The following is a 54838-nucleotide window of genomic DNA, read 5'->3' as shown; positions in this document are numbered from 1 at the left end:
GGTGGAGCCCGAGCTGACGGCGTTCGACGCGATCGTGGCCCGGGCGGTGGCCCGGGGCGAGATCGCCGCGGACCATCCGGCCGTGGAGTTCCTGCCGGCGCAGCTGATGGGCGTCCTGCGGATCCGGCCGGTCCTGGAGGGGCGGTACGCCGACGCCGACTACCTGGTCAGGTTCGTCGACGTCTCCCTGCTGCCCGCACTCGGCATCACCCCCTGATGCCCCTCTTATCGGCGGGCCGCCGTCCACGATGACCGGACGGTGACCTGCTCGCGCTGCCTCGTGGGGACGGTGGCAGCGCGCCACCCGGACGGGGCGGGGGCCACTCCCGAGCAGAGTGGCCCCCGCCCCGTCCGCACGGCTTTCCGGCCACGGGTCCCGGGCCCCCGTACAGACTCCGCCTTCCGACCACGGGTCCGTGCCCCCGTACGCGGGCTCGGCCTCCGGCCACGGGTCCCGCGCCCGTACGGGTTCAGGCCCGCGCGGCGCCCATGACCCGGGCGTACTCCTGCGGGTCCGCGTCGAACCCCCGCAGCCGGGCGTCGAGCGACCAGCCGCCCTCCCCGTCCCGGGTGAACTCCGCGACCGTGGCGGAGGCGGCGCCCCCCACCTCCGCGAAGTCGCCGGTGGCGAGGTCGGTGTAGCCCTCGCGGATCCGCAGCCCGGTGCCGGGTATGGCGGCGAAGGTCTTGCGGGCCGCTCCGCCGGCCCCCTCGGCGTCCTGGATCACCACGCCGACCACCACCCGGCCCAGCTCGGGCGCCAGCCGGTCCAGTTCGAGGGTCATCACCTCGTCGAAGCCGAAGCCCTGTCCGGTACGGCTGTCGCGGGTCAGGTCGATGGTGCCGTCGGGGGCGCGGCTGCCGAAGTGCACGAGGTAGACGGGCTCCCCGTACGGGTCCGCGACGGCGTACACCGCCGCGACGAGGTCCAGGTCGTGGGCGGGGGTGCCGGCCGGGCTGGGGTCCCAGCGCAGCCCGATCTCCACCTTGGCCAGACTCTTGCGTAGTGCGCTCACTGAACTCCCCCTCCGCCCGGCCGCTTTGGCCCGTACGCTCCCATGCTGTCACGCGGCGGTGATCACGGGGCGCGGAATCGTACGTTCCAAGCCACGGCGCGGACGCTCCGGCCGAACCGGATCGTTATCCTCAAGTTTTACTCAGATGTAGTGACGCTGTACCCGTCCGCTTCCTAGCTTCCTCATACACGCGCCGCCACACCCCGCGGTCGCGCGTGCCCCGCTCCCGCGCGCACCACCACCCGTGGTTCCGCGTTCCCGAGGAAAGTGTGAGTGCAGCATGAAGGTTCCCAAGGCCGGTGCGGTCGCCGCAGTGATCGCCCTCGCCGCCACCGCCTCCGGCTGTGGCGGTGAAGAGCCGAAGGAGCCCCTGTCCATCGGCATCAAGTTCGACCAGCCGGGCATCGGCATGCGCGAGCCGGGCGGCACCTTCACCGGTTTCGACGTCGACGTGGCCACGTACATCGCGAAGGACCTCGGCTACAAGCCGAACGAGATCGAGTTCAAGCAGGTGTACAGCTCCGACCGCGAACTGCTGCTCCAGTACAACGAGGTCAAGTTCGTCGCCGCCAGCTACTCGATCAACGACAAGCGCAAGGAGAAGGTCGACTTCGCCGGTCCGTACTTCGTCGCCCACCAGGACCTCCTGGTCCGCGCCGACGACGGCTCCATCACCAAGGCCGAGGACCTCAACACCAAGAAGCTGTGCTCGGTGACCGGCTCGACCTCCGCCGAGAACGTGAAGAACACCCTCGCCCCCAAGGCGAGCGTGCTGGAGCTCGGCGGTTACTCGGAATGCCTGGTCGCCCTCCAGGACGGCCTGGTCGACGCCATGACCACCGACAACTCGATCCTGGCCGGGTACGCGGCCCGCAAGGGCAACGAGGGCAAGTTCAAGCTGGTCGGGCTGCGGCTGAGCAACGAGAACTACGGCATCGGCGTCAAGAAGGGCGACGCCGAACTCCAGCGCAAGATCAACACGGCGCTGGCCAAGATGGTCTCGGACGGCTCCTGGGACGCGGCCGTGAAGAAGAACTTCGGCTCGGCCAACTACAAGTCCGAGCCGGCCCCGCAGATCACGACGGGCTGACGCGCCCGCCCCGGGCGGGGCCGGATCCCGGCCCGACCCGGCCTTGCCCGGCCCTGCCCGACCCTGCCCCTCCCGGTCGCCGGCCGTTACGCCAGCGGCGCCTTCGCCCGCAGCACCGTCAGGAACTCCCGCATCCAGGCGGAGTGGTCGGGCCAGGCCCGGGCCGAGACGAGGGTTCCGTCGACCACCGCCTCGGAGTCCTCGAACGCGGCCCCCGCGGCCTGCATGTCCGGCTCCAGCGCGGGATAGGCGGTGACCCGGCGGCCGTCCAGGGCCCCGCTCGCGGCGGTGATCAGCGGGCCGTGGCAGATCTGCGCGATCGGCTTGTCGGCCTCGGCGAAGGCGGCGACGATCCGCCGCACCTCGGGGTCGTTGCGCAGGTACTCCGGAGCGCGCCCGCCCGGCACCACCACGGCCGCGTACTCCTCGGTGACGACCTCCGCGAAGGCGAGGTCGGCCGGCCAGGTGTAGCCGGGCTTCTCCGTGTAGGTGTCGAAGCCCTCCTCGAAGTCGTGCACGACGAAGCGCAGCTTCTTGCGCGAGGGGGCCGCGACGTGGACCTCGTACCCCTCCTCGCGCAGGCGCTGGTAGGGGTAGATGACCTCCAGCGACTCCGCCGCGTCGCCGGTCACGATGAGGATCTTCACTGCCATGGGCTGCTCCCGTCGGGGCCGTTCGGACCGGCGCCGGCCCGGCCGGCGCCGCCCGCTACATTGCCCCTGCGCCGACGGCGGCAAACACCAGGGTTTCCCCCCTCCCGACACGTGGCCTTCACCTGTACGGCACATGACAATGTGATTCTCGCTCTGCCACCTGACACCCCACCAATTCCCCTGGTGGGGGCGGTGCGTGTGGAGAGGCAACCCCCACGTCATGAGAATCTCCCGTACGGCGCCCTGGGCCGGTGCCCTCGCGGCCGCCGCCCTGTTCCTGATACCCGCCACGGCCTCCGCCGGCCAGCAGCGGACGGCGGCCGCCCCCACGGCCGCCCCTGCCGTGAGCGTGGACGCGTACTACGCCGCCGCCGAGGGCAAGACCGGCGCCGCGCTCAAGTCCGCCCTGCACGGCATCATCAAGAACCAGTCGACGGTCACCTACGACGGCGTGTGGAACGCGCTGAAGGTCACCGACCAGGACCCGGCGAACCCGAACAACGTGATCCTCGTCTACTCGGGCCGCTCCCAGTCCAAGACGAGCAACGGCGGCGGGGCCAACGACTGGAACCGCGAGCACGTCTGGGCCAAGAGCCACGGCGACTTCGGCACCGCCACCGGCCCGGGCACCGACCTGCACCACCTGCGGCCCGAGGACGTCAGCGTCAACAGCACCCGCGGCAACAAGGACTTCGACATGGGCGGCAGCCCCGTCGCCGAGGCCCCCGGCAGCCGTACGGACGCCGACTCCTTCGAGCCGCGCGACGCGGTCAAGGGCGATGTCGCCCGGATGCTGCTCTACATGGCCGTCCGCTACGACGGCGGGGACGGCTTCGCCGACCTGGAGCCGAACGACAAGGTCAACAACGGCAGCGCCCCGGCCATCGGCCGCCTGAGCGTCCTGAAGCAGTGGAACCTCCAGGACCCGCCGGACGCCTTCGAGCAGCGGCGCAACCAGGTCATCTACGACACCTACCAGCACAACCGCAACCCGTTCATCGACCACCCGGAGTGGGTCAACTCCATCTGGTAGCCGAGGACCCCATCGGGGTTCGTCCGCCCCAGGGCGGGTATGCGCAGGCCGGAGGCTGTGCTCCGCGCCGGGCGGCGGCGGCCGACGGAGGTGCGTCGTCATGGACGGAGCCGGACTGTCCGACCGCGAGCAGCGCGCCCTGTCGGCGATCGAGGCGGACCTCAGGAGCGACCGCTCGCTGGACCGGCTCCTTCGCTCGGCGCACCGCCGTCACCGCACGCTGGCCGCCTGCGTGCTCGGCGCGCTGACGGTGGCCCTGCTGATCGCGGCGTCCGTGACGGTGGCGCAGCCCCTGATCTGGGGTTTCGCCGCCGCCTGGATCCTCACCGTGTTCACGGCCCTGCCGCCCGTCGCGGAGTGGGCGCGGCGCCGCTGGCAGCTGCGCGAGCGGGCTCCGCGCGCCTGACCGGCTCAAGGCAAGGCAGGCTCAAGGCAAGGCAGCGGACGGCGGACGGCGGACGGCGGACGGAGCTCAGCCGAGGCGGCCGGCCAGGTCCTTGAAGTCCGCCCAGGGGGCCTGCGGCGCGCGGGCGTCCCAGACCTTCTGGGAGAGGGCCGCCAGCGGCATTCGGATGCCGGCGGCGACCTGGTCCTGGGTCTGCGCGCCGGCCAGGTCGCACCAGACGGCGAGCCGGGCGCCGAGGATCCGCGCGTCGTACCCGGCCGGGACGGCTGCGGTGCCGCGCAGTACCCGCGGGGTCCACTCCTCGTAGATCCGCCGGCCGGTGGGGTACGTGAACTGGTTGGGCTGGCCGAGCACGTAGTACAGGTACTCGTCGTTGAGGTTGACGACCTCGCGGCCCGCGCTCAGGTATTCCAGCGGCGGCCGGGCCCCGAACTCCTTGCCGGTCCAGTACTCGACCTGGATGCCGGGGGCGGCGGTGGCGACCCCGCCCTTGAAGAACCCGTCGTTCCACGCCTTGAGGGCCTTGCCCGACGGGCGGACCACGGCGGCCCGGTCGTTGAGCCAGCCCGTCGCCAGGTCCTGCACCCGGGCGGTGGGGCCGTAGCGGGCGCGGGCGGCGGCGGCGAGCTTCGGGAAGGAGGCCTGCGGGTCGCGGACGACGAGCGCCTGGTACTCGTCGGCGCCCAGGTGCCAGGCCCCGGCCGGGAACAGCGGGAGGAACTCGCGCAGCAGCTCGTCCACGAGGCGGGCGGACGCCGGGTTGGATATGTCGACCGCTCCCTTGACCGCCCGCCCCTGCGCGTCGCGCAGCTGGAGGTCGGGGTGGGCCCGCAGCACCGCGCCGAGGTGGCCGGGCGAGTCGATCTCGGGGACGACCGCGATGTGCAGCCGGGCGGCGAGGGCGTTGATCTCCCGTACCTGGGCCTTGGTGAGGTGCGGGGTGGAGACGATCTCGGGGTGGGTGTCGGACTGGATCCGGAAGGCCTGGTCGTCGGAGAAGTGCAGGCCGAGCTGGTTGAGCTTGAGGTCGGCCATCTCGCGCAGCCGGTCCTCTATCCAGGCGGGGGTGAAGTTCTTGCGCGCGATGTCGAGGTTGAGTCCGCGCTGCGGTTTGGCCGGGGCGTCCTCGACGGTGCCCTCGGGAGCCGAACCGGCGCCGCGTATCTCCTGCTTGAGGGTGCGGGTGCCGTAGAAGACGCCCGCCTCGTCGGGGCCGGTGATCCTGACCCGGCCGCCTTGGACGGTGAGGGTGTAGGACTCGGCCGGGCCGGAGCCCTTGGCGCCGAGGGCCAGCTGGACGTCGCCGGGCCGGGGCTCGGCCGCCTCCGCGTAGCCGAGTTTCAGTTCGCCGGCCAGCAGCTTCGCCTCGTCGGACAGGGCCGCGCTGTCGGCGGGCGCCACGATGACGCGGGCGGCGGGGGCGGGCTTCCAGCCGGGGCCCCGGGCGGGGCGGTGTTCGCGTACGGCGGGCACGGTGCGCGGGGCGGTGGAGAGCGGGTACGCGGACGCCGGGGTGGAGGGCGGCGCGGTGGGGGTGGCGTCCGGGGGTGTGCCGGGGCCGGGGGTGCCGGTCGGGGTGCCGGGAGCGGCCGGGGCGGAGCCGGAGGAGTCGGCTCCGGCGGAGCAGGCGGGTACGGCGAGGGTGACCAGCGCGGCGGCGGCGGCGGCCGTCGCCATGGCCCGGCCCCGCCGGTGTCCGTTCGTCCGCTGTCGCATGCCGCACCCCTGTTCCAGCCGCCGTGTCCCCCGTACCAACCTGGCACGGGGGACACGGGGGCGCTACCGGGGGGTGGGTGGGGCCCAGGGGTCAGGCGAGGGCGGTGAGGGCTGCGGTGGCGAAGCCGTGGTCCTGCTCGGGGGCGCCGCCGCCGACGCCGATGGCGCCGACGAGGCAGCCGTCGCGGTGGACGGGGAGCCCGCCCGCGATGAACAGCAGCGGCCGGTCGAGGGCGGTCGGCAGGGTGTGGAAGGGGCCGCCCGGCTGGACGGCGTCGACCAGGTCGGCCGTGGGGGCGTTCAGCTGGAGGGCGGTGAACGCCTTGCGGGTGCTGGTCTCGCCGGAGATCAGCACGGCCCGGTCGTCGCGGCGGAAGGCCAGCGGGTGGCCGCCCGCGTCGAGGACGCTGACGCTGACGGTGACTCCGGCGGCTTCGGCCGCGGCCGTCGCGGTGGCGACGAGCAGCTCGGCGTCCTGGGTGGTCAGCGGGGCGACCGCGGTGCGCGGGGTGGTGGTGGCGCTGGGCATGAGGGGCTCCTGTGGCGGTGGGGCGGGAGGGGGAGGGAGGTCAGTGGTGGGCGTGGGCGTGGACGGGGGCGGCGGGGGCGCCCGCCGTGACGACCCGGCTCCCGGCCTCGGCGCGTGCCGTACGGCGCTCCAGTGCGCCGGAGACGAGGGCGAGGGCGAGGGCGGAGGCGGCCAGCGCGGCGCCGACCCAGTTCGGGGCGGTCCAGCCGAGGCCGGCGGCGATCACGAGGCCGCCGAGCCAGGCGGCGAGGGCGTTGCCGAGGTTGAAGGCGCCGATGTTGACGGCGGAGGCCAGGGTGGGGGCTCCGGCGGCCTGGTCGAGGACCCGCTTCTGCAGCGGGGGCACGGTGGCGAAGCCGAGGGCGCCGATGAGGAAGAGCGTGACGGCTGCGCCGATCCCGTTGTGGGCGGTGACGGTGAACAGGGCCAGTACGACGGCCAGCGCACCCAGCGTCGTGTACAGCATCGGCATCAGCGCCCGGTCGGCGAACCGGCCCCCGACGAGGTTGCCGGCGACCATGCCGAGGCCGAGGAGGACGAGGAGCCAGGTCACGGAGGTGTCGGCGAAACCGGCGACGTTCGTCATCATCGGGGTGATGTAGGTGATGGCGGCGAAGACCCCGCCGAAGCCGAGGACGGTCATCCCCATGGCGAGCAGCACCTGGACGTTGCGGAACGCGGCGATCTCGTGCCGGATCCGGACGCCCTCGGGACGCGGCAGGTCGGGGACGAGCCGGGCGATCCCGAGCAGGCCGACCACGCCGAGACCGGCGACGACGAGGAAGGTGACGCGCCAGCCGAGGGTCTGCCCGACGAGGGTGCCGAGCGGGACGCCGACGACGTTGGCGACGGTCAGACCGGTGAACATCATGGCGATCGCGCCGGCCTTCTTGTCCGGGGCGACGAGCTCGGCGGCGACGACCGCGCCGATGCCGAAGAAGGCGCCGTGGGCCAACGAGGCGACCACGCGGCCGGCCAGCATCAGGCCGAAGGCGGGAGCGAGCGCGGAAAGCACGTTGCCGACCACGAAGAGGCCCATGAGCAGCATCAGCATCCGCTTGCGGGGGATGCGGGTGCCGAGGACGGTCATCAGCGGGGCGCCGAGGACCACGCCGAGGGCGTAGCCGGTGACGAGGAAGCCGGCGGTGGGGATGGAGACGCCGTAGCCGGCGGCGACCTCGGGGAGCAGGCCCATGATCACGAACTCGGTGGTGCCGATCCCGAAGGCCCCGATGGCGAGGGCGAGGAGCGCGAGAGGCATGAGGGGGTGCCTTCCAGGGGGGTGCGAGGGGTGGGGACGAGGCGGTCGGCCGGCCCGGCAAGAGATCTTGCGGTCGCCGTTTGCCTTCGCCCACATTAATTGCAGACGCGGGATAATTGCAAGCGCGGGATATTGCGGCCGTGTCCTATCCTGGCGGTACGCACGTAACCCACGGCGGGACCGGACCGAGAACCGGCCGGCACGGAAACGACGGAGGAGCCCATGACGGCCACCGACAGCGCACTCACGGGCCTCGCCCAGGGCTGGTGCGCCCTCTCCCTGCTGCACGGCCGCATCGAGGCGCACATCGAGCGGGCGCTCCAGGCCGGACACGGGCTGAGCGCGCGCGAGTACTCACTGCTGGACGTGCTCAGCCGCCAGCACGGCGGGCCGGGCGGCCACCTGCGCATGCACCAGGTCGCCGAGTCGGTGGTGCTCAGCCAGAGCGCCACGACCCGGCTGGTCAGCAGGCTGGAGGACCGCGGCCTGCTCAACCGCTACATCTGCGACACCGACCGCCGGGGCATCTACACCGACGTGAGCGAAGCGGGCCTGGCCCTCCTGGCGCAGGCCCGCCCCACCAACGACGGCGCCCTGCGCGAGGCCCTCACCGAAGCCTCCCGCAACCCGGAACTGGCCCCCCTGGTGGCCGCGGTCGAGAACAACGCCCCGGTCCGGGCCGAAGCCTAGAAACCGGGGCTCATCGGCACAGCGGCGCCGGTCAGGCCCTGGAGCGCACCACGCGGTGGCGGTGGTAGAGGACGCCCGAGGCGAAGGTGCGGGTCTCGACCAGTTCGAGGTCCACCCGGCGCCCGGCGTGGGGGAAGAACGGGACGCCGCCGCCGAGCAGCACCGGGAAGACCCTGGCCCGGTACTCGTCGATCAGGTCCAGCGCGGCCGCCTGGGCGGCGAGGGCCGCGCCGCCGATCGCGATGTCGCCCTCCCCCGGCGCGGCCCGCAGCCGCCCGATCTCCTCCGCGAGGGTGCCGGTGGCCAGGCGGGCCCGGCCCCGTACCGAGGCCAGCGTGGTGGAGAACACCACCTTCGGGAGCGGGTTCCAGAGCGCGGCCCACTCCCGCTGCGCGTCGTCGAGGATGTGCTCCCGCTCGGCGGTCTCCCAGTACAGCATCGTCTCGTACAGCCGCCGTCCCAGCAGATGGACGCCGACTCCGCGGATCTCGTCGATGGAGAAGCGGAAGACCTCCGCGTCGGGAGCCGTCCAGTCGAAGCCGCCGTCCGGCCCGACGACGTAGCCGTCGAGCGAGACGGCCATCGAGTACGTCACGCTGCGCATCGCGGTCCTCCTCGGTGCCCGGTTCCCCCGCACCCTACGGCCCGTCAGGCCCCGGGCGGGGTCGGTGACGCGGACGGCCGCGATGTGGCCGGGGGCTGCGACGGCTTCGCGGAGCCCGTGTACGGCGGGGCCGTACGGGGCACCGACGACGGGGTCGCGGCCGACGGCGGGTACGCCGACGGGGTGCGCGACGGCGGGGCGGAGGTGGGCGTGGGGGCCGGGGGTTCCGACGCCGAGGGGGAGGCGCTCGGCGACGGGGTGGCCGGGGCGGACGGGGTGAGCTCGGGCGGGGCGGCGGGCGGCACCGGGCGCGGCGGCCCGGAGTCGGTAGCGCCCGGGCCGCCCAGGAGGACGTACCCGGTGAGGGCGGCGGCGGCCAGGCCGCCCAGGCCCGCGACGGACCACGCCGAGCGCCGCATCCAGCGGCGGCGCAGGTGCGGGCCCGGCGGGTCGGCGGGGCGCAGCGTCACCACGGTGACCTCGTCCGCCCGGGCCGCCAGGGCCTGGCGGAGCAGCCGCTCCACGGGGCGCTCTGCGGTCATACCCGTCCCTCCAGAATCCGTTCGAGCGCGTCCAGGGCGCGGCTCGCGTTCGATTTCACCGATCCGCGGCTGATGCCGAGGGTCTCGGCGATCTCCGCCTCGCTGAGGTCCGCCCAGTAGCGCAGCACCAGCACCTGGCGGCGGCGCGGGGTCAGGTGGCGGAGCGCGGCCAGCACCTCGCGGTGCGCCTCGCCCAGGACGACGGAGGCCTCGGCGGAGGGGACGTCGGCGGTCACCGGCGGGGTCCAGGCCCGGGCGGTGCGCCGGCGGCGCAGTACGGAGCGGGAGGTGTTGACGACGGCCGTACGCAGGTAGCCCAGGGCGTTGTCCACCTCGGCGATCTCCTCTCCGTAGCGGCGGTACAGGGCGGTGAAGGCGTCCTGGACGACGTCCTCGGCGGTGGCCGGGTCGTCGACGAGGAGCACCGCCAGCCGGACCATGCCGAGGCGGTGCGCGTGATAGAGCTCACTGACGGTAGGCGGTCGCGGGGGCGCGTCCGCCGTGCCGTCCGGGCCGGCCGGATGGGCGTGGCCGTACGTGTAGCCGTACCGGGGCGCGTACGGGCCGCCGCCGGGGCCGGCCGGCGGCGCGGTCCGCTCGCGGCGGGCGAGCCACCGCCACAAGCCCCGCCACGCCCGGGCGAACCCGGGCGTGAGGGGGCTGAGGGGTGGTGCGAGGTCGAGCACGGGGGTCCTCAGCTGCTGGTGCGCCGCCGCACGGTGTACAGGGCTCCGGCCCCGACGGCGACGAGCCCGACGGCTCCGGCGGCGAGGGCGACGGTCGTCGCCGAGGAGCCAGTATGCGCGAGCTCGGAGCCGCCGGGGCCGGCGGAGGGCTCGCCCGTGCCGGGCCCCGGCGTCGGGGTGGCGGCGCCGCCGGGGCTGGTCGGCACCGAGGAGACGGACGGGGCGGCGGACGGGGCCGAGGTCGGCGCCGAGGAGACCGACGGGGTCGGCGTGGCGCCGCCCGGCCGGGTCGGCATCGCGCTGGGGGCGGTGGAGGGCTGGGCGGTCGACGGCGCGGGGGTGGGCGACGCGCTGGCGCCCGGCGCGGACACGCCGGAAGCCCCCTGCGCCGCGAAGGCCGGGCCGCCGAGGGCGACGACGGCCCCGGCGGCCGCGACGACGGCGGCCCGGCGGGCGGACAGGGGAACGCGCTTCAGGTTCTTCACGGAGGTTCTCCACGGTCGGGTCGAGGGCGGGAACTTCGCCCTTCACCCCTCCACGACGTGCGACCGCCCGATCGGTTGCCGCCGGTTCCGAACTTTTTTCACTCCGGGCTCTTCGCACCCCCCGCCGGCCCGGCCGGCGGCCACGGAACCTCGGCCAGCAGCGGGAGCAGCGCCTCCTCCTCGTGGTCGAGGTGGGCGGTCAGTTCCGCGCTCATCCGCCGCAGCTCGTCCCGGAACCGCTCGGGAAGGAAGGGGGCACGGTGGTGTCTCCGGGGCGTGACGGGGCGCACCGCCGCCCGGCGTCCGAAGGGCCTTGGGGGCGCGGGAGTCGCCGGCGCGGGGTGCGCGGAGGAAAGGCGTGGAGGGCGTACGGACGTCCGTACGCGGTGGGGTGCGGCGGAGTCGACGGGGGCGGCTCGGAACGCGGCCGCCGCGCTGCGTCAGCTGCGCGGTGCGGGGGGTGGACTCATGGCGGGATCCCATGGGTGAAGGGTGATCCGCCCGACCGCCGGCCGGCCCACTGCTCTTTGGCCGGCGTCACGCGACACCGGTGCCCATTACACGCGGGCCCGGAGCCCGTGTCAACGCCGGTGACCTTCCCGCCCTTTGAGCTTGAGGGAGCGCCGCGGGGTGGATCACAATCCGCAGATGCCGACGCCCCCGTACAGCAGTTGGATGCGGTACTTCTCCCCCACCGCCCAGCACCGTCGTCTCGGCCTGGTCTGCCTCGGGGTGGGCGTGCAGCAGGGGCCGCTGCCGGTGGTCGGGCCGCGGGTGCTGGACCACCACGTGGCGGTCGTCGTGACCCGGGGCCGGGGCTGGTTCAGCCACGCCGGGCGGGCGCCGCAGCCGGTGACGGCGCCGGCGCTGCTGTGGCTGGTGCCGGGGGTGGAGCACCACTACGGCCCCGATCCGGCGGACGGCGGCTGGGACGAGTGCTTCGTGGACTTCACCGGGCCGGGCGTGGCGGCGTACACCGACCTCGGCTATGTGACGCCCGACCGGCCGCTGGTGCCGCTGAGCGGGACGGCCGGGGTGCAGCTGGTGGTCGACGGGATCCTGCGCTCCGCCCGGCGCGGCGGCCCGCTGCTGGAGGTGGAGGCCGCGGCGGCGGTGCACGGCCTGCTGGTGGCCCTGCGGTACGCGCGCGCCGGGGTGTCGCCGCGCGGGGAGGCCGTGATGGACGCCCTGACGCGGGACGCGCTGCTGCCGATCCCGGTCGCCGAGCACGCGGCGCGGCTCGGGATGGGGCTGGCGGAGCTGCGCGGGGCGGTGCGGCGCAGCACCGGCGAGGGCGTCAAGGAGTACCTCCTCGGGATCCGGCTGAGCCGGGCGAAGGAGCTGCTGGCCCGGACCGACCTGCCGGTGGCCGGCGTGGCCCGGCGGGTCGGCTACGAGGACGCGGCGTACTTCAGCCGGCTGTTCAGCCGCCGGGTCGGGGTGCCCCCGGTGCGGTTCCGGGCCCAGCAGTCGGTGCGGGGCCCGCTGCGCTGACGGGCCTGCGGGCGTAGCAGAAGAGGTGTTCCTCGGGCGGGGCGAGGGGGTCGGCGGGCCGGAAGGGCGCGGTGTGGTGGTGCAGGACCTCCAGGCCCGCGCCGGTGAGGCGGCGCAGGTGCTCCTCGGTGGAGAGGCTGCTGACGGTGACGGGGTGGCCCATCCACTCGATGGCGAGGCCGCGGATGTCCCCGGGCACGGTGGCGAGGACGAGGTGGCCGCCCGGGGCGACCCATGAGGCCATCGCCTCCAGGGCCGCCGCGATCTCGGGCTGGTCCATGACCAGCAGCGGGAAGAAGGAGCAGACGGCGTCGTACGTGCCGGGGGCGGGCGGCGCGTAGGTGCGGACGTCGGCGACCTCGAAGCGGGCCCCGGGGACCCGGACGCGGGCCGTCTCCACCATGGCGGCGGAGACGTCGATGCCGGTCACCTCGCAGCCGGCCCGGACGAGCCGGTCGGCGGTCGGGCGGCCGGTGCCGCTGCCGACGTCGAGGACGCGGGCCCCCGGGGGCAGCCGTTCCACGAGCCAGTCGAGGGCCGCGAGCTGTGCGGGCACCTCGCCGAACAGTTCCTCGTAGCGCTCCCCCAGCGCGTCGAACACCTCTGCCGCTGACTCGCGTCGGTCCATGGCGCTCCTCGTCCCCTCTGGTCGCGGGATGCCACCGTACTAGGACGCCCGGTAGCCGACGGTGAGTTCGGCGAGGGAGGTCCAGGGGTTGCCGTTCACCTCCCGGGTGGCCCGGAGCCGGACGTAGCGGGCGGGCCTGGGGGTGAAGGCGGCGTCCTGCCGGGCGGTGGTGTCGGCGAAGGTGCCGGAGGCGGCCGGGGCGCCCCAGGTGACGCCGTCGGCGGAGGTGAACACCTGGTAGTCGGCGATGCGTCCGTTGCTCTGCGTCTGCCGGGGCAGGCAGTGCAGGGCGCTCACGGCGTAGGTGGCGCCCAGGTCGAGGGTGATCTCGTGGGGCAGGGGGGCGGTGGCCGCGTACCACTGGGTGTGCCAGAGGGTGGCGGGGTCGCCGTCGAGGACGTTCGCGGCGCGGCCGTCCTCGCCGGCGGTCTCCTGGCTGTCGACGGCGGTGACCTTCGTCAGCGCCTGCGGGACGGTCGATTCGCCGCCGCCCGCGGGTCCGAGGTCGTCGACGGTGAGGTCGTCGAGGACGAGGTCGGCCTCGTCGTGGGAGTCCTCCGCGGTGACCTTGCGTACGCCGAACCAGGCGTCGGCCCCGGCGGTGAAGGTCTGGCCGAAGGTGGTCGGGGTGCGGGCCTGGCCGAGGGCGGTGGCGCTCTCGGCGGCGCCGGAGCCGGTGACGAACCGGTAGTCCCCGGCGAAGCCGTTCTCGTACCGGAAGCCGACCCGGTAGGAGTGGCCCGGGGTCAGCCGCAGGGTCTGCGGGAGGGTGCGGTAGACCAGGCCGGTGCGTTCCTCGTGGGACTTGAGCGAGTTCTGCCCGCCGATCACGTCGTCGACGAGCTTGCCGTTCCATCCGGCCTGGGTGTACGAGGCGTTGCGCTGGGCGAGGTGCGTACGGGGGTCCGTGGCCGGGCCGCCGGCGCCGCCGAAGACGAAGGGGCCCCAGCCGGCGTCGACGTTCTCGAAGTCCTCGGCGTAGGTGTGGCCGCCGAGCGGGGTGCGGGCGGAGCGCACGACGCGGACGTCGTCCAGGTAGGCGGCAGCGCCTCCAGCGGCGGCCGACAGGGTGAGAGTGGCGGTGGAGCGGCCGGCGGGGACGTCGAAGAGCACCTTCATCCGCTGCATCCTGGTGCCGTTCTTCTCGCTGCCGCCGAGGTCGTTGGTCAGCGGCGAGGAGTCGGCGTACACGGAGGCGGGCGCGCCGCCGTCGGGGGTGACGGCGAGGGTGGTGGCGCGGCCGGCGGGGGTGGAGACCCAGACGGAGGCGGCGTACGTGCCGGGGGTGAGGCCGGTCAGCCGCTGGGAGACGGCGGGCGCGGTCTGCGGGGCGAAGGTCAGCTCGGCCTGGCCCTGGGCGTTGCGGGCGACGGCGGCCCCGGCCCCGGTGACGGTCCAGGCGGCGAGGCCGCCCGAGGTGAAGGAGGGGTCCCGGACGGGGGTGCCCTCGCCCCAGCGGGGGTCGGGCTGGGCGGGTGCGGCGCCGTCGGTGACCACGTAGGCGGTACGGGCGGCGGCGCTCAGGGTGACCTTGCCGCCGGCCCGCACGGGGAGGTCGCCGACGAGGACCCGGCCGGTGTCGGTGAGCCGGTAGAGCTTCGGCGCGCTCCAGCCGGGCGGGAGGGTCCAGGTGGTGGTGCCGCCGGCGGCGTTCCAGTGGTAGAGCTTGCCGTCGCGCGGCAGGAGGTAGGCGGAGCCGTCGAGGACGGTGCGGCCGGCGGTGGTGATCCTGCGGGCGCCGCCGGCGGTGGTGACGGTGGTGCCGTCGGCCAGGGTGACGGTGTCGGCGGTCCACTTCACGATCGGGGACTGCTGGAGGTATTTGGTCGGCAGGTTGACGCCGAAGGTGGTGGCGAGGAAGGCGGGGTAGTCCTTCTTGCCCTGCCAGCCCTCGTAGGCGGCGAGTTCGGCGCCGCCGAGGAGGGGGTCGCGGGCGATCCAGTCGTCCTTGGTGTGGTTGGCGATGAAGCGGGTGATGGTGGAGTTGATGCCCTTGAGGTCGCTGCCGCCGTAGTCCACGTCGGCGGCCCAGTGGTGCCAGAGGGACTGCTCGGTGAGGGTGTTCGGGAATTCCGTCGCGAGCTGGAAGCCGAGCCCGGAGATCTCGCGCTGGAGTTTGCGGGAGACGTAGCCGTCGCCGTACCAGACGTCGACGTAGAGGAAGTCCAGGCCGGGGGCGGCGGCCTTGAGGTCCTGGAGGCGCCGCAGCCGCTCGCCGGACTGGCCGTCCTTGCGGGTGTCCACGGCGTACGACTGGTCGAGCCAGTCCCAGCCGAGGCCGCCGCTCTGGTGGGCGGGGTCGAAGGTGGCCGAGACCGGGTACTCCTCGGTGGCGTTGATGTGGACGCCGAAGTCGGCGTGGTAGGCGTGTCCGGCGGTGGTGAGGGCGTTCAGGCCGTCGGCGCCGCCCAGTTTGGCGCCGATGTTCTTGTAGTCCATGTGCGCGGAGTCGTGGCCCTCGGAGGCGTAGCCCTTGAGCACGACGAACTGGCCGAGGCCGTCGGTGGCGAGGCTGACCCGCTTCGTCTCGTCGAGGGTCTGGGCGAAGGGGTGGGTGGCCTGGGAGGCGAAGTTGAAGGGGATCCGCTGGACGACCCGGTCCGCGGTGTCCTGCCAGCCGGTGGGCGGGGTCCAGATGTCGCGGTAGGCGACGGCGGCGTCCTGCCAGTCGACGACGGCGTCCGCGTTGCGGTCGGCGGTGATCGCCACCCGGACGTACGGCAGGGGCTCGGTGTCGGAGTCGGCCGCGCCCCACGCCCGGTAGAGCCACGCCCCGCTCCACAGCCCGGCACGGCGGTAGCCGCCCTTGTCGGTGATCTGCTCGCTGATCCGGCCGTTCTCGCGGGCGGTGCCGCCGGAGGGGGCGTCGTAGAGGGAGTTCGAGTCGATGGCGGCCGCGAGCCGGCCGGTGTTGACCAGTCCGTACATGACGGTGGTGGCGGCCGGGTCGACGGGTGTGGTGGCGGTGACCGGGGTGAAGGTGTCGCCGGTGCCGGTGGTGGCGGTGTGCATACGGGCGGTCGACAGGGCGGCGCCCGGCTGGTCGCTGCGGACGCTCACGAGGGTGTGGTCGGGGATGGCGAAGCTGTGGACGCGCAGGGCGGGGGTGTCCTCGATCGCGGTGACCTTGAACTCCACGACCGGACCGGTCACCGCGATACGGGACTTGACGGTCACTCCGGCGAAGGACATCACGTAGTCCACGGCCGAGGCGGAGTGGGTGGCGGTCACGGCCGGGGTGTAGGGGGCGCCGTCGACGAGGACGGTGCTCAGCGGGTCCTCGTTGCCGCCGAGGGTGTCGCCGGTGGCGCGCCGGGTGTAGCCGATGACGCGGGGGAAGGAACCGTCGACGGCCACGGACAGCTCGGGCGAGGTGATCGTCAGGGGGACGGCGGCGGCCGGGGCCGCGGACACCGGCCCCGGCAGGACGAGGGTGGCGACGAGAGCGGCGACCGCGGCTGCGGCCGGCCAGAGGGGGGTGCGCATCGGGCCTCCGGGAATCGGCGCTTCCTTGCGGGAGCTCGGAAGACCGCACGACTCGCAGCCGTGCGGTCCGCTCACTGACCAGTCAGCTTGCGGACCCCACGGCGCCAGGCCCATGGACAAAGCCTCGCCCCGTCCTGGACTTACGCGATCGGGCCGGAATCAGCTCGCGGCGGGCACCAGCACCACGGCGGTCCCATAGGCGCACACCTCGGTCCCGACGTCGGCGGCGTCCGTCACGTCGAAGCGCATCATCAGCACCGCGTTCGCGCCGCGCGCCTTGGCCTGCTCGATGAGCCGTTCCATCGCCTGGTTGCGGGTCTGGACGAGGGTCTTCGTGAGGCCCTTCAACTCACCGCCGATCATGGACTTCAGCCCGGCGCCGATCTGGCTGCCGAGGTGCCGGGAGCGCACGGTCAGCCCGAACACCTCCCCGATGACCTGCTCCACCCGGTATCCCGGGACGTCGTTGGTCGTGACGACGAGCACGCCGGTCTGCTGGGCGGCGGGGCCGCCGCCGTAGTCTTCGATACCCATGCGCCCACTGTGGCCCCGTCCGCCGCCGCCCGCGCCAGGGGCGCGCCGGGGGGCGCGGATTGGGCATATCGGGTTATCGGGCGGTGCGCCGCCCGGGGCCCGCGGCGCGTCGTGGCCATAGTCGTCCGTGGCAGCCGCCAGGCTGCCGCCCGGTCCGTGTGCCACGGCCGGGCGGACGTCTTCACAGAGGAGCCGGCTCATGCTGAAGCCCCCCAGGACCATCCTCGCCCTCGCCGCCGGAAGCCTGCTGTTCGGTCTGTCCGGTGCCGGGCCGGCCGTCGCGGACGCGGCTCCGATGGACGACGGGCTGCCCGGCACCCACTCCGCGCCGCAGTACGCCTACGGCAAGGTCTCCTCCCGCGGACCGCTGACGGTCCGCAGTTACCCGAGCACGAAGGCGCGCGCCATCGGCAAGGTGTACCCGCACGAGAAGCTGGCCATCGACTGCAAGGAGCGCGGCGAGCGGGTCGCCGGCAACGACGTCTGGTTCCTGCTGGCCCGCGAGGACGAGCGCGAGCCCGTCGACGGCGGGGGCGGCATCGACAACGGCCGTCAGGACGAGGGCCGTCAGGACAACGGGCGGGACGACTCCGGGCGCGAGGACAACGGCCGGGATGACAACGGGCGCGAGGACAACGGCCGGGACGACAACGGACGGGACGACAACGGCCGCGAAGACAACGGCCGGGACGACTCCGGACGCGAGGACAACGGCCGGGACGACAACGGACGCGAGGACAACGGGCGCGAGGACGACGGCCGGGCCGACGCCGGCCGGGCCGACAAGGGCCGCGCCGACAACGGCCGGGCCGACAACGGCCGGGCCGACAACCGCGGCAGCGGCATCCGCACGAGCCACCGCTACGTACGGGACGCGTGGGTCTCGGCCCGTTACGTCGACAACACCACGCCCGTGAAGTGGTGCCGCTGACCCTCCCGGTCAGTCCACCGGGCGTACGGTACGCGGCCCCGCGCACGCGGCGCCGTACGCCCGCACCCGCTCCCGCAGTTCCCGGTCGGCGGTGACCACCACACAGGGCCGCCCGGGCGCGCGCGCCGCCACCAGCTCCACGATCCGGTCGTCGCCGCTTCCGGGCGCCGCGTCCACCCGTACGCCGGGTACGGACGCGACGCCCCGGGCGGCGCCCTCGACGACGAGGACGACCTCCTCCCCGGTGCCGCGCAGCGCGAGCCGGTCGCGCAGCCGCTCGGCGGCTCCGCGCCGGTCCCGCCACCAGCCGTCCGGTACGGAGCCGACGACGTTCGCGCCGTCCACGATCAGCAAGGGCGCCGTCACGGTCAGAAGTTCCCGTAGGCGACCTGCCAGGTGGGCAGGCCCATCCGGCGCCAGACCGCGACGACCCGGTCCCGGTCGTCGAGCGAGAGCCGGACCGCGTAGCGGTGGCGGACGTGCGCGTCGAAGAGTTCGGCCTTCACCACGTCGTCGCGGCGCTGGTCCCCGGCCGCGCGCATCCACAGCTCGTCGTACGGCACCTCGTGCCGCGCCAGCCAGGCCTCCGTCTGCGCCCGGTGATCCTCGCCGCGCCCGGACAGCAGCACGATGGCCGCGCCGTCGGCCCGTCGGAACGCGTCGAGCGCGTACCGCACCGGCTCGTTGAGCAGGTCCAGGCCGCAGCGCGTGAAGTCGTAGACCTGGCGGTCACCGGTCAGCGCGAGCGTTCCGTCGATGTCGCACATCACGGCGGCGGGCAGCGCCGGGTCGGGTACGTACGGTGCGACGGGCGGCTCGTCGTTGAGCCACTCCGCGGTGAGCCGCCAGCCGCCCTTGCGGGAGCGCCGGTGTTTGTCGGCGAGGGCGCGGATGACCTCCTCGCCGACCGGCCGCTCGCGTGCGGCGTCCCGGGCCACGCACTCCTCCACCGTGACGTCGGTGAAGTCGTGCACGACGAAGGTGGCGAGCCCGCCGACCGCGGCCTTGAGGCGCTTGGGGATGTGGGGCGTCAGGTGGGTGTTGTCGACGACCACGTCGAAACCGTCCTCGACCGCCGCGCGCACCGCCGCGTCCTGGATGGCCAGGACGGTCTGTTCGTGCTTGTACGAGCGGCCGTGTCCGGGGTCGGGCACGTCGAGCATGGCCCGCAGGTCGTCCAGGTTGACGCGGCGCATCCGGCCCCCGGCCTCGGCCTGCAGGGCGCGGGCCGCGGTGGTCTTGCCCGAGGCGGGCAGCCCCGTCATGACGTGCACGACGGGGCGTGCGGGGTCTTCGGACACGGATCAGTTCTCCTCGTCGGTGGTGTAGGGGTTGGCGGTCTCGGGCCGGACCGCCCGCCAGGAGGCGAGCTCCGTCGAGCGGCCGTCGAGCCGCTGGAACAGGGCGGGGCGCAGCCCGGCGTCGGGGAGGGCGCGGACGGCGCGGGCGAAGGCGCCGCGGTCGCCGGCCAGGTGGGCGAGTGCGGCGTAGGCCCCGTCGACGTCCCGTTCGCGGCGGGCGGCGGCCTCCTCCAGGCCGGCGATCACCGACCGTACCCAGGCGTCGAACTCGTCGGGGACGTGCTGGAGCAGCTCGTCGAGCGGCTTGCCGCCACTGGCCTCGATGTCGGCGACGGTGCAGTGGAGGCCCTGGGCGAGCTGCCGGTCGGGCAGGCCGGCGAAGCGCTGGATGCCGTGGGCCCGCCAGATGTCCCGTTCGGTGACGCGGGTGAGCACCCGGTGGAGGCGCACGTACTCGGCCAGTTTGGCCTTGGCGCGGACGCCGGAGGCGAAGCGCAGGACGAAGCCCTCGGCGTCGGTGCCGGTCGCGCGGTCCCCGCCGGGCAGGGTGTTGGACTCGGCGAGCGCGAGGAGTTCGGCGAGCGGCATGGCGGGCCATACGGTGACGACGGAGCCGATGCCGTCCCAGTGTCCGGCCGCCTCGGCGAGGGGCACCTCGGCGCCGTCCGGGCCGAAGGCGGCGAGCAGGACGAGGTCGCGGCGGTCGCCGTAGTCGACGACGATCCGGTTGTGCGGGTAGAGGATCTCGGCGAGGTAGGTGACGCCGGGTACGAGGGCGGCGGTGTCCCGGGCGTCGAGGCGGCGCTGGGCCCAGGTGGCCTGGGCACTGGTGAAGGAGCCCTTGGAAGCGGCCCGCCAGTGGTCCGCGTAGTGGAAGACGACCGCCAGGCTGCCGTCGACCTTGTCGTACACCTCGAACGGTTCGTCGGGCAGGGCGGGGGCGTAGGCGCGGCCCGCCGCGTGCTCGGCGACGTTGAAGAACTTGGGCAGGGGCAGGGCGACGACCGCGCCGGTGGCGTCGTCGGCGACGAGTCCCCGGCAGCGGGTGGTGACCTGGTTCCAGACCTGCTCGTACTGCGCCGTGCGCGTGTAGGTGTAGAGGGACAGCGGCAGTTCGGGGTGCGCCTTGCGGGTCACGTGGCCGGCGTCGATGGCCGCCGCGAGGTCCTGGGCGGGCATCAGATCGTGCAGAGTCAGGTGGGCCTGGCTCATGGGTTCCTCCCGGTTCGAGATGGTTCATTCTCATGGGCGGGAGGGATGAGCCGGTAATCAATTATGACGGGTCACGGCCGGGCGCGGCCTGCGGCCCTGTGACCCTGTGGCCCGTCAGTGGGAGACGCAGAGTTCGTTGCCCTCGGGGTCGGTGAGGGTGGTCCAGCGGAACGGGCCCTGGGTGGCGTCGTGGAGGCGGGTGGCGCCCTTGGCGAGGAGCCGTTCGACGAGCGCCCGGGGGTCGTCCTCGCCGGTGCGGACGTCGAGGTGGACGCGGTTCTTGACGGTCTTGGGCTCCGGTACGTACTGGAAGAGCACGCGGGGCGCGCGCTCCAGGCCCTCCGGGTGGCGGATGCCGGATCCGGCCTTCCAGACGAGGGCGCCGTGGTGGGTGGTGGTGTCCTCCTCGGTGGCGTGGCCCGCTTCGACCATGCCGCGGATGAACTGCTCGTCGCTGGGCTCCACTTCCCAGCCGAGGGCGTCCGCCCACCAGTCGGCGAGCGCGTGCGGGGTGGCGGAGTCGATGGTCACCTGGAACGTGTAGGCCATGGCGGGACCCTACTGAGCCGCCGGGGCCGCCGCCAGCCGTTCGGGACCCCGGCCGGGACGCGTGTCGGGGGCCGGCGCGGCGACCGGGCCGGGCCCGCTCAGCGGGGCGCCCGGGCGCGGCCGGCCGGGCGGGCCGGGCGGCGGGAGAGCAGCCAGGCCGCGAGGGTGAGCAGCCAGGCGCCGACCGCGATCCACAGCAGGACCACGCCCAGCGGCCACAGCCAGGGCACGCCGGTGGGGCCGGCGGCGGAGAGGCAGGCGGTGGCGGTCATGCCGAGCGGGAAGACGGTGGACCAGCGGCGGACGTCGTAGCGCGTACGGGGACTGCGTACCTCGGCGGCGAGCAGGACGGCGTACCAGCCCAGGGAGGCGGCCAGGGCGAGGAGGGTGGCGGTGCGCAGCGCCGCGTGGGCCGGGCCGGTCCCTGCGGCGGACGCGGTGAGTCCGGCTCCGGCGAGGGCGGTGATGGACAGGGCGCCGCCCGCCACCCAGTGGTCGCCGGCCCCGCCGGACACTTCGCGGAAGTCGAAGTGGCGCAGGGCCACGAGGTAGAGCACGGCGCCGAGGCAGAAGCAGCCGAGGGCGGCCCGGGCCAGCCAGTCGGAGCGGTGGGCGGTGGCGAGGGCGCGGGCCAGCACGGCGAGGCCCTGGGTGGCGACGCAGACGAGGAAGGCGGCGCCGGGCATGCGGCGCTTCCAGTGCAGCACGACGGAGGCGAGCAGGCCGGGCCAGAGCAGGGCGGCCAGGACGAGCAGGGCGGTGGCGGCGCCGGTCCGGCCGAGCTGGCAGAGGCGGGCGCCGAGCACGGTGGTGGCGGCGACGGCGGTGAGGGCGGCCGGGGTGTCGGCCTCGGCCCGGAAGCGGCCCCGGTCGGCGACGAGCCGGCCGGCGAAGTCGGCGGCGAGCAGCAGCCACAGGGCCCCGGCCAGGACCAGCGCGGCCGCCGACAGGACGGCGTGGCCGGTCAGCCCGAGGCCCACGGAGAGGATCCCGGCGGCCATGACGGCGCCTCCGGCGGCGGGCGCGAGTCCGGCGGCCCACCCCGCCTGTGCCACCCGGCTGCGCACGGCCGCTCACATGACGCCGCGCGTGCGGAACTGGACGCTGATCCGGGGGCCGACGGCCCGTACGGACTTGGGGACGGCGTGCTCCATGGTGCGCTGGCAGGAGCCGCCCATCACCACGAGGTCACCGTGGCCGAGCGGCAGCCGGAGCAGGGTGGGGCCGCCGTCGCGGGGCCGCAGGGCCAGGTCGCGGGGGTCACCGACCGAGAGGATGGCGACCATGGTGTCCTCGGTGGCGGAGCGGCCGGTACGGTCGCCGTGCCAGGCGACGCTGTCACGGCCGTCGCGGTAGAGGCAGAGTCCGGCGGTGGCGAAGGGTTCGCCGAGTTCGGCGGCGTAGTGGCGGCCGAGGGCGTCGCGGGCTTCGGTGAGCACGGGGTGCGGCAGCGGGTCGCCCTCGCGGTAGGAGGCCAGCAGCCGGGGCACCTCCACCTGGCGGTCGTACATCTGGCGGCGTTCCGCGTGCCAGGGGACATCGGCGGCGAGCCGCTCGAACAGGGCGTCGGCGCCGGCGAGCCAGCCGGGCAGGTGGTCCACCCACGCCCCGGCCCCGAGCGGGGTCCGCCGTACCGGGGCGAGCGGGCCGAGCCGGATCTCGTCGGTCTGGTCGAACAGGGAGGCCTGAAGTGCGTGCATGGTTCCAGCCTAACCCCACGCCCGAACACCTGCTCGATTAAAACCGGCCACGCCTTTCACACCCGTAGCCCTCTGGCCCGGCGGCCCGCCGGGAGGGATCATGGGCCGCGCGTGGGCCGTCTTCGCCGCAGCGAGTACAGGAGGTACGTGTGTCCGGAGCGTCGAGTGGTGCGTCCGCGCCGAGCCGTGCGTCAGGTGATACCGAGGTCCCGCTGCTGCGCGAGACGATCGGGGACAACCTCGACCGGACCGTACGGAGGTTCCCGGGCCGGGACGCCCTCGTGGACGTGGCCGCCGGGCGCCGGTGGACGTACGCGGAGCTGGGCGCCGAGGTGGACGCCCTCGCGCTCGGGTTGCTGGACCTCGGCATCGTCCAGGGCGACCGGGTCGGGATCTGGGCGCCCAACCGCGCGGAGTGGACCCTCGTGCAGTACGCCACGGCGAAGATCGGGGCCATCCTGGTCACCGTCAACCCGGCGTACCGCTCCCACGAGCTGGAGTACGTCCTCGGGCAGTCCGGCATCCGGCTGCTGGTCGCGGCGGAGCGCTTCAAGACCTCCGCGTACGCCGACATGATCGAGGAGGTCCGGCCGCGCTGTCCGGGGCTGGAGTTCACGGTCCTGTTCGACAGACCGTCGTGGACCTCGCTGCTGGAGCGCGGCCGGGCCGCCGATCCGACGGCGCTGGAACGGGCGCGGGCGGCGCTGACCCCGGAAGATCCGATCAACATCCAGTACACCTCGGGCACCACCGGCTTCCCCAAGGGCGCCACGCTCTCGCACCGCAACATCCTGAACAACGGCTTCTTCGTGGGCGAGCTGTGCGGCTACGACGAACGGGACCGGGTGTGCGTCCCGGTGCCCTTCTACCACTGCTTCGGGATGGTGATGGGCAACCTCGCCTGCACCAGCCACGGTGCGGCGATGGTGATCCCGGCGCCCGCCTTCGACCCGGTGGCGACACTGGCGGCGGTGGAGGCGGAGTCCTGCACCTCCCTCTACGGGGTCCCCACGATGTTCATCGCGGAGCTGGCCGTGCCCGGCTTCGAGGGCTACGACCTGTCGAGCCTGCGCACCGGGATCATGGCGGGCTCGCCCTGCCCCACGGAGGTCATGACCCAGGTCATCGAGCGGATGGGGATGACGGAGGTGTCCATCTGCTACGGCATGACGGAGACCTCCCCGGTGTCCACGCAGACCCGCGCGGACGATCCGGTCGAGCGCCGGGTCTCCACGGTGGGCCGGGCCGGGCCGCACCTGGAGGTCAAGGTGGCCGATCCGCGCACCGGAGAGACCGTCGCGCGCGGGACCCCGGGCGAGCTGTGCACCCGGGGATACTCGGTGATGCTGGGCTACTGGGGCGAGCCGGAGAAGACGGCCGAGGCCGTCGACCCCGAGGGCTGGATGCACACGGGCGACCTGGCGGTGATGGACGCCGAGGGGTACCTGAGCATCACCGGCCGGATCAAGGACATGGTGATCCGGGGCGGCGAGAACCTCTACCCGCGCGAGATCGAGGAGTTCCTCCACGCCCACCCCGACGTGCTGGACGTACAGGTCATCGGGGTGCCCGACGCCAAGTACGGGGAGGAGCTGATGGCGTGGGTGCGGATGCGCGAGGGCGCGGAGCCGCTCACCGCGGACTCCGTGCGGGCGTACTGCGCGGGGCGGCTCGCCCACTTCAAGATCCCGCGCTACGTGCACGTCGTGGACGCGTTCCCGATGACGGTCACCGGGAAGATCCGCAAGGTCGAGATGCGGGCGATGGCGGCCCGGCTCCTCGATCCGGACGGGGGCGGCGACCCGGGCGAGCCGGCGTAGGGCGGACGGGTCCGGGGGCCGGGCGGGCGGGAGCCGGAGTGGGTCAGGCCGGGCGGCGGTGGGGCGGGGTCGCCGGGTGGATGCGGGCCAGTACCAGGACCGTGTCGTCGGTGGGGGCGGAGGGCAGCAGGGCGGCCAGGACCTGGTCGGCCATGTCCTCCAGTGAGCCCTCGGCGCGGCCCAGCTCGGCCCGCAGGGCGGCCAGTCCGGAGTCGATGTCGCGGCCGCGCGTCTCGACCAGGCCGTCGGTGTACAGGGCCAGGACGGCGCCCTCGGGCAGGTGGGTGCGGGTCGAGCGGAAGGGCACGCCGCCGACTCCGAGGGGGACGCCGAGGCCGTCGCCGACGGTCTCGACGGTGCCGTCCGGGTGGCGTACCAGCAGCGGAGGGTGGCCGGCGCCGGCAATCCGGGCGCCGCCGGTGTGCGGGTCGTAGACCACGTAGAGGCAGGTGGCCAGCTCGATGCCGGACTCCCGGGCGCAGAGGTCGAGCTCGGCGAGCAGGTCCTCGGGCTCGGGGCCGTGCCGGGCCAGCGCCTTGGCGGTGATGCGCAGTCTGCCCATCGAGGCGGCGGCCGGTACGCCGTGCCCCATGACGTCTCCGACGACGAGGGCGACCCGGTCGCCGGACAGGCCGATGACGTCGTACCAGTCGCCGCCGACCTCCGTGGCCCGGCTGCCGGGGAGGTAACGGTGGGCGACGGTGAGGTGGGGGCTGGTGGCGAGGGCGTGGGGCAGCAGGGCGCGCTGGAGGGTGAGGGCGATGTCCTGGACCCGGCTGTAGAGGCGGGCGTTGTCCAGGCAGAGGGCGGCGCGGGAGGCGAGTTCACCGGCCAGGCTGAGGTCCTCCTCGGTGAAGGCGGGGCGGGCGGGCGACCGGCCGAACATGGCGATGCCCTGGACGGTGCCGCGGGCGACGAGCGGGGCGAGGACGATGTCCGCCAGGCCGCCGGCGAGGAGCAGCCGGGCCCGCTCGTGGTGGACGACGGTACGGCTGGTGAAGTCCTCGTCGACGTGGGCGCAGAGCGGGCGGCCGGTGCTGAGGACGTGGTGGACGCTGGAGCCCGGCGGGTACTCGACCCGGTCGAGGCCGCCGACGAGCTCGTCGGCGGGGGGCGGCAGGGTGGTCGTGGCCGCGATCCGGCGGGTGAACAGGGGCAGGCGGGGGTCGTAGGGCCGGTCGGGGTCCATCCACTCCACCAGCTCCACCACAGAGGCGTCGCAGAACTCCGGGACGGCGACGGCGACCAGTTCCCGGGCGGTGGTGTCCACGTCGAGGGTGGTGCCGATGCGGGCGGCGGCGCGGTCGAGGAGGCCGAGGCGCTGCCGGGCGGCCGTCGCCTCCAGCAGGGCCCGTTCCCGGTCGGTGACGTCCACCAGCAGTCCGCCGACGCCGGGGTCGGTGCCGACGGCGCGGGTGAGCGGGAAGAAGCTGACGGAGCGCACCTGGTCGCGGTCGGGGCGGCCCGGGGTGCGCAGGCCGACGAGGGCGCCGACCAGGGGGGCGCCCCCGTCGGCGACGGCGCGGAGCATGCCCTCGAACTCGCCGCCGTCGGAGGTGATCATGACCTCGGCGGCGCTGCGGCCGAGGTGGTCGCGGACGGACATGCCGTCCATGTCGGCCAGCACCTGGTTGAGGTGGACGTAGCGCAGGTCCTCGTCGAGCATGACCAGGCCGATGGGGCAGGTCTCGAAGAGGGCGTCGAGGAAGGCCAGGTTGGTCTTCACCCGGTCGAGCTCCTCGCCCCGGCTGACCAGGCCCATGACGACGGACTCGCCGGAGGACCCGGTCACGGGGAAGACCCGGAACCCGCAGTCGAAGACGCTGCCGTCCCGGTGCAGCACCGGCAGCCGCACCCGCCAGTACCCGAGGGTGCGGGCCCGCTCGGCGAGGGCGGCGGAATCGGGGGACGGGGGCGAGGGGAAGAGGCGGGCCGCCGGGTGGGTGAGGATGTCCGTCGCCGGGTGTCCGAAGAGGTCCTGCGCGCCGGGGCCCCAGTAGCAGACGCGGTCCTGCTCGTCGATGCCGAAGACGGCCACCGCGACGTGTTCCAGCAGCGAGCCGGGCTCGGACCGGATCGGGCCGCGAGCCCGCGCCTCCCCCGGCTGATCCGACGGCAGCACCGGCGGCCTCCTTCGCCGTCCGCCCGGGCCGGGGCGGAGCACGTTCCCTTCATTCTGCCCGCCCCGAGCGAGACGGGCAGGCCGGGGCGCCCGGGGCGGGTGGCCGGAGGGGCCGGACGGCGGGCCGGTCAGCGGTCCCGGGCGGCCGTGAGCCGGACAGCGGGGCCGGGCCGTGGGTTGGTCAGCGGGTCTGGGTGGCGTTCAGGGGGGTGTTGCCGGTGATCGTGCCGTCCGTGCCGGAGACGATGACCGCGTGGCGTACGCCGTCCGTGCCGATGACCACCGCGCGCCAGGCGCTGCCGCCGCCCTCCTGGGCCACCGCCCGCAGGGATTCGACCTTGCCGCCGGGCACGGCGGCGGCCGCCTTCTCGGCGGCCTGGCCGAGGGCGAGCGACGGCACCGGGGCGGGCGCCGGGGCCTTCTTCGGGGTGCGTCCGGCCGCGCCGGCCCCGTCCCGTACCCCGGGGGCGGCCGGCTTGGCCCCCTTGCGCTCCCCCGCACCGCCCCGGTGGGCGCGTTCGTCACCGTGACCGCCCTCGGCCCGGGCGAAGCGGGCCGCCTTGCGGTCGTGCCCCTCGTGGTGCCCGGCCACGGCCACGGCCGCGGCCCCGCCGCCGACGATCACGGCCGCCGCGACGCCCGCTGCCGCCCACCGCCCGCCCCTGCCGTGGGGGAGGATCCGCCGCACGCCCTTGCGCGGGGCGGGGCCGGACGGGCCGGACGGGTCGTACTCGGGGAAAGACTCAGACATGGCGGTACTCCTCAGGCGCAACCGGGCACCGCGCCCGGCTCGTCCCGGAGCATGCCGAGCACTTGCTGAAGCCCACCTGAAGCCCGCTGAAGACCTCTTCAGCTTCGGCCCGGCCCCGCCTGAGACCCTGGTCCCCATGCGCGTACTGGTGGTGGAGGACGAACGACGGCTGGCCCTGGCCCTGCAGCGGGGGCTCCAGTCCGAAGGGTTCTCGGTGGACGTGGCCCACGACGGGCTCCAGGGGCTCTGGCTCGCCTCCGAGCACGACTACGACCTCATCGTCCTCGACATCATGCTGCCCGGCCTGAACGGCTACCGGGTCTGCTCCCGGCTGCGCGCGGCCGGCCACGAGGCCGGGATCCTGATGCTCACCGCGAAGGACGGCGAGTACGACGAGGCGGAGGCCCTGGACACGGGCGCCGACGACTTCCTCTCCAAGCCCTTCTCCTACCTCGTCCTCGTCGCCCGGCTGCGCGCGCTGGGCCGCCGGACGGGCCGCCGCGCACCGCGGACCATGACCTTCGGTGACCTGACCGTGGACCCGGCGCGCCACCTCTGCTCCCGGGGCGGCACCGAGATCCGGCTCACCGCGCGGGAGTTCGCGGTGCTGGAGTGCCTCGCCCGGCGGCCGGGCGAGGTGGTGCCCAAGCGGGAGATCCTGGAGCAGGTGTGGGACAGCGCCTTCGACGGCGATCCGAACGTGGTCGAGGTGCACGTCAGCGCGGTGCGCCGGAAGATCGACGCGCCGTTCGGCCGCACCGCCCTGGAGACGGTGCGCGGCGCGGGCTACCGGCTGGCGGCCGACGGTGGCTGACCCCGCGCGCCAGGCGTCCCCGCCGCCCCGGCCGGCGCGACCCCCCCGGCCGCCGCGTCCCGTACGAGGGCTGCGCAGGGCCCGCGTGCTCGGAGCGCGGCTGCTGGGGTGGCCGCCGCTGCGGCGGTTCCTGCCCACCACCGTCCGGGCCCGGGCGACCGCGGCCGCCGTCGCCGTCGTGGCGGTGGCCCTGGCGGTGGCCTCGTTCGCCCTGCTCGGGCTGATGCGGGGGAACCTGCTGCGCAACGCCGAGGGGGACGCCGCCCAGCAGGCCGAGACGGTGGCCCGGCTGGCGGCGGCCGGGGAGCTCGACCGGATGCGGCCGGCCGCCCGCGGAACCGATTTCGTCCAGGTGGTCAACGCCCGCGGCCGGGTGCTGCGAGCCACCCCGAACCTGGCCGGCCTGCCCGCGCTGGGACCCGTGACGCCGCCGCGTCCCGGCACCTCCTTCCACACCTGGCGGGTCCGCCCGCTCGGCGGCGAACACCGCCAGCGGGTGGTGCAGGTGACCACGCAGACGCCCCAGGGCCTGGTCTCCGTCTTCGTGGGCACCTCGCTGCGCGACGTGGACGCCGCCGACGACACCACGACGGCCGCCCTCGTGGTGGGCGGGCCGCTGCTCCTCGCCACCGTCGGCCTCGTCACCTGGCGGGTGACCGGCCGCGCCCTGCGGCCCGTGGAGGCGATCCGGGCGGAGGTCTCCGCGATCTCGGAGCGCGATCTGCACCGCCGGGTGCCGGTGCCGCCGACCCGCGACGAGGTGGCGCGGCTGGCCGAGACGATGAACACCACCCTGGACCGGCTGGAGTCCTCCGGGATCCGCCAGCGCCGCTTCATCGCCGACGCCTCGCACGAACTGCGCAGCCCGATCACCGTGCTGCGCACCCAGCTGGAGGTGGCCCTGGCGATCCGGGACCCGCAGCTGTGGCCGGAGCTGATCGGCGGGGCGCTGGAGGACGTGGAGCGGCTCCAGCGGCTGGCCTCCGACCTGCTGCTGCTGGCCCGGATCGACGCCGCGCAGCCGGTGGCGGCGGTCCGGCTGGACCTGGGGGACGTGGTGGACGAGGCCGTACGGGCGCGGCTGGGCGACCGGGTCCCCGTACGCACCTCCCTGGCGGCGGGCGTGGTGGTGGAGGGCAGCGGGCTGTGGCTGACCCGGGTGGTCACCAATCTCCTGGACAACGCGCAGCGGTTCGCCGCCGAGGGCGTGGACGTGACGCTGCGGCTCACCGGCGGGCCGGGGGCGCGGGCCGCCGTCCTGGAGGTCCGCGACGACGGTCCCGGCATCGCCCCGGCGGACCGGGAGCGGGTCTTCGAGCGCTTCGCCCGCCTCGACGACGCCCGCAGCCGCGACCACGGGGGCGCCGGGCTGGGCCTGGCCATCGCCCGGGACCTGACCGCGCACCACGGCGGCACCCTGACGGCCGAAGCGGCCCCGCGCGGGGCACGGCTGGTGGTCCGACTGCCCCTGGCTCCCGCCGACGGCAACGCCGGCTGACCGGCTCCGCCGAGAAGCCGTCCGGCGGGCTGGGGGCCGGGCCCTCGCTCGTCGGCGGCGTCGAGTTCCGCAGGCCGTCGAGAGGCGGGGCCACACCCGCCTGCGGTACGCGCGGGCCGGCGTCGGCCGGGACCGCGTCCGGCTCTGGCCGTAGCCGCCGACGGCCCCCTGACGGGACTTTGACGGCCGCCCCCCGGGTTCATACGGATCGCTGACGGACGGGCCGTCGCGGCCCCCGTTGAATGGGACGGACGAACGGATCGACAGGGGGAGGCCGGCGGTGCGGCGACGCGTGGCGGTGGGTGTGAGCGGGAGTCCCGGGAGCCTGACGGCCCTGCACCGGGCGGCGGCCGAGGCCCGGTCGCGGTGTGCGGAGCTGTGGGTGGTGCTGGCCTGGCAGGCGCCGGGCGGCGTCCTGAGGTCGCGTACGGCCTGCGCCGACGTCCTCTACCCGGCCTGCCGGGCGGCGGCGGTGGACCGGCTGCGGCAGGCCCTCGACCGCGCCTTCGGGGCCGGCGGGCCGGGCGTCACGCTCGCCGGGCAGGCGGTACGGGGCACCCCCGGGGCGGTGCTGGTGGACGCCGCCTGGGACGGCGACGACCTGCTGGTGGTCGGCGCCGGCTGTCGCGGCGGGCTGCTGGGCGCGCTGCGCCCTTCGGTGGCCCGCTACTGCCTGGCGCACGCGCCCTGCCCGGTCCTGACCGTGCCACGGAACCCGCTCCAGGCCCAGCTGGACGCCGCGCACCGGCGCAACGCCTGGCACGTCCCGCTGGACGCCCGGGAACTGACGGAGTGAGCGCCGCGCCACTCCCCCGCCGCCCCCTCCCCCGGCGGACCGGCCACCGCGCGGCGCCGTGTCACCCGCTCGGGTGAACCGGGGGGCGCCGCCCCCTCACTCGTCTCCGGCGAGCTCCGCGCGGGCCTGCCCGCGGGCCCGCTTGGTGACGACCGCGGCGGCCGCGAGGGCGGTGCCCGCGAAGGCCGCCGCGACCATCCAGGGCTGGTCGAAGCGGTGCCCGGTGGCGTGGTCGACGGAGTAGCGGCCCGCCCCCGCGAGGCCCACGGCCGCCGCGGTGAACCCGAGGAAGGCGGGGTACTCGAAGCCGCCGCCCTGCGCGAAGAAGCCGGCCGGGGCGTGCACCGCCACCGCTCCCGCCATCGCCCCCGCCGCGGCGGCGCCCGCGGCCGGGGTGGCCAGGCCCAGCACCAGCAGTGCCCCGCCGCCCGCCTCCCCCAGCCCCGCGGCGATGGCGCTCTCCCGGCCGGGCCGGAAGCCCATGTGTTCCATCCCGGCCGCCGTGGCCTCCAGGCCGGCGCCGCCGAACCAGCCGAACAGCTTCTGCGCCCCGTGGGCGATGAGCACCGCCCCCGTGCCGGTACGGAGGGCCAGCAGGGCGAGGTCACGGCGGTTGAGGCAGGTCATCGATGATCTCCCGGGAGGGGTGGGGGGCGCGGCGCGCCGTGGTCCCCGTATGGGTATCCACCGGCGGCGCCGCCGCCCCGGCGTCCGGGTGCCATTCCGCCATACGGGCGCGGGGGCCGCTCCGTCGGCCGCGGTCCGCCCGGCTGACGGCCGGTCACGGGCCCCCGGGGCGGCTACGATCGCCGCGTGGTCACCGCCCGCGCGCCGCACTCACCGCCGCCGGCCCGCCTCGCGGCGGGTCTGTGGCGGCTGCTCGGGCTGGCCCTGCTGCTCCTCGGGCTGATCGGTACGCACGGTGCCCACACGACGGGCGTCACCGCGCGGCCCGCGCCCGCGGTCACGGTCGTCTCCGCCCCGGCGGCGGCCGCCGTCGACGACCCCGGCTCCCTCTCCGGCCCCGGCCAGCCCGCGGACGAGTGCGCGCCGGTGCCGCCCCGGCAGGGCTCCGTGGTGGACGCCCCGCCCGCCCCGCCCGCGTCCGTCACCCGGTGTGCCCCCGACGGCCACCGGGGGCCCCTCCGCCCCGACCGGTCCGGCACCCCCGCCCCGGCCCCGCCGCCCGCTCCTGCGGTACTGCGGATCTAGGCCTTCCCGTTCCCCGAGGCGGGCGGCGCCGGCGGGCACGGGCCCGTCCGGGCCGGGTCGCGGGGCGCTGGAGGCGCGCCGCAGTGCGGGCCGACGGTGTCTGCAGGGCCGCCGCAGCCGGGTACCGGGGCCGGGTCCTCGTGAGGGCGGCTCCCGGCACCCCGTCCCGGGGGCGCCGGCCGTGCGGGGCGCGGCCTCTCCCGTCGGGGCGTGGCCGAGCGGGCCGGACCGGCGCCGCCGGGCGGGCCCCGACGGGCCGTCGCCGGGGCCGCGTCCCGACCAGTCCGCGTCCATGGCGGCTCTAGTCGGCTCCCGTAGTTCCCTTCGCAACGGCTGACGCATGCCACCGGGCCGTCCGCCCGCCCGCCCGGGACCGGCATCCGTACGAACGACCATCCGACGCAGCACCGAACGAGAGCGGAACCATGCATCCTCCGGCCACCGCCGTGACCCACCCCTCCCGCACCACCCTGTCCGGGCTGGTGGGCAACACCCCGATCCTGCGCGTCTCGCAGCCCCTCGCCCCGGCCGGGCGGGGATTCTGGGCGAAGCTGGAGGGCTTCAACCCGGGCGGCATCAAGGACCGTCCGGGCCTGCACATGGTCGAGCGCGCCCGGGCCCGGGGGGACCTGCGGCCGGGAGCCCGGATCATCGAGTCCACCAGCGGCACCCTCGGCCTCGGCCTGGCCCTCGCCGGGATGGTCTACGGGCACCCCGTCACCCTCGTCACCGACCCCGGCCTGGAGCCGTCGATGACCCGGCTGCTGACGGCGTACGGGGCCCGGGTCGACGTCGTCCGCGAACCCCACCCCACCGGCGGCTGGCAGCAGGCCCGGCGGGACCGGGTCGGCGAGCTGATCGGCAGCCATCCCGGCGCGTGGTGCCCGGACCAGTACAACAACCCCGACAACACCACCGCGTACACCCCGCTGGCGCTCGAACTGGCCAACGAGCTCGGCCACATCGACGTCCTGGTGTGCAGCGTGGGCACCGGCGGCCACTCCGCGGGCGTCTCGCGCGTGCTGCGCGGCCGCTACCCCGACCTGAAGCTGGTCGGCGTGGACACCGTGGGCTCCACCATCTTCGGGCAGCCCGCCCGGGCCCGGCTGATGCGCGGGCTGGGCTCCAGCATCTACCCGCGCAACGTCGCGTACGAGCAGTTCTCCGAGGTGCACTGGGTCGCGCCGGGCGAGGCGGTGTGGGCCTGCCGGCAGCTGGCCGCCTCGCACTACGCCGCCGGGGGCTGGAGCGTGGGGTCGGTCGCCCTGGTGGCCGGCTGGCTGGCCCGCACCCTGCCCGCGGACGCCCGGATCGCGGCGGTGTTCCCCGACGGCCCGCAGCGCTACCTCGGCACCGTGTACGACGACGACTACTGCGCCGCGCACGGCCTGCTGGACGCCCCGCCGGCCGGGGAGCCGGACGAGATCGGCCGGCTGGACGAGCGGGAGGTCACCCGCTGGACCCGCTGCGCGACCGTGGTGGATCCGCTGGCGCTGTCCGGGACCGGGGAGCGGGTCCGATGAGGGGAACGCTCGCGCAGGTCCGTACGTACGAGCGCAGTGTGCGGCTGCTGATGGTGAACCAGTTCACCATCAACCTCGGCTTCTACATGCTCATGCCCTATCTGGCCACCCATCTGGCCGGGCCGCTGGGGCTGGCCGGCTGGACCGTCGGGCTGATCCTCGGGGTGCGCAACTTCAGCCAGCAGGGCATGTTCCTGATCGGCGGCACGCTCGCCGACCGCCTCGGTTACAAGCCGATGATCATCGCCGGGCTGGTGCTGCGCGTCGCCGGGTTCGCGACGCTGGGGCTGGTCGACTCGGTGCCCGCACTGCTGGCCGCGTCCGCCGCGACGGGGCTGGCGGGTGCCCTGTTCAACCCGGCCACCCGGGCGTACCTGGCGGCGGACGCGGGCGAGCGCCGGGTGGAGGCGTTCGCGCTGTTCAACGTCTTCTACCAGGCGGGCATCCTGCTGGGGCCGCTGGTGGGGATGGTGCTGACGGGCGTGGACTTCCGCGTCACCTGCCTGGTGGCGGCCGGGACCTTCGCCGTGCTGAGCGTCGTACAGGTCCGCGCGCTGCCCGCCCGGCGGGGCAACGACGCCGGGGAGGCGCGGACGGGCCCGCGCGAGGGAGTGTTCGCGCAGTGGCGGCGGATCCTGTCGAACCGGCCGTTCGTGCTGTTCTCCCTGGCCATGATCGGCTCGTACGTGCTGACCTTCCAGGTGTACCTGGCGCTGCCGCTGGAGGTCCGGCGCCTGGGCGGGGAGGGGGCCTTCGGCACGGCGGCGGTGGCGGTGCTGTTCGCCGTCTCGGGGCTGAGCACGATCCTGTTCCAGACCCGGGTCACCGCATGGTGCAAGGCCCGGATGGCGCCGGGCCGGGCCCTGGTGTGGGGGCTGCTGGCGATGGCGGCGGCGTTCGTCCCGCTGCTGGCCGCCACCGCGCTGCCCGGGGCGGACGGGGGGTCGGCGGCGCGGCTGCTGGCCGTCGGGCCGCCGGCGCTGTCCGCGCTGCTGCTGGCAGTGGGGACGATGGTGGCGTACCCCTTCGAGATGGACACGATCGTCCGGCTGTGCGGGGACCGTCTGGTGGCCACCCACTACGGGCTCTACAACACGGTGTGCGGGGTGGGCATCGCGCTCGGGAACCTGCTGACCGGGGCGGCGCTGGACGCGGCCCGGTCGGCCGGTATGTCCGCGCTCCCCTGGCTGGCGCTGTCCGCCCTCGGCCTCGGCTGCGCGGCCGCGCTGTACGGGCTGCACCGCACGGGCCGGCTCGCGGCACCCGCCGCCCGGGCCGGAGCGCGGGCCGGGGCGATGGCCGGCTGACCGCGTGCCGGAGCCCCGCCGTCCGGTGGGAGGGCGGGGCTCCGTAAGGGGGCGGGCGGGGCTCCGGAAGGGGTGGGCCCGCTTACGCCTTGCGGAGGCGGCCGATGATGCCGTCGATGTCGCGGATGAACATGTAGTCGCGGATGGCGTGCCCGCCGGGCTCCTCGTACCACTCGTGTCCGATCCCCGCCCGGTCGAGCAGGCCGCGGAACTCGCGCTGGCCGGCGAGCACCTGGGTCTCGTTGAAGGTGTCGAAGACGTTGGTGCGGTCCGGGCTGGTGCCCGCGACCAGGAAGATCCGCTTGTTGCGGTAGCTCTCCAGCCGCTCGACCGGGTTGTCCGCGGTGACCCGCGCCTGGTCCCAGGCCGCGCCGTAGATCGTGCCGCCGGCCAGGTCCTTGACGGCGGCGGACAGGTTGGCCCAGTGCACCACCGCGCCGCCGTCGCGGCGCAGGCTGGCCGGGCCCGAGTGGGAGCTGACCGACGCGAAGTGGCCCCAGTACTTGGCCGCGTACTTCAGCGCGCCGAAGCCGCCCATGGAGAACCCGGCGACGGCGCGGCCCTCGTACTCGGCGAAGGTGCGGAAGTTCGCCTCCACCCAGGGGATCAGCTGGTTGATGTGGAAGCTCTCCCAGTTGCGGGGGCCGACGAAGGTGTTGACGGGGTTGGAGTACCAGCCCGCCTGTCCGCCGTCGGGCATCACCACGATGATCGGCTTGCCCGCCGTCCAGGCGCGGACCCCGGCGACGTCGAAGGTGATGAAGTCCTGGAGGCCGCCGTGGAGGAGGTAGAGGACGGGGTAGGTGCGGCCGCTCCAGTGGTAGTCGTCGGGCAGCAGGACGTTGACGGCGGGCTGCCAGCCGATCTCGTTGGTGGCGAAGCGGTAGTACCACATGCGGGGGTCGCCCTCGCCGCGGTCGACGATGTGCAGTCCGGCGGCGTCGCCGACCGCCGCGGCGGACGCGGCGGAGGCGAGGACGCCGCCGGCGCCGAGGGCCAGGGCCGCGGAGAGTCCGCCGGCGGTCCTGAGGACGCTCCTGCGGGTGGGGCGGTGCTGCTCGGTCACGGGTTCCTCCGTCAGTTGGTGGTGATCCAGGCGCCCCGGGCGGGGTTCCAGTGGATCGTGGCGTTCTGGAACTTCTGGGCCTTGCCGTCGGGCCCCTCGTCGGTCTCGTCCGTCACCGGGTAACCGAGGGCGCGTTCATTGCCGTTCGCGCGGAACGCGTCCTGGATCGCCCCGTGCACCACATGCGCCCCGGTCTGCGCGGACCACAGGAACAGACCCCGCTCGAACACCTGGTACCGGCCGCGGCTGCCGCCCGGCGACTGGCCCGCCTCCGCCTCGTCCATCGTCGGGAAACCCCACCGACGCTCCGCGTCCGTCGCCCAGAACCGCGCCAGGATGTCCCCGTACACCGCGAACGCCGCATCCGGATGCCAGATCACGATCCCGTTCGCGAACGCCTGGAACCGCCCGCCCATCATGGAATCGCGTTCACCGGCCACCGGCGGGCCGAGGGGGCCGCCGACGCCGCCGAGGGCGCCGTACTTGGCGCCGATCGAGCCGTAGGGCATCAGGTCGTCGAGCTGGTCGTACCGGCGGGGGGTGAAGCCGCGCAGTCCGTCGTTCCAGACCCGTTCCTCGGGGACGTGCCCGAAGTCGTACGTCTCGCGCACCACCGGCCGCGTGTGGGCGTCGTCCGCCCAGCGGACGAAGAGGGCGACGTGGTCCGTGCCGCCCGAGTCGCGCAACAGGGCGTCGCCCGGCTGAAGATCGGCCGCCGGTATGTCGGAGGTGACGTTCCAGAGGGTCCAGGTGGTCAGGGACGAGTCGAGGTTCCAGGCCATCGACACGTAGCCCGAGCAGTCCGGCCGGTAGCAGCCGAACTGGTTCTCGTGGCAGCCGCTCTGGCTGTACGGGACCTGCTCCGCGATCCACGACCAGGCCCGGTCCATCACCTGGCCCCGCCCGATGGATCCGGCGCGTACGGCCGCGCCCGCCGTCTGCGGCGCGGAGAAGGAGATCGCGAGGGCGGCCAGGGCCAGTGCCATCGCCCCGATCACGCGCTGGAGGGTCGGCGCTCTCATGGCTGTCTCCCGGTCAGTTGGTGGTGATCCAGGCGCCCCGGGCGGGGTTCCAGTGGATCGTGGCGTTCTGGAACTTCTGGGCCTTGCCGTCGGACCCCTCGTCGGTCTCGTCCGTCACCGGGTAACCGAGGGACCGCTCGTTGCCGTTCGCGCGGAACGCGTCCTGGATCGCCCCGTGCACCACATGCGCCCCGGTCTGCGCCGACCACAGGAACAAGCCCCGCTCGAAGACCTGGTACCGGCCCCGGCTGCCGCCCGGCGACTGGCCCGCCTCCGCCTCGTCCATCGTCGGGAAACCCCACCGACGCTCCGCGTCCGTCGCCCAGAACCGCGCCAGGATGTCCCCGTACACCGCGAACGCCGCGTCCGGATGCCAGATCACGATCCCGTTCGCGAACGCCTGGAACCGCCCGCCGAGCATGGCGTCCTCCTCGGCGCGGACCGGCGGGCCGAGAGGGCCGTCGGGGCCGCCCAGGGCGCCGTACTTGGCGCCGATCGAGCCGTACGGCCAGAAGGCCTCGTCCCGCATCTGCCGGGCGGCCCCCTCCGCCTGGTCGTAGCGGTCCGGGTAGGCGGAGCGCTGGACGGCCTGGGCGAGTTCGCCCGGGCTGCCGCCCTCGTGGCCGGGCTCCATCTGCTGGGCGACCTCGAAGAACTTGTTGGCCGCGTAGTCGACGTCCATGACCTGCTCGGGCGAGCCCCAGCCCTGCGAGGGGCGCTGCTGGAAGACGCCCAGCGAATCGCGGTCCCCGCAGTTCAGGTTGTTCATGCGGGACTCCACCCAGCCGGTCTCGAAGCCGGCGAGCATCACCTTCTCGGACACGCCGCGCCGCTGGCCGACCTCGTACACCTTGCGGGTGACGGCGATGTCCCGCTCGGCGGGTATCGCGCAGAACATCTCGGCCGTCGCGGGATGCCCGAGGGGTCCCGGCACGACGGGGGTCTCCTGCGCCCAGGCCGGCCGGGCCAGGGCGGACACGGCGGTCAGGGCCAGGACCACCGCGACGCGTCGTCTCGCCTGTCGTGCTGCTGCGCCACGCACCTGTCTGCTCCTTCGTGAACCACGGGAATGGGGTGGGGGGTGGGGATGGCTCAGAACCAGCTCTGGTACGGGGTGTTGTTGCACGCCCAGGTCCGGAAGCCGAGGGAGCTGTCGTCGATGCAGCGCCCGGTGGCCTGGTTCTGGAGGCGGACGCTGCCGTCGCCCCAGACCGTGACCCACCAGCTCTGCTCCGGGTTGGAGTTGCAGCTGCCGACGGTGCGGAAGCCGTTGTCGGTGTCCTCGACGCAGCGGCCCGTGTTGTTGTTGCGCAGCTGGCGGGTGCCGTCGCCCCAGACGTGCACGGTCCACTGCTGGGGCGTGCTGCCGTTGCAGCTCCAGGTGCGGAAGCCGTTGGAGGTGTCGTCCATGCAGCGGTTGGTCGCCTGGTTGCGGAAGCTCTGGACGGCGTCGGCCGGGCGCGCGGGGGCCGCGGTCGCGGTGGTGGCCGCCGCCATCGGCAGGGTGAGGACGGCGAGGGCAAGGCCCGTGCGGGACAGGGTCGTTCGCATGGCACGCATCTGCTCGGTCTCTTCCTTCCGGAGGGGGTGGGACGGGCAGACCGCAAGCTAGCCGCGGGGTACGGGGCGCGGGCATCCGGAACGCTCCGGAGTGACGGCGCCGGGGGCCGCCCGCCACACTCGGGGAATCCGGGGCCGGACCCCCACGACACTCGGGGAGCGCGGGGCCGGGCCGCCGGCCGCACCGGGGAGCCCGGGGCCGGCTCCGTCAGCGGCCGGACGGGGTCGGGGTCGGGCTCGGGCTCGGGCAGTCGGGCACGGCCGGGCGGTCCTTCGTACGGACGGCGGGCAGCCAGGCCGCGGCGCCGTCGGAGCCTTCGGGCAGCCGGACGCGGTACCACTCCAGGGAGACGGCGTCCGACTCGTCGACGATCGGCATCCCGCGCGGGAGCCGGCAGTAGACGGCGAGCACTTCGCCGTGCCAGACCCGGGTGGGGACGACGTTCTCGGCGGAGTACGCCTTGAGGGGGTCGATCGCCAGGCCGAGGCTGCACTGCGGTTCCCGCTCGCCGCGCTCCCGGCAGCTCTTCTCGGCGTTGAACACCCGGATGCGGCCCGGGGGTTCGCCGCCCGTCCCGGGCGCCCCGCCGTCGGCGTACGCCCACAGCGCGACGGCCGCCGCCGCGCACACGGCCGCTGCCGCGAGGGCGGCGCGGGCCGCCTTCCGGAGCCGGCCCGGCCGGGCCGGCTCCGCCGGGGCCTGCCGGGCGGCGGTGATGCGCGCGAGGAGGCTTTCGGCGGTGTGCGGGGCGCGCGCGGCGTGCGTCGGGGCCAGGCAGTCGGCGGCGAGCTCCCGCCAGAACGGCGGTACGGCGTGGTCCATGCGCAGCGGGGCGCGGCCGTCGGCGTACTCCTGGACGTTGGCCGCGCGCGCGGCCGGCGTGGCGCCCGGGAACGGCGCGGCGCCGCCCGCGAACACCTCGTGGACCAGGACCCCGAGGGCCCAGATGTCGGCGCTGGGCCGGACCTGTACGCCGTGCTCGCCGAGCGGGGCGCGCCAGCGCTCGGGCGGGAGGTAGTCCGGGGTGCCCATCGGGGGTGCGTACCCGTGGGTGCCGTGGGTGCCGGTCAGTTCGGTGGCCAGCCCGAAGTCGGCGAGCCGGACCGAACCGTCCGCCATGATCAGGACGTTGTCCGGTTTGAGGTCCCCGTGGACCCAGCCGCTGTGGTGCAGGTGGGCCAGGCCCTCGCAGATCTCCGTGATCAGCCGGGCCCCTTCGGTCTCGGGGAGGGCGGCGCCCAGCAGGTCGCGCAGGCTGCGCGCGGCCCGTTCCATGACCAGCACGATCGCGCCGTCGAGGTGGGGGTGGGCGGGTTCGCCGAGGACGAAGGAGTCCAGCAGGCGGATCAGCCTCGGGTGGGGGGCGCGGCGTCCGAGGTCGACCTCGCGCCGCGCGGATTCCGCCACCCGGCGGGCCTGGAGGGGGGCGAGCCCGCCGGTGGGCAGGAGTTTGAGCGCCACCTCCCGGGGGCCTGAGCCCGCGTCGGCGGGGCGGGCCGCGTGGACGGTCCCCCAGCCGCCGGCGCCGATCGGTCCTGTGACCTCCCAGCGGCCGATGCGGTGGCCCGGGGCGAGGCCGGCGAGGCGGTCGCTATCCGAGGCGTCGGCCGGGCGCTGCACCCTCTGCTCCTCCGGCCCGGGGCGGCAGCAGCGCGAGGTGCTCCTCGCGTACGAGGCCGAAGCGCAGGCAGAGTCCGACGAGCGACTCGCGTTTGCCGTTGCGCCGGGGGCCCCGGCCCGCTCCGGCGTCGGCGGGGGCGCTGATCCGCATCTTCTCGTCGGCGAGGTAGTCGATGTGCGAGCTGACGGCGCGGGCCGTCAGCTGCGCGCAGCCGGGCAGTCCGGCGAGCCGTTCGACGATCTCGGGGGTGGTCGGCACGGCGACGGGCGACTCGTCGCGCAGGCGCGGTTCGCAGAGCGCGACCAGCACCAGGAAGTAGATGGCCGTCTCGTCCAGGGAGTACGCGGTCAGGGTGCGGCTCCCCCAGGGGCCGCCGGCGCCGTCCGGGTCGAGGTAGACGTGGTCCGGCGCGAACACCTGGAAGGAGACGGTGGTGTCGCCCCGGGTGGGCAGCACGACCCGGGAGAACTCGAAGGGGATGGGCGCCCCGGCCCGCCGCGGCGGCACCCTCAGGTATTCGCCGGCGCCCTCCGGGTTCTCGACGAGGTAGCTGTGGGTCGTGCTGTGGTTGCTGAGCTGCCAGTGGTCGTCGGTCACCCGGATCTCGCCGGCGAGGCGGGAGATCGCCGCGTCGACGAGGCGGAGTTCGACCGGGGACGTCTGCGAGCCCCGCCCGAAGCGGGCCACTTCCCCCGGGCCGAGCCGCAGGGTCACCGCGTCGCCGCTCCCTGGCGGCAGGTGGATCAGTACCCCGCTCACGGCCCCCTCCTCGTCCCGTCCGTCCCCGCCCCCGGCACCCGTGTGACCGGTCGTCACGCGGCGAAGGGTACACAGGCCGGGAGGGGGTCCCCGGCGGCGCTTTGGCGGTTTTCGTCCCCCGCGCGGGTCGCCGGAATCACCGGAACCGTCCGGTCCGGCGCCGTGCCGCGGGCTGCGGGAAGGGGCCAGGGCAGTCGGGGCAAGACCCGGCCCCCACACCCCGACCCGCCGGCCCCGGGAACGGCCCGCCGCCCGCCCCCGCGCCGGGTTGGCCGGATTGCCCCCACGTTCCCCGCCCCGGCAGACCGCCCCGCGCTCCATCGCCCGCCTCACACCGGCCCACCGCAGGCCGGAGCCCGCGTCGCCGGGGCCGTTCCCGCGAGCCGTGTTCCGCGTCGTCGCGGGGCGGCGTCCCGGGGTGGGCGGGTAATCGTTGGCGTGGGCGGGTGGGCGCCGTTACGATCGCCGCGATGAACACTCACCGCATTCACAGATCGGGGGTCCCGTCCGCGCAAGGTGAGCGCTGATGCTCACTCACCCCGCGAACGGCGATTCCCGCCTTTCCCTCTGGCTGCGCGTGCGCGAGTTCGCCGTGCCGCCCTCCATGATCGAGACCGCCACCGCCCGCCGTCGGGCCGGGGACTGGGCGGGTGCCTGTGCCGCCGCCGGTGTCGACGTCGGCTTCGACCTGCGTTCGGTGGCCCGCGTCCACGGCCGTGAACTCGCCGCGCGGGTCCGGGCCGACCTCCGCCACCTGGCTCCCGACCTGCTGCGCTGGCACCTGCCAAGGACGGCCCCCGACGGGCTGTTGCGGCCGGGGCTGACCCTCACGCTCGCCCGGTACGAAGGCGCCGGGTACGACGGCTCGGGCCCGGTCCACCTCGTCGTGCGGACCCCGCCGGCGTGGGCGGACTCCGGGCAGCGGTTCGAGCTCGCGCTGTGGGACCGCTCCCGCCCCGGGCCCGGCGACCTGCGCCACCCGCACCCCCGTCCCGACCGGCGCTACCGCCTCGACCTCCACCGGCACCTGTGGGACGCGCGCCGGGCCGGCGAACTGCGCGGCCGCGCCGGGGCCGACCGGCCGCCCTCCGACGGCCCCGCCGCCGCGTACGGGGGCGTACCGTCCGGGCCGGGCTGGGCCGTGGACCGCTGGGCGGCGGAGGCGGAGATCCTGCTCCGCGCCGACGCGGGGCGGCCCGGGGGCCGGGTCACCGTACGGTTCGGGAACCGGCGTCGGCTGGTCCTGGACGTGGGCCCGGACGAGGACGGGGCGGCGGCGCTCCGGGTCGCCGCCGTTCCCGGGGACGGCGGCGCGTCGGCCCTGCCCGTGCTGCCCGACGCGGCGACCCGGGTGGCGCCCGACCTCCGACTGCTGCGCGCCGGCCTGCTCGGGGCCGGCCGGCTGCACCCGCTGGTCGCCGCCGCTCTGGCTCCGGAGCACCCGGCCGGCGCCCCCGCCCGGAGCCCGGACGGCCCGGGCGGCCCACGGCTCGTGGAGTGCCGGGGGTCCCTGCACCGGATCGGCCTGGCCGACGGGGTGCTGGCCGCGCTGGACCACGACCCGGCGGAGGTCCGGCGCGAGGAACTCCTCGTCGCGCTGGGCGGCCCTCCCCTGCCCTGCCTGCGGGCCATCGACGAGGCGCACCGGCGCCCCGACTGCCTGCCCGGAGTCCGCGAGCGCCTGGTCCACGGGGACACCGCCGGTGCGCTGGCCGTCGTGGAAGGCCTCCTCGGCCCCGGCGCGGTGCTGCGCGCGGGTCCGCTGCGGGACGAACTGGAGGCGGCCGCTCAACGCCGCCTCACCTACGGGCTGTTCCGGGCGGGACTGGCCGGGGCCGGCCCCGACCGCCGCCTCGGCCCGGCCCTCCCCCACAACCTGCGCGCCCGGCCGCGCCCCCACCCGCGTCCGCGTCCGCGCCAGACGGCCGCCCGCTGACCCTCCGGACCCCGGTCCGCCCTCTCCGCTCGCCACCTTCCGTACACCACACACACCAAGGTGACCACATATGCCCTCTTTGTCCCCGTACGCACCCGCATCCCAGCTCGACGTCGCCTCGGATCTCCTCGCCCTGCTGCGCGACACCACCACCGAGCCCCGGCCCGACGTCCAGCTGGAGGCCCTCACCCTCGCCGTGGCGGCCGATCTGCCCGTACTGCTGTGGGGTGAGCCGGGCATCGGGAAGACCGCCGCCCTGAACCAGCTCGCCGCGGCCCTGGACCTGCCCCTCACCACGGTGATCGCCAGCGTCCACGAGCCGTCCGACTTCTCCGGGCTGCCCGTCATCGGTGACGATCCCGCCGAGCAGGGCGTGCCGATGGCGCCGCCGGACTGGGCCGTGCGCCTCGTCCGTGCCGGGCGCGGGCTGCTGTTCCTGGACGAACTGTCCACCGCCCCGCCCGCCGTGCAGGCCGCCCTGCTGCGCCTGGTCCTGGAGCGGCGGATCGGCGCGCTGCGCCTGCCGCCCGGCGTACGGATCGTGGCGGCGGCGAACCCGCGCGGCTCGGCGGCCGACGGCTGGGAGCTGAGCCCACCCCTGGCCAACCGGTTCGTGCACCTCCAGTGGACGCACGACCACGAGGTCGTCGTCCGCGGCCTCGGCGGTACGTGGCCCCGCGCGACCCTGCCCGAACTGGACCCCGGCCGGCTGCCGGAGGCCGTCGCGTTCGGCCGCCGCGCGGTGTGCGGACTGCTGGCCGCCCGCCCCAAGCTCGTGCACCTGCTGCCCAGCGGCGAAGCCCGCCGGGGCGGCCCCTGGCCGTCGCCGCGCAGCTGGGACATGGCCCTGTGCCTGACGGCCTTCGCGACCGCCGCCGGGTCCTCCCGGGAGGTGCTCTCCCTGCTGGTACGGGGAACGGTGGGGGACGGTCCGGGGCTGGAACTGCTGGCCTGGCTGGACCGGATGGACCTGCCGGACCCCGAGACGCTGCTGGCGGATCCGACCGGCGCCGAGCTGCCGGAACGGGGGGACCTGCGCCAGGCCGTGCTGGACGGGGTGGTGGCCGCGGTCCGGGCCCGCCCGGAGGAGTCCCGCTGGGACGCGGCCTGGGCGGTGCTGGTACGGGCCCTGGAGACGGGCGCCCCGGACCTGGTGGTGGTCCCCGCGACCACCCTGGCCTCGCTGCGCCGGGACGACTGGGACGTTCCGGAGGCGATCGAGCGGCTCGCGGGGGCGGTGACCCTGTCACGGCGTGCCGACCGGGCGGCGGCCCGGGTCGCGGAGCGGGCCGGCGCGGGGGCCGGCGCATGACCCCGGCCTCCGCCGGCGTCCCGGCACCCGCCACCCCGGACGCCCTCGCATCCGCCCCCGGGGCCAGGCCCCGCGTCACCGCCCCCGACGACTCCGCCGCGCTGGATTTCGACAAGCTGTTCGCCGCCCGGCTGCATGCCGCCCGGGCCCGGCCGTACCTGGCCACGGCCCTGTTCGCGCTGCACGCCGTCGCGTCGCGGCAAGTGCCGACGATGGCCGTCGACCGGTACTGGCGCTGCTACGTCTCCCCCGGCTTCGTGGACCGCACCCCGGTGGAGGAACTGGCCGGGGTGTGGGTCCACGAGGTGTCGCACCTGCTGCGGGACCACCACCGCCGCGGCGACCGGCTGGCGCGGGAACAGGGGCTGACCGGCTCGGGAGACCGGCTGCGGATGAACATCGCCGCGGACTGCGAAATCAACGACGACGCCTTCGGCGACGGTCTGATCCGCCCCGAAGGCGCCGTCCTGCCCGGTGACCTGGGGCTGCCCCCCGGTTTGCTGATGGAGGACTATCTGCCCCGTTTCACCCTGGGCGCGGCCACCCTGCGCCTGGGCTGGCTGGACTGCGGCAGCGGCGCCGACGGGCTGGAGCGCGCCTGGGACCTGGGCCCGGACGGCGCGCACGGCCTGACGGACCAGCAGATGGACGCCGTACGTTTCCTGGTGGCACAGGGCATCACCGGCCGCCCCGGGAACGCCCCCAAGTCGTGGCGGCGGTGGGCGAAGGAGGCGTTCCATCCGCCGCAGCCCTGGCGGGAGCTGCTCGGGGCGGCGGTCCGTTCGGCGGCTTCCGGCGCCGGGGCCGGCGAGGACTACAGCTACGGCCGCCCGTCGCGGCGTTCGGCGGGGGTGCCGGGCGCCGTCCTGCCGAGCCTGCGGCGCAGGCCGCCCCGGGTGTGCGTGGTCATCGACACCTCGGCGTCGGTGAGCGACGCCGAACTGGGCACCGCCCTGCTGGAGGTCACCGCGATCTCCCGGGCCGTGGGCGGACGCCGGGACCTGGTCTCGGTGGTGTCCTGCGACGCGGCGGCCCGGGTGGCGGACCCGCTGTGCGAGGCCGAGGGGATCACGCTGCTCGGCGGTGGGGGGACGGACCTGCGCGAGGGCTTCGCGCGGGCGCTGCGCACCGGGGCCCGGCCGGACGTGATCGTGGTGCTGACGGACGGCCAGACCCCGTGGCCGGCGACGCGGCCGGCCTGCCGGACGGTGGTGGGGCTGTTCCCCCGGGCGCCCGTGTACCGGGAGGACGATCCCGACTACGTACCGCAGGGGCCTCCCGCCTGGGCGCGGGTGGTGGAGATCGGGTAGCCGGCCGCCGGAGCCGGTCGCGGGCTCCGCCGCGGCGTACGTCACCGCACCCTCGGCCCGGGGGGCGCATCCGGCCAACGGACGTGACGACGCGTCCGTTCCCGGGCCCGAGGGGGTGCGCCGTTCCGGTGCGCCCCCGCTCGCCTCGTGCGGTGCTGGAGGGCCGCTCAGGTGCGGGCGCAGGCGGGGCAGAGTCCGCGGTAGGTGACCTCGGCGCCGGATACGGTGAAGCCGAAGCGTTCGTCGGCGGGGAGGTGGGCCAGCGGGTCGCCCGTCATGTGGACGTCGCGGATGAGGCCGCAGCCGGAGCACACGAGGTGCTCGTGGGGGTGGTGTGCGTTGGGGTCGTAGCGCTTGGCGCGGCCGTCGGTGGACACCTCCACGACCTCGCCGAGCGAGACCAGTTCGCCGAGGGCGTTGTACACGGTGGCCCGGGAGATCTCGGGCAGCAGTTCCACGGCCCTGGCGTGGACCTCATCGGCCGTCAGGTGCACGTGGTCGCCGTCGAGGACCTCGGCGACGACGCGCCGCTGGGACGTCATGCGCCAGCCGCGCCCTCGCAGTCGCTCCAGCAGGTCACTCATGTCGGCTCACCCATTCAGGTCACCCATTCAGGTCGGCGGGATGCACGGAGCTTACCGGCGCGTGTCCAGAATCCGAGGAGGCCGGAACTTGGCCTCCATCTTGACTTGGATCGAGTCCATCGTAGGATCGGTTTCCTGGATAGCCAAGAGACCGGGTCCAGAAGACCAGCCGCCAGACACCGGAGACAGGAAGCCTCCAGAGCACCCAGGAGACGGAGCCGTGGCGGCCGACCGCCGCTCCGGAGCCCCGCGTCCCGCCCCCTCCCCTCAGCACCGCATGCAGTTACTGAGCGTTGTGTGATCCACAAGGTCCGGAAGGATTTCCATGTCTGAGAACCATGATGCAATCGTCGTAGACGCCAAGTCGGAGGGCGGGGGCGGCTGCCCGGTCGCGCACGGGCGCGCCCCGCACCCGACCCAGGGTGGTGGCAACCGCCAGTGGTGGCCCGAGCGGCTGAACCTGAAGATCCTCGCGAAGAACCCCGCCGTGGCCAACCCCCTCGGTGAGGAGTTCGACTACGCGGAGGCCTTCAAGTCCCTCGACCTGCCCGCCGTGAAGCGGGACATCGCCGAGGTGCTGACGACCTCGCAGGACTGGTGGCCCGCCGACTTCGGCCACTACGGCCCCTTCATGGTCCGCATGGCGTGGCACAGCGCCGGCACCTACCGCATCAGCGACGGCCGCGGCGGCGCCGGAGCCGGCCAGCAGCGCTTCGCGCCCCTCAACAGCTGGCCGGACAACGGCAACCTCGACAAGGCCCGCCGTCTGCTGTGGCCGGTCAAGAAGAAGTACGGCCAGAGCCTGTCCTGGGCCGACCTGATGATCCTCACCGGCAACGTGGCCCTGGAGCAGATGGGCTTCGAGACCTTCGGCTTCGCCGGCGGCCGCGCGGACGTGTGGGAGCCCGACGAGGACGTCTACTGGGGCCCCGAGACCACCTGGCTCGACGACGAGCGCTACACCGGCGACCGCGAGCTGGAGAACCCCCTCGGCGCGGTCCAGATGGGCCTCATCTACGTCAACCCCGAGGGCCCCAACGGCAACCCGGACCCGATCGCCGCGGCCCGCGACATCCGTGAGACCTTCCGCCGCATGGCGATGAACGACGAGGAGACCGTCGCGCTGATCGCGGGCGGCCACACCTTCGGCAAGACCCACGGCGCAGGCCCGGCCGACCACGTCGGCGACGACCCCGAGGCCGCGTCCATCGAGCAGCAGGGCCTGGGCTGGAAGAACACCTTCGGCACCGGCAAGGGCGCCGACGCGATCACCAGTGGTCTGGAGGGCATCTGGACGGACACCCCGACCACCTGGGACAACAGCTTCTTCAACATCCTCTTCGGCTACGAGTGGGAGCTCTTCAAGAGCCCGGCCGGCGCCCACCAGTGGCGGCCGAAGGACGGCGCCGGGGCCGGCACCGTGCCCGACGCCCACGACCCGGCGAAGACGCACGCCCCGACCATGCTGACGACGGACCTCTCGCTGCGCTTCGACCCGGCCTACGAGCGGATCTCCCGCCGCTTCCACGAGAACCCGGCGGAGTTCGCCGACGCCTTCGCCCGCGCCTGGTTCAAGCTGACCCACCGCGACATGGGCCCGGTCGTGCGCTACCTCGGCCCCGAGGTCCCCGCCGAGACGCTGCTGTGGCAGGACCCGCTGCCGGCGCTGGACCACGAGCTCGTGGACGCCGCCGACATCGCCGCCCTCAAGGAGCAGGTCCTCGCCTCGGACCTCACGGTCTCCCAGCTCGTCTCCACCGCCTGGGCCTCGGCATCCTCCTTCCGGGGCAGCGACAAGCGCGGCGGCGCCAACGGTGCCCGCGTACGCCTGCAGCCGCAGAGCGGCTGGGAGGTCAACGAGCCCGACCAGCTGGCGCAGGTCCTGCGGACCCTGGGCGGCATCCAGGAGTCCTTCAACTCCGCCCAGAGCGGCGGGAAGCGGCTCTCGCTCGCCGACCTGATCGTGCTGGCCGGCGCGGCCGCCGTGGAACAGGCCGCGAAGGACGCGGGCCACAGCGTGGCGGTCCCGTTCACCCCGGGCCGCGTGGACGCCACGCAGGAGCAGACGGACGTCGAGTCCTTCGCGGCGCTGGAGCCCGCCGCCGACGGCTTCCGCAACTACCTCGGCAAGGGCAGCCGCCTGCCGGCCGAGTACCTGCTGATCGACCGGGCCAACCTGCTGAACCTGAGCGCGCCCGAGCTGACGGTCCTCGTCGGCGGCCTGCGCGTGCTGGGCGCGAACCACCAGCAGTCGCGGCACGGCGTCCTCACCACCACGCCCGGGACCCTGACGAACGACTTCTTCGTCAACCTGCTCGACCTGGGCACGACCTGGTCGGCGACGTCCTCGGACCAGAACACCTTCGAGGGCCGCGACGCCTCGACCGGCGAGGTCAAGTGGACCGGCACCCGTGCCGACCTCGTCTTCGGCTCGAACTCGGAGCTGCGCGCGCTCGCCGAGGTCTACGCGTCCGACGACGCGAAGGCGAAGTTCGTGACGGACTTCGTGGCGGCGTGGGACAAGGTCATGAACCTGGACCGGTTCGACCTCGTCTGACCACCCGGCCCCTCTGACCGCCGTGCTCCCACGGCGGTCAGAGGGGCCGCCCCCTTTACGGACACGCCCGGCCCGCCGCCGGCCGGGACGGGCAGTGCGCCCGTCCCGGCCGGCGGACATCGTTCAGGCCCGGGCGGAGGTGACCTCGTCACGTACCCGGCGGGTCTGCCTCCAGCGGCGTCCAGGTCACGCCTCGCCGACTCCGGCGCCGCCCCCATCGGCAGGGGCTGTCCTGCACCCGGTCGCGGACCGGAGGTGGCCGTAGCCGCCGGCCACGGCCGGTGGAGCCCGGCTCGACCGGCGGCCGGATCGGAAGTCGGGGGTGGACTTACTAGGACGTCCAACTATATGTTCGGGAGTGAAGATCCGCGGTGCGGGGAAGCCGGTGCGAATCCGGCACGGTCCCGCCACTGTGACCGGGGAGTGTGCCGCCCTCCACGCGCCGTCGGCGACGTGCCGGGGGCCGGGCGGCATGCGTGGATCCGGGAGCCAGAGCACCGGCCGCGGCGATGTTCCCGTGTTGTCCACGAGGATGGAGCAGACACGCATGGACCCTGTACGTACCCACGGCCCAGGTGATCCGGCGGAGCGCGCACACACCGACGCGCGCTCGTAGTCCCACGGCGTTCCCTCCAGCGGCGCACCCCACAGGGTCCGCCGCCGGCGCACCGTGCCATCCCCGGATCCACCTGACGAGAGCAGGCAATCATGGTCCGTGAACTCACCCATTTCATCGGCGGCAAGCACACCACCGGAACCTCCGGTCTGTTCGCCGACGTGTACGACCCGAACACCGGCGCCGTCCAGGCCCGCGTCCCGCTCGCCGGCCGCGCCGACACCGAGGCCGCGATCGCCAACGCCGAGGAGGCGCAGGCCGAGTGGGGCCAGTGGAACCCGCAGCGGCGGGCCCGGGTCATGCTCCGCTTCCTCCAGCTGGTCGAGGGCGAACGCGATGCGCTCGCCCGGCTGCTGTCGTCCGAGCACGGCAAAACCGTGGCCGACGCCCACGGTGACCTCCAGCGCGGTCTGGAGGTCGTCGAGTTCGCGGCGGGCATCCCCCACCTGCTCAAGGGCGAGTTCACCGACAACGCGGGCACCGGCATCGACGTGCACTCGCTGCGCTCGCCGCTCGGCGTCGTCGCCGGGATCACCCCCTTCAACTTCCCCGCGATGATCCCGCTGTGGCAGGCCGCCCCCGCCCTGGCCTGCGGAAACTCCTTCATCCTGAAGCCCTCCGAGCGGGACCCGTCCGTACCGCTGCGGCTCGCGGAACTCTTCCTGGAGGCCGGCCTGCCGCCGGGCGTGCTCAACGTGGTCAACGGCGGCAAGGAGAGCGTCGACACGCTGCTGGAGGACCCGCGGGTGCAGGCCCTCGGCTTCGTCGGCTCCACCCCGATCGCCGCGCACATCTACGCCACCGCCGCCGCCCACGGCAAGCGCGCCCAGTGCTTCGGCGGCGCCAAGAACCACATGATCGTGATGCCGGACGCCGACCTGGACCAGGCCGTGGAGGCCCTCATCGGCGCCGGGTACGGCTCCGCGGGCGAGCGCTGCATGGCCATCGCCGTCGTCGTCCCGGTCGGCGAGGAGACCGCCGACGCGCTGGTCGCCAAGCTGAAGGACCGCATCGCCACCCTGCGCGTCGGCCGCTCCGACGACCCGGACGCCGACTTCGGACCGCTGGTCAGCCGGGACGCCCTGGAGCGGGTGGACCGCTACGTGGGCATCGGCGCCACCGAGGGGGCCGAACTCGTCGTCGACGGGCGCGGGTTCACCCTCCCCGGGCACGAGGACGGCTTCTTCGCCGGCCCCACCCTCTTCGACCGCGTCACCCCCGCCATGCGGATCTACCGCGAGGAGATCTTCGGGCCGGTGCTGAGCGTCGTACGCGCCGCCGACTACGAGGAGGCGCTGCGCCTGCCCACCGAGCATCCCTACGGCAACGGCGTGGCGATCTTCACCCGGGACGGGGACACCGCGCGCGACTTCACCCGCCGGGTGGGCGTCGGCATGGTCGGCGTGAACGTGCCGATCCCGGTCCCGGTGGCCTACCACACCTTCGGCGGCTGGAAGCGGTCCGGCTTCGGCGACCTGAACCAGCACGGTCCGGACTCCATCCGCTTCTACACCCGTACGAAGACCGTCACCTCGCGCTGGCCCTCCGGGGCGAAGGAAGCCGCGAGCTTCACCATCCCCACGATGGGATGAGCGCCGTGACCACCCTCACCAAGGACCAGCTCGCCCTCACCGAGGTCACCCTCGACTTCACCCGGGAGCACCTGGCCCCGAACGCCGTCGGCTGGGACCGCGACAAGCACTTCCCCGTCGACGTCCTGCGCCGGGCCGCCTCCCTCGGCCTCGGCGGGGTCTACGTACGCGAGGACCACGGCGGTTCCGGGCTCAGCCGCACCGACGGGGTCCTGATCTTCGAGACCCTCGCCACCGGCTGCCCCTCCATCGCCGGGTACCTCTCCATCCACAACATGGTCGGCTGGATGATCGACCGTTACGGGGACCGGGCCCAGCGCGAGCGCTGGCTGCCCGACCTCTGCTCGGCCGCCGTCCTGGGCAGTTACTGCCTGACCGAACCGGGCGCGGGCTCGGACGCCGCCGCCCTGCGCACCCGCGCCGAGCGGCAGGGCGACCACTACGTCCTGACCGGGGTCAAGCAGTTCATCTCCGGTGCCGGAGCCGCCGGGATCTACGTGGTCATGGCCCGGACCGGCGACGCCGGCCCGGGCGGGATCTCGGCCTTCGTGGTCGAACGCGACGACCCCGGGGTGTCCTTCGGGGCGAACGAGCACAAGATGGGCTGGAACGCGCAGCCGACCCGCCAGGTGATCCTCGACGGGGTGCGGATCCCCGCCGACCGCCGGCTCGGCGCCGAGGGCGACGGCTTCCGCATCGCCATGAACGGCCTCAACGGCGGCCGTCTCGGCATCGCCGCCTGCTCCCTGGGCGGCGCCCAGAGCGCCCTCGACCGCAGCCTGTCCTACCTCGCCGACCGGGAGGCCTTCGGCGCCCGGCTGCTGGACGCCCAGGCGCTGCAGTTCCGGCTCGCGGACATGGCCACCGAACTGGCCGCCGCCCGCGCGCTGGTCCGGCAGGCCGCCGAGGCCCTGGACCTGGGCGACCCGGCGGCCCCGCGGCTGTGCGCGATGGCCAAGCGGTTCGCCACCGACACCGGGTACTCCGTCGCCGACCGCGCGCTGCAACTGCACGGCGGGTACGGCTACCTCAGCGAGTACGGCATCGAGAAGATCGTCCGCGACCTGCGCGTCCACCAGATCCTGGAAGGCACCAACGAGATCATGCGCGTCATCGTCGCGCGCGGACTCACGGAGACCCTGCGATGAGCGACGACGTGACGAGCGACGAAGAGGTACTGCTGCGCACCGAGGGCCGCGCCGCGTACATCACCCTCAACCGTCCCCGGGCCCTCAACGCCCTCACCCACGCCATGGTGCGCCGCATCGACGGGGCGCTCGCCGCGTGGGAGCACGATCCGGCCGTCGAGACGGTCGTCGTCCAGGGCGCCGGGGAGCGCGGGCTGTGCGCGGGCGGGGACATCCGCGCGATCCACGCCGACGCGGTCGCCGGGACCACGGACTCGGCGGACTTCTGGCGCGACGAGTACCGGCTCAACGCCCGCATCGCCCGCTACCCCAAGCCGTACGTCGCCCTCATGGACGGCATCGTCATGGGCGGCGGGGTCGGCATCTCGGCCCACGGCACCGTACGGATCGTCACCGAACGCTCCCGCGTCGCCATGCCCGAGACCGGCATCGGCTTCGTCCCGGACGTCGGCGGCACCTACCTGCTGGCGCTCGCCCCGGGCGGCCTCGGCACGCACCTGGCCCTCACCGGGACGGCGGTCGGCGCGGCCGACGCCCTGCTGTGCGGGCTCGCCGACCACTTCGTCCCGGCGGAGCGGCTGCCCGGGCTGGCCGCCGAGCTGGCCCACGCGCCGGTGCGCGAGGCCGTCGCCGGCGCGGTGGCGCAGCCGCCGCCCGGCGTCCTGGCCGCCGCCCGTGCCTGGATCGACCCCTGCTACGCGGCCGGCACCGTCGAGGAGATCCGCGAGCGGCTGCTCGCCGCCGGCCTGCCCGACGCGAAGGAGGCGGCGGACGCGCTGGCGGCGAAGTCCCCCACCGCGCTCAAGGTCACCCTCGCGGCGCTGCGCCGGGCCCGGGAGCTCGGGCCGTTGGAGCGCGTCCTGGAGCAGGAGTACCGCGTCTCCTGCGCCGCGCTCGCCCATCCCGACCTGGCCGAGGGCATCCGCGCCCAGGTCATCGACAAGGACCGCAGTCCGCACTGGTCGCCCGCCTCGCTCGGCGAGGTCGGCGAGGCGGACGTGGAACGCTTCTTCGCCCCGCTCGGCGAGCGGGAGCTGCGGCTCGCCGCATCCGGACCGGCTCAGGAGGTGCCCTGGTGAGTCACACCGTCGCATTCATCGGACTCGGCCACATGGGAGGCCCGATGGCGGCCAACCTCGTCGCGGCCGGCCACCGCGTCCTCGGTTTCGACCTCGTCCCGGAGGTGCTCGCCGCCGCGGTGAAGAGCGGGGTGGAGGCCGCGGCCTCGGCCACGGCCGCCGCGGCCGGGGCCGACGTGGTGATCACCATGCTGCCCGCGGGCCGGCACGTCCTCGCCCTCTACCGGGAGCAGGGCCTGCTGGCCGCGGCGCGGCCGGGCACCCTGTTCGTCGACTGCTCCACCATCGACGTGGCCGACGCCCGCGCCGCCCACGAGGCCGCCGTGGCCGCCGGGCACCGGGCCCTGGACGCGCCCGTGTCCGGCGGGGTGGTGGGGGCCGAGGCGGGCACGCTGACCTTCATGGCGGGCGGCGGGGCCGAGGAGTTCGCGGCGGCCGAGCCGCTGCTCTCCGTCATGGGCAAGAAGGCCGTGCACTGCGGGGCGGCGGGCGCCGGCCAGGCCGCGAAGATCTGCAACAACATGATCCTCGCCGTCTCGATGATCGGTGTCAGCGAGGCCTTCGTGCTCGCCGAGAGCCTCGGCCTGGACCACCAGGCGCTCTACGACGTGGCCTCCACCGCCTCCGGGCAGTGCTGGGCGCTCACCGTCAACTGCCCGGTCCCGGGACCCGTCCCGGCCAGTCCCGCGAACCGCGACTACCGGCCCGGCTTCGCCGCGCCGCTGATGGCCAAGGACCTGGGACTGGCCGCCAACGCCCTGCGGGCCGGCGGGGTGGAGGCCCCGCTGGGCCTCAAGGCCGCCGAGATGTACGCCGCGTTCGCCGAGGGCGAGGGCGCCGGCCTGGACTTCTCGGCGATCGTCCGCACCCTGCGCCCGCTTCGAACCGAGAACGGAACCACCGCATGACCTACGAGACCATCCTCCTGGAGCGCAAGGGCCGGGTGGCCCTGCTCACCCTCAACCGCCCCGAGGCCCTCAACGCCCTCAACCTCCAGGTCATGACCGAGGTCGTGGCCGCCACCGAGGAGCTGGACCGCGACCCGGACGTCGGCTGCATCGTGCTCACCGGGTCCGCCAAGGCGTTCGCCGCCGGGGCGGACATCAAGGAGATGCGGCCGCGGAGCTACATGGACATGTACCTCTCGGACTGGTTCACCGCCTGGGACCGGCTCGGCCAGCTCCGCACCCCGACCGTGGCCGCCGTCTCCGGCTACGCGCTGGGCGGCGGCTGCGAACTCGCCATGCTCTGCGACATCCTGCTCGCGGCCGACACCGCGAAGTTCGGCCAGCCCGAGATCAAGCTCGGCGTCATCCCCGGCATCGGCGGCTCCCAGCGGCTGACCCGGGCCGTCGGCAAGGCCAAGGCGATGGAACTCTGCCTGACCGGGCGCACCATGGGAGCCGAGGAGGCCGAACGGGCCGGGCTCGTCTCCCGGATCGTGCCGGCCGGGGAACTCCTCGCGGAAGCCCTCACCGTGGCCGAGACGGTGGCCGGGATGTCGAAGCCGGTCGCGATGATGGCCAAGGAGGCGGTGAACCGCGCCTTCGAGACCACGCTGACCGAGGGCGTCCGCTTCGAACGACGCCTGTTCCACGCCGTGTTCGCGACCGCCGACCAGAAGGAGGGCATGTCCGCCTTCGTGGACAAGCGCCCCCCGGACTTCATCCACGGCTGAGCCGCGGGCGGGTGGGGGCCCCGGATGCCGGGGCCCCGCACCGGCGTGTCCCGCCCACCGGCGCACGGTGCGGGACGCGCCGCCGTGATCAGGCCGGGGCGTCGAGGTGGCTGGTGTCACCGAGGCGGACGACCTGGCGGTTGTGGAAGAAGTCGTCCTCGCGCAGCGTGGTGATGCTGCCCGAGGGCGCGCGGAAGTTGACGTAGCCGAGGGCTTCGGCGGGCATGCCGATCCAGGCGGCCACCACGAAGGTCAGCGCGTAGCCGTGGGTCACGACGATCTGGTGTTCGCGGGGGTGGTCCAAGAGTTCGTCCATGACCGCGTACACCCGGCGGGCGAAAGCGGCCTTGGTCTCCGCTCCCGGGACGCCCTCCTCGTGCTCCATCCGGTCGCCGACGGCGGGCGGCGGCAGGAACCGCTCGTCCAGCCAGCTCTGCTCGCGTCCCTCGGCCTCGCCGTAGGACTTCTCCCGCAGCCGCTCGTCCAGGACCGGCTTCACGTCGAAGACGGCGCCCACCTCCTCGGCGGTGCGCCGGGTCCGCAGCAGGTCCGAGGAGATCAGCTCCACCTCGGCCCCCTCGGGGACGGCGGCGCGCAGCGCCCGGGCG

At 74.7% G+C, this 54838-nt stretch carries 52 protein-coding genes, 1 pseudogene and 1 riboswitch (2 of these 54 running past the window's edge); of the genes and pseudogenes, 23 read left to right on the top strand and 30 right to left on the bottom strand.

The window, feature by feature from the left end:
• Positions 1 to 217: the 3' portion of a TetR/AcrR family transcriptional regulator gene (locus ACZ6ZT_RS01720; protein ID WP_469714559.1), read on the top strand. 389 nt of this gene lie to the left of the window's left edge; only the last 217 of its 606 coding nucleotides appear in the window; its start codon lies beyond the left edge, outside the window; its stop codon occupies positions 215 to 217.
• A gap of 253 nt (positions 218 to 470) precedes the next feature.
• On the opposite strand, the gene ACZ6ZT_RS01715 is transcribed toward ACZ6ZT_RS01720, so the two are convergent.
• Complete coding sequence (locus tag ACZ6ZT_RS01715; RefSeq protein WP_469714557.1) at positions 471 to 1016, bottom strand: TerD family protein; 546 nt, start codon at positions 1014 to 1016, stop codon at positions 471 to 473.
• A 280-nt stretch (positions 1017 to 1296) separates the two neighbouring features.
• Between ACZ6ZT_RS01715 and ACZ6ZT_RS01710 the strand changes: the two genes are divergently transcribed.
• Positions 1297 to 2106 carry a glutamate ABC transporter substrate-binding protein gene (locus tag ACZ6ZT_RS01710; protein ID WP_469714554.1) on the top strand — a complete coding sequence of 270 codons (810 nt, stop codon included), beginning with the start codon at positions 1297 to 1299 and terminating at the stop codon, positions 2104 to 2106.
• Between the two features lie 86 nt (positions 2107 to 2192).
• Here ACZ6ZT_RS01710 and ACZ6ZT_RS01705 read toward each other — a convergent pair whose 3' ends face one another.
• Positions 2193 to 2759, bottom strand: a complete 567-nt coding sequence (locus ACZ6ZT_RS01705; protein WP_469714552.1) for a DJ-1/PfpI family protein — start codon at positions 2757 to 2759, stop codon at positions 2193 to 2195.
• A 220-nt stretch (positions 2760 to 2979) separates the two neighbouring features.
• Between ACZ6ZT_RS01705 and ACZ6ZT_RS01700 the strand changes: the two genes are divergently transcribed.
• Entirely contained in the window at positions 2980 to 3792 is an 813-nt protein-coding gene (locus ACZ6ZT_RS01700) for an endonuclease I family protein (protein ID WP_469714550.1), read from the top strand.
• Positions 3793 to 3892: 100 nt separating this feature from the next.
• On the top strand, positions 3893 to 4198 hold the full coding sequence (locus ACZ6ZT_RS01695) for a DUF3040 domain-containing protein (protein WP_469714548.1): 306 nt from the start codon (positions 3893 to 3895) through the stop codon (positions 4196 to 4198).
• Between the two features lie 66 nt (positions 4199 to 4264).
• Here ACZ6ZT_RS01695 and ACZ6ZT_RS01690 read toward each other — a convergent pair whose 3' ends face one another.
• The 3 genes from ACZ6ZT_RS01690 to ACZ6ZT_RS01680 all read right to left on the bottom strand — a co-directional run bounded on the left by ACZ6ZT_RS01690 (position 4265) and on the right by ACZ6ZT_RS01680 (position 7704).
• Entirely contained in the window at positions 4265 to 5914 is a 1650-nt protein-coding gene (locus ACZ6ZT_RS01690; protein WP_469714546.1) for a beta-N-acetylhexosaminidase, read from the bottom strand.
• A 91-nt stretch (positions 5915 to 6005) separates the two neighbouring features.
• On the bottom strand, positions 6006 to 6443 hold the full coding sequence (locus ACZ6ZT_RS01685) for a GlcG/HbpS family heme-binding protein (RefSeq protein ID WP_469714545.1): 438 nt from the start codon (positions 6441 to 6443) through the stop codon (positions 6006 to 6008).
• 40 nt (positions 6444 to 6483) lie between these two features.
• Positions 6484 to 7704 carry an MFS transporter gene (locus ACZ6ZT_RS01680; RefSeq protein WP_469714543.1) on the bottom strand — a complete coding sequence of 407 codons (1221 nt, stop codon included), beginning with the start codon at positions 7702 to 7704 and terminating at the stop codon, positions 6484 to 6486.
• A 222-nt stretch (positions 7705 to 7926) separates the two neighbouring features.
• Here ACZ6ZT_RS01680 and ACZ6ZT_RS01675 point away from each other — a divergent pair, with 222 nt between their 5' ends.
• Complete coding sequence (locus ACZ6ZT_RS01675) at positions 7927 to 8394, top strand: MarR family winged helix-turn-helix transcriptional regulator (RefSeq protein WP_469714541.1); 468 nt, start codon at positions 7927 to 7929, stop codon at positions 8392 to 8394.
• A gap of 31 nt (positions 8395 to 8425) precedes the next feature.
• Here ACZ6ZT_RS01675 and ACZ6ZT_RS01670 read toward each other — a convergent pair whose 3' ends face one another.
• From ACZ6ZT_RS01670 to ACZ6ZT_RS01650, 5 genes and pseudogenes are all read right to left on the bottom strand, one after another.
• A complete protein-coding gene (locus ACZ6ZT_RS01670; protein ID WP_469714539.1) occupies positions 8426 to 8998 on the bottom strand; it encodes a dihydrofolate reductase family protein in 573 nt (190 codons plus the stop codon).
• 44 nt (positions 8999 to 9042) lie between these two features.
• Positions 9043 to 9540, bottom strand: a complete 498-nt coding sequence (locus ACZ6ZT_RS01665) for a hypothetical protein (RefSeq protein WP_469714538.1) — start codon at positions 9538 to 9540, stop codon at positions 9043 to 9045.
• Entirely contained in the window at positions 9537 to 10226 is a 690-nt protein-coding gene (locus tag ACZ6ZT_RS01660) for an RNA polymerase sigma factor (protein WP_469714537.1), read from the bottom strand. The genes ACZ6ZT_RS01665 and ACZ6ZT_RS01660 overlap by 4 nt, the downstream gene beginning before the upstream one ends.
• 8 nt (positions 10227 to 10234) lie before the next feature.
• Positions 10235 to 10711, bottom strand: coding sequence for an LAETG motif-containing sortase-dependent surface protein (locus ACZ6ZT_RS01655; protein ID WP_469714536.1), 477 nt, complete (start codon positions 10709 to 10711; stop codon positions 10235 to 10237).
• A gap of 98 nt (positions 10712 to 10809) precedes the next feature.
• Positions 10810 to 10956: pseudogene (locus ACZ6ZT_RS01650) on the bottom strand (nitroreductase family deazaflavin-dependent oxidoreductase); the annotation flags it as partial.
• 403 nt (positions 10957 to 11359) lie between these two features.
• On the opposite strand from ACZ6ZT_RS01650, the gene ACZ6ZT_RS01645 reads away from it, so the two are divergent.
• Positions 11360 to 12205, top strand: coding sequence for a helix-turn-helix domain-containing protein (locus ACZ6ZT_RS01645; protein WP_469714535.1), 846 nt, complete (start codon positions 11360 to 11362; stop codon positions 12203 to 12205).
• Here the strand turns inward: ACZ6ZT_RS01645 and ACZ6ZT_RS01640 are convergent.
• The 3 genes from ACZ6ZT_RS01640 to ACZ6ZT_RS01630 form a co-directional block, all read right to left on the bottom strand.
• Positions 12135 to 12833, bottom strand: a complete 699-nt coding sequence (locus tag ACZ6ZT_RS01640; RefSeq protein ID WP_469714533.1) for a class I SAM-dependent methyltransferase — start codon at positions 12831 to 12833, stop codon at positions 12135 to 12137. The two genes, ACZ6ZT_RS01645 and ACZ6ZT_RS01640, sit on opposite strands and share 71 nt — an antisense overlap.
• A 39-nt stretch (positions 12834 to 12872) precedes the next feature.
• Positions 12873 to 16319 (bottom strand): endo-alpha-N-acetylgalactosaminidase family protein, encoded by a 3447-nt coding sequence (locus ACZ6ZT_RS01635; RefSeq protein ID WP_469714531.1) that lies wholly within the window; start codon positions 16317 to 16319, stop codon positions 12873 to 12875.
• Positions 16320 to 16478: 159 nt separating this feature from the next.
• Positions 16479 to 16853, bottom strand: coding sequence for a YbjQ family protein (locus ACZ6ZT_RS01630; protein ID WP_469714530.1), 375 nt, complete (start codon positions 16851 to 16853; stop codon positions 16479 to 16481).
• A 199-nt stretch (positions 16854 to 17052) separates the two neighbouring features.
• Between ACZ6ZT_RS01630 and ACZ6ZT_RS01625 the strand changes: the two genes are divergently transcribed.
• Positions 17053 to 17784, top strand: a complete 732-nt coding sequence (locus ACZ6ZT_RS01625) for a hypothetical protein (protein WP_469714528.1) — start codon at positions 17053 to 17055, stop codon at positions 17782 to 17784.
• Between the two features lie 9 nt (positions 17785 to 17793).
• Here ACZ6ZT_RS01625 and ACZ6ZT_RS01620 read toward each other — a convergent pair whose 3' ends face one another.
• The 6 genes from ACZ6ZT_RS01620 to ACZ6ZT_RS01595 all read right to left on the bottom strand — a co-directional run bounded on the left by ACZ6ZT_RS01620 (position 17794) and on the right by ACZ6ZT_RS01595 (position 22546).
• On the bottom strand, positions 17794 to 18156 hold the full coding sequence (locus tag ACZ6ZT_RS01620; protein WP_469715004.1) for an NYN domain-containing protein: 363 nt from the start codon (positions 18154 to 18156) through the stop codon (positions 17794 to 17796).
• On the bottom strand, positions 18153 to 19085 hold the full coding sequence (locus ACZ6ZT_RS01615; RefSeq protein ID WP_469714526.1) for a phosphatase domain-containing protein: 933 nt from the start codon (positions 19083 to 19085) through the stop codon (positions 18153 to 18155). Before ACZ6ZT_RS01615 ends, ACZ6ZT_RS01620 begins: the two co-directional genes overlap by 4 nt.
• 3 nt (positions 19086 to 19088) lie before the next feature.
• The gene (locus ACZ6ZT_RS01610) at positions 19089 to 20297 is read right to left on the bottom strand and encodes an RNA ligase (RefSeq protein WP_469714525.1); all 1209 of its coding nucleotides are present in this window, start codon (positions 20295 to 20297) and stop codon (positions 19089 to 19091) included.
• A 114-nt stretch (positions 20298 to 20411) separates the two neighbouring features.
• Complete coding sequence (locus tag ACZ6ZT_RS01605) at positions 20412 to 20846, bottom strand: VOC family protein (RefSeq protein ID WP_469714523.1); 435 nt, start codon at positions 20844 to 20846, stop codon at positions 20412 to 20414.
• Between the two features lie 98 nt (positions 20847 to 20944).
• On the bottom strand, positions 20945 to 21913 hold the full coding sequence (locus ACZ6ZT_RS01600) for an SLAC1 family transporter (RefSeq protein ID WP_469714522.1): 969 nt from the start codon (positions 21911 to 21913) through the stop codon (positions 20945 to 20947).
• 6 nt (positions 21914 to 21919) lie between these two features.
• On the bottom strand, positions 21920 to 22546 hold the full coding sequence (locus ACZ6ZT_RS01595) for an alpha-ketoglutarate-dependent dioxygenase AlkB (protein WP_469714521.1): 627 nt from the start codon (positions 22544 to 22546) through the stop codon (positions 21920 to 21922).
• A 149-nt stretch (positions 22547 to 22695) separates the two neighbouring features.
• Here ACZ6ZT_RS01595 and ACZ6ZT_RS01590 point away from each other — a divergent pair, with 149 nt between their 5' ends.
• On the top strand, positions 22696 to 24366 hold the full coding sequence (locus ACZ6ZT_RS01590) for an AMP-binding protein (protein ID WP_469714519.1): 1671 nt from the start codon (positions 22696 to 22698) through the stop codon (positions 24364 to 24366).
• A gap of 43 nt (positions 24367 to 24409) precedes the next feature.
• On the opposite strand, the gene ACZ6ZT_RS01585 is transcribed toward ACZ6ZT_RS01590, so the two are convergent.
• Together ACZ6ZT_RS01585 and ACZ6ZT_RS01580 are read right to left on the bottom strand one after the other, a co-directional pair.
• Positions 24410 to 26488, bottom strand: coding sequence for a SpoIIE family protein phosphatase (locus tag ACZ6ZT_RS01585; RefSeq protein WP_469714518.1), 2079 nt, complete (start codon positions 26486 to 26488; stop codon positions 24410 to 24412).
• Positions 26489 to 26669: 181 nt separating this feature from the next.
• Complete coding sequence (locus tag ACZ6ZT_RS01580; protein WP_469714517.1) at positions 26670 to 27239, bottom strand: hypothetical protein; 570 nt, start codon at positions 27237 to 27239, stop codon at positions 26670 to 26672.
• Positions 27240 to 27375: 136 nt separating this feature from the next.
• Between ACZ6ZT_RS01580 and ACZ6ZT_RS01575 the strand changes: the two genes are divergently transcribed.
• The 3 genes from ACZ6ZT_RS01575 (at position 27376) to ACZ6ZT_RS01565 (ending at position 30347) form a co-directional block, all read left to right on the top strand.
• Positions 27376 to 28053, top strand: coding sequence for a response regulator transcription factor (locus ACZ6ZT_RS01575; protein WP_469714515.1), 678 nt, complete (start codon positions 27376 to 27378; stop codon positions 28051 to 28053).
• A 130-nt stretch (positions 28054 to 28183) separates the two neighbouring features.
• The gene (locus tag ACZ6ZT_RS01570) at positions 28184 to 29551 is read left to right on the top strand and encodes a sensor histidine kinase (protein WP_469715002.1); all 1368 of its coding nucleotides are present in this window, start codon (positions 28184 to 28186) and stop codon (positions 29549 to 29551) included.
• A 280-nt stretch (positions 29552 to 29831) separates the two neighbouring features.
• Positions 29832 to 30347 carry a universal stress protein gene (locus ACZ6ZT_RS01565; RefSeq protein ID WP_469714514.1) on the top strand — a complete coding sequence of 172 codons (516 nt, stop codon included), beginning with the start codon at positions 29832 to 29834 and terminating at the stop codon, positions 30345 to 30347.
• Between the two features lie 96 nt (positions 30348 to 30443).
• Here the strand turns inward: ACZ6ZT_RS01565 and ACZ6ZT_RS01560 are convergent, their stop codons facing one another.
• Positions 30444 to 30974 (bottom strand): DoxX family membrane protein, encoded by a 531-nt coding sequence (locus ACZ6ZT_RS01560; RefSeq protein ID WP_469714512.1) that lies wholly within the window; start codon positions 30972 to 30974, stop codon positions 30444 to 30446.
• Positions 30975 to 31160: 186 nt separating this feature from the next.
• Between ACZ6ZT_RS01560 and ACZ6ZT_RS01555 the strand changes: the two genes are divergently transcribed.
• The 3 genes from ACZ6ZT_RS01555 (at position 31161) to ACZ6ZT_RS01545 (ending at position 34389) form a co-directional block, all read left to right on the top strand.
• Positions 31161 to 31559: a hypothetical protein gene (locus ACZ6ZT_RS01555; protein WP_469714511.1), complete on the top strand. Its 399-nt coding sequence runs from the start codon at positions 31161 to 31163 to the stop codon at positions 31557 to 31559.
• 425 nt (positions 31560 to 31984) lie between these two features.
• Complete coding sequence (locus ACZ6ZT_RS01550; protein WP_469714509.1) at positions 31985 to 33082, top strand: PLP-dependent cysteine synthase family protein; 1098 nt, start codon at positions 31985 to 31987, stop codon at positions 33080 to 33082.
• Entirely contained in the window at positions 33079 to 34389 is a 1311-nt protein-coding gene (locus ACZ6ZT_RS01545) for an MDR family MFS transporter (protein ID WP_469714508.1), read from the top strand. The genes ACZ6ZT_RS01550 and ACZ6ZT_RS01545 overlap by 4 nt, the downstream gene beginning before the upstream one ends.
• A gap of 82 nt (positions 34390 to 34471) precedes the next feature.
• Here ACZ6ZT_RS01545 and ACZ6ZT_RS01540 read toward each other — a convergent pair whose 3' ends face one another.
• From ACZ6ZT_RS01540 to ACZ6ZT_RS01515, 6 genes are all read right to left on the bottom strand, one after another.
• Positions 34472 to 35455 carry an alpha/beta hydrolase gene (locus ACZ6ZT_RS01540; protein WP_469714506.1) on the bottom strand — a complete coding sequence of 328 codons (984 nt, stop codon included), beginning with the start codon at positions 35453 to 35455 and terminating at the stop codon, positions 34472 to 34474.
• 11 nt (positions 35456 to 35466) lie between these two features.
• Positions 35467 to 36477: a hypothetical protein gene (locus tag ACZ6ZT_RS01535; protein ID WP_469714504.1), complete on the bottom strand. Its 1011-nt coding sequence runs from the start codon at positions 36475 to 36477 to the stop codon at positions 35467 to 35469.
• 13 nt (positions 36478 to 36490) lie between these two features.
• Complete coding sequence (locus ACZ6ZT_RS01530) at positions 36491 to 37519, bottom strand: LGFP repeat-containing protein (RefSeq protein WP_469714503.1); 1029 nt, start codon at positions 37517 to 37519, stop codon at positions 36491 to 36493.
• Positions 37520 to 37569: 50 nt separating this feature from the next.
• Positions 37570 to 38028: an RICIN domain-containing protein gene (locus ACZ6ZT_RS01525; RefSeq protein ID WP_469714502.1), complete on the bottom strand. Its 459-nt coding sequence runs from the start codon at positions 38026 to 38028 to the stop codon at positions 37570 to 37572.
• Between the two features lie 217 nt (positions 38029 to 38245).
• On the bottom strand, positions 38246 to 39658 hold the full coding sequence (locus ACZ6ZT_RS01520; protein WP_469714500.1) for a serine/threonine-protein kinase: 1413 nt from the start codon (positions 39656 to 39658) through the stop codon (positions 38246 to 38248).
• Complete coding sequence (locus ACZ6ZT_RS01515) at positions 39630 to 40418, bottom strand: serine/threonine protein kinase (RefSeq protein ID WP_469714499.1); 789 nt, start codon at positions 40416 to 40418, stop codon at positions 39630 to 39632. Before ACZ6ZT_RS01515 ends, ACZ6ZT_RS01520 begins: the two co-directional genes overlap by 29 nt.
• 526 nt (positions 40419 to 40944) lie before the next feature.
• Between ACZ6ZT_RS01515 and ACZ6ZT_RS01510 the strand changes: the two genes are divergently transcribed.
• From ACZ6ZT_RS01510 to ACZ6ZT_RS01500, 3 genes are all read left to right on the top strand, one after another.
• Positions 40945 to 42354, top strand: coding sequence for a hypothetical protein (locus ACZ6ZT_RS01510; protein WP_469714498.1), 1410 nt, complete (start codon positions 40945 to 40947; stop codon positions 42352 to 42354).
• A 70-nt stretch (positions 42355 to 42424) separates the two neighbouring features.
• Entirely contained in the window at positions 42425 to 43666 is a 1242-nt protein-coding gene (locus tag ACZ6ZT_RS01505) for an AAA family ATPase (RefSeq protein WP_469714496.1), read from the top strand.
• Positions 43663 to 44976, top strand: coding sequence for a vWA domain-containing protein (locus tag ACZ6ZT_RS01500; protein WP_469714494.1), 1314 nt, complete (start codon positions 43663 to 43665; stop codon positions 44974 to 44976). Before ACZ6ZT_RS01505 ends, ACZ6ZT_RS01500 begins: the two co-directional genes overlap by 4 nt.
• A 167-nt stretch (positions 44977 to 45143) precedes the next feature.
• Here ACZ6ZT_RS01500 and ACZ6ZT_RS01495 read toward each other — a convergent pair whose 3' ends face one another.
• Positions 45144 to 45560: a Fur family transcriptional regulator gene (locus ACZ6ZT_RS01495; RefSeq protein WP_469714493.1), complete on the bottom strand. Its 417-nt coding sequence runs from the start codon at positions 45558 to 45560 to the stop codon at positions 45144 to 45146.
• A 325-nt stretch (positions 45561 to 45885) separates the two neighbouring features.
• Here ACZ6ZT_RS01495 and katG point away from each other — a divergent pair, with 325 nt between their 5' ends.
• The 6 genes from katG to ACZ6ZT_RS01465 all read left to right on the top strand — a co-directional run bounded on the left by katG (position 45886) and on the right by ACZ6ZT_RS01465 (position 54230).
• The gene (katG, locus tag ACZ6ZT_RS01490) at positions 45886 to 48117 is read left to right on the top strand and encodes a catalase/peroxidase HPI (protein ID WP_469714492.1); all 2232 of its coding nucleotides are present in this window, start codon (positions 45886 to 45888) and stop codon (positions 48115 to 48117) included.
• Between the two features lie 352 nt (positions 48118 to 48469).
• Positions 48470 to 48637: riboswitch (cobalamin riboswitch) on the top strand.
• A 188-nt stretch (positions 48638 to 48825) separates the two neighbouring features.
• Complete coding sequence (locus ACZ6ZT_RS01485) at positions 48826 to 50325, top strand: CoA-acylating methylmalonate-semialdehyde dehydrogenase (RefSeq protein ID WP_469714490.1); 1500 nt, start codon at positions 48826 to 48828, stop codon at positions 50323 to 50325.
• Positions 50322 to 51473: an acyl-CoA dehydrogenase family protein gene (locus ACZ6ZT_RS01480; protein ID WP_469714488.1), complete on the top strand. Its 1152-nt coding sequence runs from the start codon at positions 50322 to 50324 to the stop codon at positions 51471 to 51473. Before ACZ6ZT_RS01485 ends, ACZ6ZT_RS01480 begins: the two co-directional genes overlap by 4 nt.
• The gene (locus tag ACZ6ZT_RS01475; protein ID WP_469714486.1) at positions 51470 to 52552 is read left to right on the top strand and encodes an enoyl-CoA hydratase/isomerase family protein; all 1083 of its coding nucleotides are present in this window, start codon (positions 51470 to 51472) and stop codon (positions 52550 to 52552) included. The genes ACZ6ZT_RS01480 and ACZ6ZT_RS01475 overlap by 4 nt, the downstream gene beginning before the upstream one ends.
• Positions 52549 to 53460: a 3-hydroxyisobutyrate dehydrogenase gene (mmsB, locus tag ACZ6ZT_RS01470; protein WP_469714485.1), complete on the top strand. Its 912-nt coding sequence runs from the start codon at positions 52549 to 52551 to the stop codon at positions 53458 to 53460. The genes ACZ6ZT_RS01475 and mmsB overlap by 4 nt, the downstream gene beginning before the upstream one ends.
• Positions 53457 to 54230: an enoyl-CoA hydratase gene (locus tag ACZ6ZT_RS01465; RefSeq protein ID WP_469714483.1), complete on the top strand. Its 774-nt coding sequence runs from the start codon at positions 53457 to 53459 to the stop codon at positions 54228 to 54230. Before mmsB ends, ACZ6ZT_RS01465 begins: the two co-directional genes overlap by 4 nt.
• Positions 54231 to 54318: 88 nt before the next feature.
• On the opposite strand, the gene ACZ6ZT_RS01460 is transcribed toward ACZ6ZT_RS01465, so the two are convergent.
• Positions 54319 to 54838 carry the 3' portion of a histidine phosphatase family protein gene (locus tag ACZ6ZT_RS01460; RefSeq protein ID WP_469714482.1) on the bottom strand. It continues 116 nt past the right edge of the window, so the window shows 520 of its 636 coding nt (coding positions 117-636); its start codon lies beyond the right edge, outside the window; the stop codon is at positions 54319 to 54321.

This window comes from Streptomyces sp. NPDC102258, from assembly GCF_055584685.1.
The sequence above is the reverse complement of the archived record's forward strand: the minus strand, read 5'-3'. Positions and strand labels throughout refer to the sequence as shown.

Excerpts from the sequence above, each read along its gene's own strand:
- ACZ6ZT_RS01710 (WP_469714554.1), top strand. The coding sequence starts at position 1,297 with ATGAAGGTTCCCAAGGCCGGTGCGGTCGCCGCAGTGATCGCCCTCGCC.
- ACZ6ZT_RS01705 (WP_469714552.1), bottom strand. The coding sequence starts at position 2,759 with ATGGCAGTGAAGATCCTCATCGTGACCGGCGACGCGGCGGAGTCGCTG.
- ACZ6ZT_RS01700 (WP_469714550.1), top strand. The coding sequence starts at position 2,980 with ATGAGAATCTCCCGTACGGCGCCCTGGGCCGGTGCCCTCGCGGCCGCC.
- ACZ6ZT_RS01695 (WP_469714548.1), top strand. The coding sequence starts at position 3,893 with ATGGACGGAGCCGGACTGTCCGACCGCGAGCAGCGCGCCCTGTCGGCG.
- ACZ6ZT_RS01690 (WP_469714546.1), bottom strand. The coding sequence starts at position 5,914 with ATGCGACAGCGGACGAACGGACACCGGCGGGGCCGGGCCATGGCGACG.
- ACZ6ZT_RS01685 (WP_469714545.1), bottom strand. The coding sequence starts at position 6,443 with ATGCCCAGCGCCACCACCACCCCGCGCACCGCGGTCGCCCCGCTGACC.
- ACZ6ZT_RS01680 (WP_469714543.1), bottom strand. The coding sequence starts at position 7,704 with ATGCCTCTCGCGCTCCTCGCCCTCGCCATCGGGGCCTTCGGGATCGGC.
- ACZ6ZT_RS01675 (WP_469714541.1), top strand. The coding sequence starts at position 7,927 with ATGACGGCCACCGACAGCGCACTCACGGGCCTCGCCCAGGGCTGGTGC.
- ACZ6ZT_RS01670 (WP_469714539.1), bottom strand. The coding sequence starts at position 8,998 with ATGCGCAGCGTGACGTACTCGATGGCCGTCTCGCTCGACGGCTACGTC.
- ACZ6ZT_RS01665 (WP_469714538.1), bottom strand. The coding sequence starts at position 9,540 with ATGACCGCAGAGCGCCCCGTGGAGCGGCTGCTCCGCCAGGCCCTGGCG.
- ACZ6ZT_RS01645 (WP_469714535.1), top strand. The coding sequence starts at position 11,360 with ATGCCGACGCCCCCGTACAGCAGTTGGATGCGGTACTTCTCCCCCACC.
- ACZ6ZT_RS01640 (WP_469714533.1), bottom strand. The coding sequence starts at position 12,833 with ATGGACCGACGCGAGTCAGCGGCAGAGGTGTTCGACGCGCTGGGGGAG.
- ACZ6ZT_RS01635 (WP_469714531.1), bottom strand. The coding sequence starts at position 16,319 with ATGCGCACCCCCCTCTGGCCGGCCGCAGCCGCGGTCGCCGCTCTCGTC.
- ACZ6ZT_RS01630 (WP_469714530.1), bottom strand. The coding sequence starts at position 16,853 with ATGGGTATCGAAGACTACGGCGGCGGCCCCGCCGCCCAGCAGACCGGC.
- ACZ6ZT_RS01625 (WP_469714528.1), top strand. The coding sequence starts at position 17,053 with ATGCTGAAGCCCCCCAGGACCATCCTCGCCCTCGCCGCCGGAAGCCTG.
- ACZ6ZT_RS01610 (WP_469714525.1), bottom strand. The coding sequence starts at position 20,297 with ATGAGCCAGGCCCACCTGACTCTGCACGATCTGATGCCCGCCCAGGAC.
- ACZ6ZT_RS01605 (WP_469714523.1), bottom strand. The coding sequence starts at position 20,846 with ATGGCCTACACGTTCCAGGTGACCATCGACTCCGCCACCCCGCACGCG.
- ACZ6ZT_RS01595 (WP_469714521.1), bottom strand. The coding sequence starts at position 22,546 with ATGCACGCACTTCAGGCCTCCCTGTTCGACCAGACCGACGAGATCCGG.
- ACZ6ZT_RS01580 (WP_469714517.1), bottom strand. The coding sequence starts at position 27,239 with ATGTCTGAGTCTTTCCCCGAGTACGACCCGTCCGGCCCGTCCGGCCCC.
- ACZ6ZT_RS01575 (WP_469714515.1), top strand. The coding sequence starts at position 27,376 with ATGCGCGTACTGGTGGTGGAGGACGAACGACGGCTGGCCCTGGCCCTG.
- ACZ6ZT_RS01560 (WP_469714512.1), bottom strand. The coding sequence starts at position 30,974 with ATGACCTGCCTCAACCGCCGTGACCTCGCCCTGCTGGCCCTCCGTACC.
- ACZ6ZT_RS01550 (WP_469714509.1), top strand. The coding sequence starts at position 31,985 with ATGCATCCTCCGGCCACCGCCGTGACCCACCCCTCCCGCACCACCCTG.
- ACZ6ZT_RS01545 (WP_469714508.1), top strand. The coding sequence starts at position 33,079 with ATGAGGGGAACGCTCGCGCAGGTCCGTACGTACGAGCGCAGTGTGCGG.
- ACZ6ZT_RS01535 (WP_469714504.1), bottom strand. The coding sequence starts at position 36,477 with ATGAGAGCGCCGACCCTCCAGCGCGTGATCGGGGCGATGGCACTGGCC.
- ACZ6ZT_RS01525 (WP_469714502.1), bottom strand. The coding sequence starts at position 38,028 with ATGCGAACGACCCTGTCCCGCACGGGCCTTGCCCTCGCCGTCCTCACC.
- ACZ6ZT_RS01510 (WP_469714498.1), top strand. The coding sequence starts at position 40,945 with ATGCTCACTCACCCCGCGAACGGCGATTCCCGCCTTTCCCTCTGGCTG.
- ACZ6ZT_RS01505 (WP_469714496.1), top strand. The coding sequence starts at position 42,425 with ATGCCCTCTTTGTCCCCGTACGCACCCGCATCCCAGCTCGACGTCGCC.
- ACZ6ZT_RS01500 (WP_469714494.1), top strand. The coding sequence starts at position 43,663 with ATGACCCCGGCCTCCGCCGGCGTCCCGGCACCCGCCACCCCGGACGCC.
- ACZ6ZT_RS01495 (WP_469714493.1), bottom strand. The coding sequence starts at position 45,560 with ATGAGTGACCTGCTGGAGCGACTGCGAGGGCGCGGCTGGCGCATGACG.
- katG (WP_469714492.1), top strand. The coding sequence starts at position 45,886 with ATGTCTGAGAACCATGATGCAATCGTCGTAGACGCCAAGTCGGAGGGC.
- ACZ6ZT_RS01485 (WP_469714490.1), top strand. The coding sequence starts at position 48,826 with ATGGTCCGTGAACTCACCCATTTCATCGGCGGCAAGCACACCACCGGA.
- ACZ6ZT_RS01480 (WP_469714488.1), top strand. The coding sequence starts at position 50,322 with ATGAGCGCCGTGACCACCCTCACCAAGGACCAGCTCGCCCTCACCGAG.
- ACZ6ZT_RS01475 (WP_469714486.1), top strand. The coding sequence starts at position 51,470 with ATGAGCGACGACGTGACGAGCGACGAAGAGGTACTGCTGCGCACCGAG.
- ACZ6ZT_RS01465 (WP_469714483.1), top strand. The coding sequence starts at position 53,457 with ATGACCTACGAGACCATCCTCCTGGAGCGCAAGGGCCGGGTGGCCCTG.